Genomic DNA, 57,671 nt, shown 5'->3' with positions numbered 1-57,671 from the left:
GTCCTCAGGCCGCCGTACTCGCCGTCGTCGTTGATGTGAACGATCTTGTTGAGCTCGTCGTTGTCGAGAACCGGCCACCGCAGTACAATCTGGCGGCACGACGCCGCGGTCGGCTCGAGGAGGTTCTGCTCCGGCCCCATGATGCGTGCCATCGACGTGACGACCTCCTCGCGGATCGCGTCCAGCGGCGGGTTGGTCACCTGTGCGAAGAGTTCGACGAAGTAGTCGTAGAGCAGCCGGGACCGCTGCGACAGCACGGCAGTCGGAGTGTCGGTGCCCATGGAGCCCAACGGCTCAGCACCGGAGGCGGCCATCGGGCTGAGCAGAATGCGCAGGTCTTCTTCGGTGTAGCCGAAGGCGATCTGTCTGCGCACGACGGTCTCGTGGTTCGGCTGGAAACGGACGCGGTCGGCAAGGGTCTTGATGTCGAGCAGCCCCGAGTGCAGCCACTCGCCATAGGACTCCTGCCCGGCGAGGGATTCCTTGATCTCGTCGTCGCCCACGATGCGGCCGGCGGCGGTGTCGATGAGGAGCATCTTGCCGGGCTGCAACCGGCCCTTGGCGACGATGTGCGCGGACGGCACGTCGAGCACACCGCTCTCACTGGCGAGGATGAGGCGGTCATCCAGAGTGCGCCACCAGCGTCCTGGCCGTAAACCGTTGCGGTCCAGCACAGCTCCGACGAGCGTGCCGTCGGTGAACGTGACGCATGCAGGGCCGTCCCACGGCTCCATCAGCGAAGCGTGGAACTGCCAGAACGCCCGCTCGGCGGGCTCCATGGTGGTGTTGTTCTCCCACGCCTCGGGGATCATCATGAGCACAGCGTGGGGCAGGGTGCGCCCACCCAGATGCAGGAGTTCGAGGACTTCGTCGAACGACGCCGAATCGGAGGCCTCCGGTGTGCAGATCGGTGAGAGCCGGGACAGGTCGCCGGGAATCTTGGCGCTGGCGAGCATCGCCTCGCGCGCGTGCATCCGGTTGCGGTTGCCGCGCACGGTGTTGATCTCACCGTTGTGCGCGACGAAGCGGAAGGGATGCGCCAGCGGCCAGGACGGGAACGTGTTCGTCGAAAACCGGCTGTGCACGATCGCGATCGCGCTGCGGCACCGTTCGTCGCGCAGATCCGGAAAGTATTGGGGCAGTTGCATTGTGGTGAGCATGCCCTTGTACACCATGGTGCGGCTGGACAGCGAAGGGAAGTACACCCCGTTACGCTCGGCGCGCTTGCGCAGCGGGTAGACATGACGGTCGAGATCGATGCCGCCGAGGTGCTGCAGCGAGGCGACGAACAGCTGCTCCATGCGCGGCATACAGCCGAGCGCCGTCGCCCCGACCTCGGCTCCGTCCGGGTCGGTGGGGACCTCACGCCAGCCGAGGACGGTGAGCCCTTCCTCGGCGGCGATGGCTTCGACGTCGGCACGTGCGGCGGCCCTGTCGGCGGCACCCTGCGGCAGGAAACAGATGCCGGCGGCGAAGGTGTTGGCGCCCCCGGCCGTCGGCGCCGGCAGCTCGAAGTCGACGACGTCGCGCAGCAGTTCGACGGGCAGCTGGATGAGGATGCCCGCACCGTCACCGCTGTTGGGTTCGGCGCCCGCGGCGCCACGGTGTTCGAGATGTTCCAGGGCAACCAGTCCGTCGACGACGATGGCGTGCGACCGGCGACCTTGGATATCGGTGATCATGGCTACGCCGCAGGAGTCAGACTCGTTATCCGGGTCGTAGAGCCCCTGGGGCTCGGGGATTGCCGAGTAGAGCATCGAGGAAAAACCCTCCGCAGTCCGGGGAAATCATGTCCCGGGACTGCACCGGCCCGAAGTTCGATTGTATCAGCGCAGCGCGCTGCCTACCCGTCGAGAAGCGTCGGGACCAGCGGGAATCCGGGAAGATTCCGTACCACCGTCCACGCGACGGCGACCACGACGATGACGGCGCCGGAGACCGGCGTCAGCCATGGGCGTCCACTTTGGCGCCGCAGCAGGACCCATACCAGCAGCAGCGGCAGGCCGATCAAGGCGGCGACGTTGTCGACGACGGCGGCGGGCAGGTCGCCGTTGAGAACGTCATGGACCATGCGCAGGCCGCCGCAACCCGGACAGAACAGACCCGTGGCCGCGTGGAAGGGGCACGCGGGGAACAAGAAGTTCGGCCGATGGGGGTCGGCGATGCCGATGTAGGCCAGAGCACCGGCCAAGGCGGCACCCGAGCCGAGGGCGGTGTAGAGCCGCCCCCGGTTGGGGGTCGTGCTGGTCGTACTAGGTGCCATCGCGCAGCGGGCGACCCTGCGGATCGCGCACCTTGTCGGTGAGCATCAGGATCGCGTCGATGATGCCCCAGATTATGGCGCCGATACCGCAGGTCACCAGGCCGACGATGAGCTGGGCGACGCCGAGCCCCGTCTGGCCGATGTACATGCGGCCGATGCCGACAAGCCCGAAGAGGCCGAGCAGCTGCAGCAGGCCCGCGACGACCTTGGATTTATCCGAGTACGGCTCACCGGTCATCGGGTGCCTGCCGAAGGGCGCGCTCGGGTCCATGTAGGCCTGCGGATACTGGCCGCCCGGCGGCGGATAGCCGGCCTGCGGCGGCGGTGGGTAGCCAGGCTGCGGCGGGGGCGGCGGCGTTGGCTGGCTTCCATATTCGTTGCCACCGAACTGCGGCTCAGTCATGCCCACAGCATGCCAGAAATGCCGCCATTACTTCAGGTTTGGCCACTCACCAGCTGAAGGACGTCGGCGAGACCGTCTACCGGCAGCGACGGGTCGATCGAGCGGAGCAATCCGAGGCCGACTCCGAGGGCAAGCATCACGGTGGCCGTTTCGCCGCCGGGCAGCGCCGGCGTGGTGGTGTCGGCGGATTCTGCTGCCCCGGTGAGCATTTGGAGTATGCCGTTGAGTCGAGACGCGAGTTCGTTGCGCAGCTGCTCGTTGTGACGGGCGTGCGCAGCGAACTCGACTTCCAAGGACGTCCAGGCCGGATCGCCGATGACGCGCTCGGCCCACGCCTGCAGTCCCTCGACGCGGGACGCGGCGTCCGGCTTGGCCATGATGTCGAGAATCTCGCCGAGACGCTCTCCGCGGACCTCGTCGAGCACGGCGATGCACAGCTCGTCCTTGTTGCGGAAGTTCGAGTAGACCGCGCCCTTCGAGAAACCCGCGGCGTCGGCAACCTTTTCCAGCGACGTCGGGTGATAGCCGTCCTCGAAGAAGAGCTGCCTGGCGGTCTTGACCAGCTGCATCCTGGTCTGGGCCTGGCTTTCGGCGCGGGTCATCCGAGGCACGGTCCCATCATACCCCGTTGACATACTTTTGGACTCTGGATACCGTCGATTTCCGAATGAGAGGAGGTCGTCGTGGCCTATCCCACGATCGCGCTGGACGGCGCCGTCGTCGCCGTGACGGGCGGCGCACGCGGAATCGGCAAGGCGACCGCCGACCTCTTCGCCTCCAAAGGTGCCGTGGTCTGCATCGGGGACCTCGACCCCGCGGAGGCGGCGGACGCACTCGTCGTCGACGTCACCTCCCGCGCATCGTTCGGGGCGTTCGTCGACACGGTGCTCGAACGTCACGGCCGCATCGACATCCTCGTCAACAACGCCGGCGTGATGCCGCTGGGCGACTTCCTCGCCGAGAACGACGCGATCAGCCGAACGACGCTCGATGTGAACGTGTGGGGTCTGATTCACGGCATGCGAGCCGTCATGCCGCACATGCTCAAGCGCGGCCGAGGACATGTGGTCAACGTGGCGTCCATGGCGGGCAAGCTGGTGGTCCCGGGGTTGGCGGTCTACAACGCCAGCAAGTTCGCGGCCGTCGGGCTCTCCGCTGCGGTCCGTGAGGAATACCGGAGTACCGGCGTCAGCGTGAGCGCGGTGCTGCCGAGTGCGGTGCGGACGCGGCTCGCGTCGGGCGTGCCACTCGGCCGCGGGCTGCCGACGGTCGACGCCGACGACGTCGCACGTGCGATTGTCGGCAGCGTCCGCAGTCGGCGCGCCGAGATCACCGTGCCCCGGTATCTGGCGGGATGGGATCTGGTGAATGCGGCGGTGCCGGAACCGGTGATGCGGCTGGGCCGCAAGCTGATCGGCGATCGCAGGGCCCTGACGTCGGTGCAGGACGATGTCCGCGCCGCCTATGAGGAGACGATCGCGGCGCAGGCAGGCCGATGACGCGCGAACCTCGAGTTGTCATCATCGGCGCGGGCATTGCGGGCATCGCGACCGCGGTGACGTTGCAGCGGGCCGGTTTCGACGACTTCACGATCCTGGAGAAGGGTTCCGATGTCGGCGGTGTGTGGCACTGGAACCGCTACCCGGGTCTCACGTGCGATGTGCCGTCGCAGCTGTACCAGTTCTCGTTCGCGCCGAAGCCGGACTGGTCGGGGCTGTTCGCACCCGGCGTGGAGATTCAGCGCTACCTTCGCGACGTCGTCGACGGTCACCGTCTCGGCAGCCATCTCAGGCTCAACGCTGAAGTTCAGTCGTCGGTCTTCAGCGGATCATCATGGCGGATAACGACTTCCGACGGTGTGGAGCTCGAAGCGGATTTTCTGATATCGGCGACGGGCGTGCTCCATCACCCGTTCACTCCCGACATTGCCGGCCTGGAGAGTTTTACGGGCGACGTTGTGCACACCGCGCGCTGGGATGACGACGTCGTCACCGACGGGCGACGCATCGCGGTAATCGGCACCGGATCGACGGGCGTGCAGGTGGTGTCCGCTTTGCAACGTGGCGCGGCACGCATCAGCCATTTGGTGCGCTCTCCGCAGTGGATCATCTGGGCGCCGATGAGGCTTCGTCAGCCGGCAGTGGTGGCCAGGCTGCTGCGAAGGGCACCTGCAGTGCATCGCCGGCTTTACGGCGTATTGCTCAGGGGCTCACGCATCTTGACCGACATCGCGCTGCGACCGACCGTGCAGCGTCGGCTGGCACAGAGTTACGCGCGATTGTGTCTGCGCATACAAGTTCGAGATCGCGAACTGCGCGACTGTCTCACACCGGACTACGAGCCTTTCTGCAAACGCCAAGTCATCTCGAGCTCGTATTATCGCGCGATCCGTGCACAGAATGCGGAGCTGGTCACCACGCCGATCGAGCGGGTGACACCTCAGGGCATTCGGCTGGCCGACGGCCGTGAGATCGACGTCGACTTGCTGGTGTTGGCGACCGGCTTTCACACCCATCACTACATGCGGCCCATGCAATTGCGTGGGCGAGATGGCATCTCGATCGACGACGCGTGGGCCAAGGGGCCGCGGGCGTATCGGATGACGGCGATCCCCGGCTTTCCCAACCTCTTCACGGTGCTGGGCCCCAACTCGCCGACAGGCTCAGTCTCGTTGCAGTATTCGTCGGAGCTGACGGCTCACTACATCACGCACTGGCTGCGGAGGTTCCGCGATGGCGAGATCGACACCGTCGAGGTGACCGAGGAGGCCACCGCGAAGTTCAACGACGACGTCAGTGCCGCATTGGGGCCCACGGTGTGGAATACCGGTTGCAACTCTTGGTATCTCACCGACGAGGGCAACGTCGACCTGTGGCCATACGACCGTGAGACGATGACGGCGATGTTGAGTCGGCCCGATGATCGCGACTTCCACCTTCAGAAGGGTGGGGGTTTGTAGTTCGCGGCGAGCCAGGCTTGGTGTTGGCGTTCTTGTTCGGCGATGAGTTCGCTGCGCTGTCGGCGTTCGGCGTTGACGCGGTCGCGGCGGTCCTGAGCGCGGGTTTGCTTGCGCCGCGGCATCAGCGCCATGCGGTCGGTGTCGGGGTCGGGCGTGTGGGGCGGTAAGTCAAGTTCGCCGGTGGGCTGGGCCAGCGCAGGGAACATCGCCGCCCCGTGGGCTTCGGTGCTGTAAACGTGCCCGGTCGGGGAGGTCAACACGATCGTGCCATCGGGTAACTGCCGATCGCTCCAACCACAGAATGTCTTGATCAGATGATGAATCCGGCAGTAGTGCTTGGTGTTCGACGGATGCGTCGGCCCCAACGGATAGGGCACCGTGTGATCCACATCGGATTTCGCGACCGGCTGGTCGCAGCCCGGCCAGCGACACGTCATATCACGCCACTGAAGGAACTCTTTCGTCTTGGCTAAGGGGCGGTACCCGGGATCGGGCGCAACACCGGTGGGCACGCTCAGTGGCTTCAGCGTGGCCTTCTTCACCACGTCGCGTACCGACTCGGCGGGCAGGATTCCGAACCCGCGCAGGTATCCCGGCTTATCACTGGTGCCATCGATCGTGCCCTGCTCGGCGAGGACATGAATCACTGCCGCCGCAGCACTGCGCGCCGAAGCCTGAGCTGCCGCAGCGGTGCAGTCCTCGCGCCCACACTGGCATTCCAGAGTGGCTTCCCCGCGCGCCAAGGGTCCGCAGGCATCGGCACGACGCTGGGCCGCAGTGCGCGGGTCGTGTTCACACACCGTGGCAGCCAACGCATCCAAGCGCGCATTCAGCGCGGCCCCGTCGGTGGCACGCAACGAACCCGAAACCCACGCCATCCCCGCATCGCCGGGATCAATCTCGAAATAGCGATTGTTTTCCACCCGCACGGGAATGCGCACTCCGGCCGGATCGAAGTCGGCCACCCACTGATCGACGCGATCCTTGAGCTTGGGTCCCGACAGTTTCATCCACCTCGGCGCCCGTCGCGCGATCGCCTCATCAAGGGCCGGCAACACGTCGTCCTCGACGTTGGTGGTGCGGTTGATGATCATCGCCACCATCCGCATATCGATATCGCCGGCGGCGAAGACCTTGGCCACCGCCGGCAGCCGATAGGCCAGCGCGCACGCGAACTGCACCTGCCCGATCGCGCGGGCATGGCTGATGTTCTGCGCCGCCGATACGTCGGCAGCGACCGCGGCACAGTTGTCGATCACAGCCCACTCCAACTCGGCCAACTCCGACGTAGACCGCGCGAACAACTCCGCCACCGCAGCCAACCGCCGCGCAATACACCGCGACTCCTGCCGACTGGCCTCACCCAATACCTCGATGAGATCCCCATCCGACAAGCTCTCGAACATACGTGCGATCATGCCACGCTCCACCGACAAGTCCGGTCAGCTCCGGCGGGCGGCCTCCTGCGCCAGCTGGACGCGCAACATCAAGCCGAGCTTGGTGTACACGTGCGTCAGATGCGTCTGTACGGACATGCCTCGCGAGAACGCCCGGAGCCTGCCGATCGAGTTCACAGCCTGCCCCTGAGGCGATCGCGGTACGACCGACCATCCGGGTCGTACGTCAACCGATATACCGGCTCGGCCCACAGCCGCGTGAACAAGCTGGGTTGCTCCGCCCTGTGTGGCCGAAGCCTGCCCGGCGGCCGCGGACCTCGGCGGCCGGAGGCGTGCCAGCGCTCCAATTCCTCTGCCGATTCAATGATTTCGCGCACCGCGGTGGCGGGATCGGCCAGTCCGCGATCATCGCTGCCGTCGTCGGCGCGATCGAGGTGTTCACGCAGTAACCGAAGCCTCAGATCACGCGCGAACTCGCCCTCGGTGTCGAGGACGGCGCACGTCAGCTCACTGTCGTGCGTCCACGACCGCCGATTGAGGTTGTCGCTGCCGACACACGCCCAGATGTCGTCGATGACACACACTTTGGCGTGCACATACACCGGCGTGCCCTCGGGGTTCTCGACGTCGAAAACGTGTACCCGTTCCGGACTCGCCGCGCGACACGTCTCGAGCGCCTGCCAGCGGCCGATGAGGTTGGGCGGCAACTCGAGTCGTCCGTCGACGTCGGGATGACGCGGGATGACGGCAACCAGGTGTAGGTCCGGGTTCTCGTTCAGCGCCTGAGCGAAAAGCTTCGCCACCCGCTTGGACCACAGGTACTGATCCTCGACGTAGATCAGCCGACGGGCACGCGGCACCACCTTGTTGTAGGCACGCGCAATGCTGCGCTCGCCGTTGGGCGCGAAGTCGTATGCGAAGTGGGCATCGGGGTATGTGCGCAGCACCTGTATGGCGTGCGGTCCGCATGGCGGCGGATCCGGCGGCTGATCGGGCAACGGATCCGCGTTCATGTCGGCACCGGAGAACTTGTCCCGCAGCCACGCCAGCGGATTGAGCATGTCCAGCGACGCGGGATCGTTCCAACGCTCGCGGAATGTCGTGTCAAGGGCACCCACAGCGGGACCCTGCACCCGCAGTTGTACGTCATGCCACGGTGGATTCTCGCCGTACCGTTCGGCCATCTGCACCGCTTGGGGATCGCCGCGGTGCGATGCGTCGTCGCGGCGGGAATGGCACAGGTCGATACCGCCGGCGAACGCGACGTCCCGCTCGGGCGCACCGGGATGCCTGATGACGACGAGCTTTTGATGGTGTGATCCGCCGATGCGCACGCGCTGGTCGAGCAACACCTCCCCGCCTGCGCGTTCGATCGCCTCGCCGAGGTGCCGGTTCTCCTCCTCGCTGTAGGCGAACTTGTCCAGATGGGATCGCCACACCAGACCCTTGACGACGACACCGCGTTCGGCGGCGTCACAGAACAATTCACGGATGGTGGGACCGTCCTCGCGCATCTTCTGGTCCGGGTCGCCGCGCCAGTCCGTGAAGAACAGGTGATCCCCCTCGCCGAGCGCTTCCACTTCGGTGACGAGGTTGTCGAAGTACGTCGACCCGTGGATGAGTGGCTCGGCCAGATTCCCTTCGCACCACGCGGACAAGGTGGAATCCGGGTTGCCGCGTTCTTCTTCGGTGAGGAACCAATCGGTGATGTTCATGGCCGGCGGCCCAGCAGTCGGTCGGCATAGGATCTGCCGTCGGGATCGAAGATCACCCGGTAGGCGGGTTCGGCCCACAGCCGGGTCAGCGGATCCACCCGCTCTATCTCGTGCGGGCGCAGCCGGCCCGGCGGACGCGTTCCGCGACATCCGGACTGGTGCCAATCCTCCAAAGCCCTTGCGGAAGCGATGATTTCGCCGATGGCAGCGGCTGGATCGGCTAGCTCGCCGTCCTCGCGACCGTCGGGCGCGCGGTCGAGATGCTCGCGCAGTAGCCGTAGCCGAAGGTGGCGCGCGAACGTATCGTCGGCGTCCAGCACCGCGCATGTCAGCTCGCTGTCGTGAGTCCACGAGCGCCGGTTGAAATTGTCGCTGCCGACGCATGCCCAGGTGTCGTCGATGACGCACACCTTGGAATGCACGTAAACCGGTGTGCCCTCGTGGTTCTCGACGTCGAACAGGTGAACCCGCTCCGGGGCGGCGCGTCGGCAGGCATCGACGGCCAGCTGGCGGCCGACCAGCGTCGGCGGGCGGCCGAGGCCGCCCTCGAGATCGAAATACCTCGGCACGACGGCCACCAGATGCAGATCCGGATTCGACGTCAGCGCGCCGACGAGCAGATCGGCGATCTCCTCCGACCACAGGTACTGGTCTTCGAGATAGATCAGCCGACGGGCCCGCCGCACCGCCTTGGTGTAGCCACGCGCGATGGTGCGCTCCCCGTCCTTGGCGAACTCGTACTGGATCAGCGCGTCGCCGTAGGTCCGCAGCACCTGTACGGCGTGTGATCCACACGGCGGTGGATCCGGCGGCTGCTCCGGCAACGGATGCCGGTCCGCCGACGCGCCCCCGAACCTGTCGCGCAGCCACGCCAGTGGATTGAAGAGATCCAGCGGCGCCCGCGCCGTCCAGCGCTCCCGGAACGTGGTGTCCAGCGCACCGACGACCGGACCACGCAACTGCAACTGCACGTCATGCCACGGCGGACGCTCACCGTAGCGATCGGACATCTGCACCGCCTGCGGATCGCCGCGATGGGACTCGTCGTCGCGACGCGAGTGGCATAGGTCGATGCCGCCGATGAAGGCGACGTCACGCTCGGGTTCCTCGGGATGACGCAACAGCACCAGTCGCTGATGGTGCGACCCGCCGAGCAGCACCCTCTGGTCCAGCAGCACCTCCCCGCCCGCGCGTTCGATGGTTTCGGCGAGATGGCGGTTCTGCTCCTCGTTGAACTGGAGCCTGTTCGGGTACGACCGCCACATCAGCCCCTTGACGAGCACTCCGCGCTCGGCGGCGGAGCGGAACAGTTCGGCGACCGTTGGCCCGTCCTCGCGCAACCGCTCGTCGGCGTCGCCGCGCCAGTCGGCGAAGAACAGGTGGTCACCGGGCCCCAACTGGTCCACTTCGGTGACCAGTCGGTCGAAGTAGGACGCCCCGTGAATGAGCGCCTCCGCCTCGTTGCCCTCACTCCACGCAGGCAGGTCCCAATCGGGGTTGCCCCGTTCACCTGATGTGAGAAACCATTCGGCCAGCACAGACACGCACCTGAATGCCCACTTCCGCGGTTATTTACGCACACGAGGGTGTGCGAAGATCCGGGCATGCCCGTTCTCCGGCGGCTATTGGTCGCACTGTGCGCAATTGCCCTGACCGCCGGGTGCACACCGGGTGTGCCGCCGGCCGAACCGCCCGCGACCGGCGCGAACGTGGACAACGCCAAGGCCGACGCGGTGATGCGGGCCGTGCGCGAGGCGATCGCCGATGAACACCTGAAGGCGGTCATCGTCCGGGTCACCGTCGACGGGCAAGAGGTCGTCACCGACGCCGTCGGCGAATCGATGACCGGCGTGCCCGCGGCCACCAACATGCACTTCCGCAATGGGGCGGTGGCCATCTCCTATGTCGCGACGCTGCTGCTCAAGCTCGTCGACGAACAGAAGGTCAGTCTCGACGACAAGCTGTCGAAGTTCCTGCCCGAGATTCCGCACGCCGACCGCGTCACGCTGGGACAGCTGGCCCAGATGACATCGGGTTACGTCGATTACGTCATCGGCAACACCGCGATGAACGAGGCGCTGTACGCCAATCCGTTCCGGCGCTGGACAGTTCACGATCTGCTGCAGTACGCGATCAAGAAGCCGCTGCTCTACGAACCGGGGACCAACTGGAACTACGCGCACACCAACTACCTGCTCCTCGGGCTCGCACTGGAGAAGGCGACCGGTCAGGAGATGCCGAAGCTGTTGTCCGATAAGGTACTTCGGCCACTCGGCTTGACCAACACCGTCAACTCGCTGACGCCGGAGATTCCGGCACCCGTGCTGCACGCGTTCAGCTCGGAACGTCGCGCGTTCCTCAAGATACCGCCGGGCACGCCGTTCTACGAGGAGAGCACCTTCTGGGATCCGTCCTGGACCATCACCCACGGTGCCATTCAGACGACCGACATCTACGACATGGAGGCCACCGCAGCCGCCATCGGTTCCGGCCGGTTACTGTCCACGGAGTCCTACGAGAAGATGGTGTCCACCGACCTCCGCGGCAAGACCCGCAAACAGCCCGGGTGCACCACATGTGACGAGATGACCGACGGCTACACGTACGGCCTCGGCATCGTCATCTCCGGCAACTGGCTGCTGCAGAATCCGTTGATGTCGGGGTATTCGGCCATCGAGGCCTACTTGCCCTCACAGAAGATCGCCATTGCGGTCGCCGCGACGTACCTTCCCGAAGCCTTCGATGACCAGGGCGACTACACCAACGCCGCGGACACCGTGTTCCGAAAGATCGGTGCGGTGCTGGCCCCCGACGACGCGCCACCGGTGCGCGGGCCGAAATAAGGTGAGGTGTGGCTCCGAGAGTTCTGTTCCTCTGTAACGAGCACCTCGCGACCGAAGCGCTGCTCGGCGAGGCGTTCACCGACCAGGGATACGACGTCGAGGTGTTCGAGGTGGTCCCCGCCGCGCGCGTCGGCGATCCCGCCGTCGACGTGACGTTCCCCAACCCGGGCGGTTACGACGTCGTGGTACCGCTGGGTGCGCGATGGCCGGTGTATGACAACACGTTGCGCCGCACCTGGGTGGGCGCCGAGACGCAATTGGTACGTGACGCCGCCGATGCGGGCGTAGCGCTGCTGGGCGTGTGCTTCGGCGGACAACTCTTGGCGCAGGCGTTCGGCGGTTCGGTGGCGCGGTCGACGAAGCCTGAGATCGGCTGGTACGACGTCACCAGCGACAATCCGGACCTCGTCCCCGGCGGACCGTGGTTTCAATGGCATTTCGACCGATGGACCCTGCCTCCCGGAGCCACCGAGATCGCCCGCACCGTCAATGCGTCGCAGGCATTCGTGCTCGGCCGTGCGCTCGCACTGCAGTTCCATCCGGAGGTCGATCCAGAACTGCTCGAGCGGTGGCTGGCCGACGATATCGACGGTGAGGTCGCGAGCATCGGACGCACGCACGATGAATTGCGCTCCCGCACAACAGAACTTGCCGAAGACGCGGCCTCGCGGGTACGCGATCTGGTGCGTGGCTTCGTGACTCACGTCGTTCGTCAGCCGTGCCCCAGTTCGTGAGCGAGCGCACCGTCGATGTGCGGGTGCCGGAATCGATGGCCCACCGCCTCCAGCTTGGTCGCGGCCACCCGCTGATCGGCTTCGGCCAGCTCTCGTGATCCCTGCTCCCCCAACAAAAGCCGAGGCGCCAGCGACGGCACGGGTAGCAGCGTCGGTCGGTGCAGTACCCGGCCGAGCGCTTTCGTGTAGTCGGCGTTACGCACCGGTGCGGGCGCGACAGCGTTGACCGGACCCGACAGCCGGGCGTCGTACAGCGCGCGGTAGTAGACGTCGAGTAGGTCGTCCAGCGCGATCCAGGACAGCCACTGACGTCCTCCGCCGACGCGGCCGCCGAGTCCGGCGGCGAACAATGGACGCAGCAGTCGCAGGGTTCCGCCGTTGGCCGACTGCACGATTCCGGTGCGCACATTGACGACCCGAAGTCCGGCCTCGGCGGCGGGCGCGGTGGCGGCCTCCCAGTCCGCGACGACGTCGGCGAGAAAACCGTCGCCGCGCACGCTGTCCTCGCACAGGATGGCGTCGCCGCGGTCGAATCCGTAGATGCCGACCGCCGAGGCGCTGACGAACGGCCCGCTGAAGCCACTCGCGGCAGCGAGTTCGGCCAGCCGGCGCGTCGGTCCGATCCTGCTGTCGCGAATCGCCTTCTTGTGCGCGGCCGTGAACCGCCCCGCGATCGACGCGCCGGCCAGATGCACCACGGCGTCAACACCCGACAACAGGTCGGGGGCGGGACGATCCGGATCCCACTGCCGCTCATCAGGCGATTGCGCCGCGTGGCGCACCAACCTGATCACCCGGTGCCCGCCGGTACTCAGGAACGCCGACAACGCGGTGCCGACCAGGCCGGTCGCACCGGTGAGTGCCACCACGAGCGGACGCAATCCCGCATCACGTGCGTCCCGGTGTGCGGCCAGATCATCGGCGAGCTGCCGATGCCGATAGGTGAACATCGGCCGCAGCGCAGCCGCGGGTACCGGTGCGTCGATGCGGTCGTACACGCGCGTTCCCGAAGGCGCCTCGCCGAACTCGTGGGTGTGGGTCCAGCGGCCGACAATGCGCGGTGGCCAGGACCGGGGACCATCGGAGGAGAGCACGTCGACGAACCGGCGTCCGGCCTCGTACCCGTCGGGGTCATGCTGCGCCACCCACCGCAACCCGCCCGGCAGCCCGAGCACGGCGCGGCCGTCAACCAGGGAGTCGGCCTCGCTCACCACCTTCATCGGCTGCCACGGCGGTACCAGCCGCCGCATTGCTCCGATTCGCGAGTGCCATTCGAAGACCTCTGCCAGCGGATGGTCGACGACGGTTTCCAACTCAATGCCCATATGTCGATATTCGTACCCGCAGCGCCGACGGATTGCCCCCGGGCTGGGTATCCAGGGTCGTAATCTGAAGTTTCGGAGATTCGATGAGCGGAATCCGCGGGCTGACCCGCCGAGATGCGGGTCGTGTGTTCCGGGACCGCCGGGAGGCCGGCGACGTCCTGGCACGGGAGTTGGCGTCCTACCGCGACCGGAGCAACGTGCAGGTGCTGGGGTTGGCCCGGGGTGGTGTCCCGGTTGGCGCGCAGGTCGCGCATGCTTTGCACGCACCGCTGGATGTGTTCCTGGTACGGAAACTCGGCGTCCCACAGTGGGAGGAGCTCGCGATGGGAGCGCTGGCGTCCGGCGGTGGTGTGGTGATCAACGAAAGCCTGGTCCGCAGCCTCGGCGTCAGCGAAGACCAAATGCAGGCCGCGATCGAGCGCGAAACGGATGAATTACACCGGCGCGAACATGCCTATCGCGGTGACCGACCACCGCTCGCGCTGGCCGGAAAAACCGTGATCCTGGTCGACGACGGCATCGCCACCGGCGCCAGCATGCTCGCCGCGGTGCGTGCGGTGCGAGCCGAGGCCCCCGCCGCGGTCGTGGTCGCGGTGCCCGTCGGGCCGCAATCGACGTGCCGTGACCTCGCGGCCGAGGCCGATGATGTGGTGTGCGCGATGACACCACCGGGATTCGAAGCCGTCGGCCAGGTGTATGAGGACTTCCACCAGGTCACCGACGATGAGGTACGCGAATTGTTGGCCCGCGGCTGAGCCGCGAATTCAATACCGACCCAACGGTTTAGCGAGTGCGGTCGTCGCCTGCGACGTCGTCGGCCTGCTCGACGACCGTGGTCTCCGCTTCGTATTCGGGCTCCGCGGCGGGATCCGCGGACTCCGGATATTCCTCGTCGAACTCCGCGACGTCGTCTCGCTCGACGGCACCGTCATCGTTTCGCGAGCGGTCCCGGATCGCATCCACGATCAGCAGCACCACGCCGATCACGCTGGCAGCGATGCACACCCATGCGATCAGCTCATTGCTGGTGACAACGGCGGTGACCAGCGCGGCCAGACCGATGACTGCGAGCACGAGCGCGACGATCAACATTGATCAACCCTGGGTCGACGGGACACGGCCTGCGAAACGCCGATTACTAGTTGTTGCCGCGGTTGAACTGGTTGAAACTACCGGAGTCATTGTTGGCGCTGGAGTCCACCGGTGCGGCCGAGCCGCGTTGTCCGAGTTCCTCAAGTTGCGACTCCAGGTAGGTCTTGAGCCGGGTGCGGTATTCGCGCTCGAACGTGCGCAGCTGTTCGAGGCGGCCTTCCAGCACGGTGCGCTGCTGGTTGATGGTCCCCATGATCTCGGAATGCTTGCGCTCCGCGTCGGCCTGCAGGGCGTCGGCCTTCTCCTGGGCCTGCCGCAGCTGGGTCTCGGACCGGTTCTGAGCATCGGCCAGCAGAGCGTCGGCGCGTTGACGGGCCTCGGCGACGGTGGTCTCCGCGGTCTGGCGCGCCTCGCTGACCATCGCGTCGGCCTGGGCGCGGGCGTCGGCGAGCATCTTGTCGGACTCGGCCTGGGCGGAGCCCGTCAACCGGTCCGCGGTGTCCTGCGCCAGGGCCAGCACGCGGGCCGCCTTGATCGCCTGATCCTCGGTGACCGACTGTTGGGCCGCGGGCGCCTCGTATACGGGCTGCGGTGCAGGCTCGGGTGCGGGCGCAGGTGTGGGAGCGGGCTCGTACTGCGGAATCGACTGTGTCGACTGGCCGCCACCGCCGCCACCGGACGCCAGCTCCTGGTCAAGCTCGGCGACTCGCTGACGCAGATCGGCGTTCTCCTCGATGAGGCGGGTCAGCTCGTTCTCAACCAGATCGAGGAATGCGTCGACCTCGTCCTCGTTGTAGCCGCGCTTACCGATCGGTGGCTTGCTGAACGCGACGTTGTGAACGTCGGCTGGTGTGAGCGGCATTCTCTGCCCCCTTGAAGTCTGGACCGTAAACCGATCTCAAAGTGTAGAGCCTCGCTGGAACGTAACTGGCGTCCATCCTGTCACACCAGACCCGGCGGTTGCGGGAGAGCCCAATAATTAAGAGCGAATTTCAACTTTTCGCGCGCTAGTCCCCGCCGACGACATCGCCAATCGGTGAACGAATATCGACCTCGGCAAACGCCGGGACGAGGGCCGTCGCTAACGCCAAATCGGCGGCGTGCAGACCGATCTCAGACCGCTGCGCCGAATGCCAGCTGCATACCGATGAACGCCAGGAGCAGCAGCACCATGATCGACAGATCGAAGCGAACGGCGCCTATCGTGAGCTGCGGAATGATCCGGCGCAGCAGCTTCACGGGCGGATCGGTCACGGTCATGATCAGCTCCAGGATCACCACCGTCACCCCCTTGGGCTGCCAGTCCCGGGAAAACGAACGAATGAACTCCACGACGACCCGGGCGATCAGCAGCAGCCAGAACACGAACAGGGCGAAGCCCAGGATCGAGAAGAATTGCGACAACGGAGCCGACCTCACTACAGGTGTGACATTCGATACAGGCACAAGGCCGCGCACGCCTGAAGCCGGAGCGCTCGCGCGACGCCGCCAGCCTACCTGGCAGGTTCGGTGACGGCGCCGGCGCCGATGGCCCTCAACTGCTCAGGACCTACTCCAAGGCAGCTACTGATATGCGTAGAAGCCGGCTTCAGCGATACGGCGCCGCTGCTCGGCGGTGACGTCCACATCGGCGGGCGAGAGCAGGAAGACCTTGGTCGCGACCTTGTCGAACGAACCGCGCAGTGCGAATGCCAGCCCGGCCGCGAAATCGACCAGGCGCTTGGCGTCGGCGTTGTCCATGGTCACGAGGTCCATGATCACCGGGGTCCCCTCGCGGAACCGCTCGCCGATGGTGCGGGCCTCGCCGTAGTCCTTGGGCCGCAATGTGGTGATCTTCGACATCGGGCTGCCCGCCTCGAAAAGCTCGGCCATCCGGCGCGGATCCATCGCGAGTGCACCGCGGGTGGAACCGCGCAGCGCGCCCAGCCGGGAGGATGCGCGCTCGAAGTCGCGCGTGCCGCGCATCCTCGGCTCGAATCGTTCTTCGTCGCGGAAGCCGCCGCGATACCCGCCGGGTGCGTCGTCGTACTCGTCGTAACCCCCGCGACCGGGACCGTAGCCGTCAGCCTCGAAGCGGTCGTCGAACCGGTCCTCACGCGAACGGCGTGAGTAGCCGCCCCGCGAGGTGCCGCGGTCGTCGTCTTCGTAGTACTCGTCGTCGTAGTCGTCCATAGGGGCCATCCCGAAGTAGGCCTTGACCTTGTGGAGTGTGCTCATCGCTCGACCCTTCTGATGACTTTCGACTCTGGTGTCTGTGATGAAGATGTGACTGGAGTGACTACTTCAGGTGACGTTAGAGGACGAGGCCCCATTAGCGCGGTACCGACACGCACACACGTCGAGCCGTGTTGAACCGCCGCCTCGAGGTCGCCGGACATCCCCGCTGACAGTTCGAGGGCCTGCGGATAGTTGCGTTGGACCCGCGCGAGCTCGGATTGCAGGCGGCCGAACGCCTGGTCCGGGTCCGATCCCAACGGCGGAATCGCCATCAGCCCAACGAACTCCAGGCCCTCGCCCGCCTCGGCCGCGGCGCAGACTTCGTCGACCGACGCCGGGTCCTCGACGTCCACGCCGCCGCGCTCGGTATCGCCGTCGAGACTCATCTGTATATAGACGCGAAGGGGCGCCGCGCGCTCGCCGTCGGCCAACGCCCGCGCCGCGGCGCGGTTCAATGCGTCGACGACGCGCACACTGTCGACCGAGTGCGCGGCATACGCCCAGGCCGCGATCGACCGCGCCTTATTGCGCTGGATGCGTCCAACCATGTGCCAGCGAATGGGTGCGCCGCCCACACTATTGGCGACTTCCGCCGCTTTATTCGCCGCTTCCTGTTCGCGTGATTCGCCAAATGCTTCGCACCCTAAATGGTGCAGAATTGTTACATCGGCGGCCGGAAAGAATTTGGTAATAGGCAGCAATTCAATTTCGTCGGAATTGCGGCCGGCCGCCTCGGCCGCCGCGGCGAGCCGGGCTCGGACGGCGGCCAGCGCGTCGGCGAGCTCCTGTTCGCGCGTGGCTGCCATCATGGGCGTCATTCCATCCACACCAGGGACGCCAGGCGTCCCGTCGGTGCGTCGCGCCGGTGGCTGAACAGGTTGCGGTCTGCCACCGTGCAGCGCGGGTCGACGTCGATGGCTTTAACGCCCAAATCCGTTAGCTGCCGGGCAATTCCGGCTCGCAAGTCAAGCCCCGGGGTATTTCTGGCCGTCGTCGTGCGGCTGCCGGGAAGCGTCATCTCGACCTCAGCGGCCATGGCCTCGGGGACCTCGTAGCTGCGTCCGCTGATCGACGGGCCGAGCAGTACCGAGATGTCCTCGACGTGCGCACCCACGTCGAGCATCGCCTCGACGGTGCGCGCCACGATGCCGTTCTGCGCCCCCACCCGTCCCGCGTGCGCGCCAGCCACGACGCCGGCGCGCGCGTCCCCCAATAAAACCGGAACACAATCGGCGGTTACCACGGCCAAAGCCAAACGCGCCCTGGTGGTGACCAACGCGTCGGTTTTGTCGACCGGCTCGGTCTGGTGTTCGTCGACCACGACCACGCGATTGCTGTGCACCTGGTTCATCCACACGACACCGTCGTCGCCGAGCCCGACCGCCGCAGCGAGCCGCTTGCGGTTGGCGGCCACCGCGGCCGGGTCGTCGCCGACATGGTCGCCGAGATTGAAGGTGTCGAACGGCGGCGCGGAGACACCACCGGCGCGGGTCGTTGTCACGCGCCGAATACGAACCGTCACGTTCCCCAGTATCGCGGCGGTGTCAGTGGCGCATGAACGGCGGCACGTCGACGTCATCGTCGTCGTCCCCGCCGATGCTGACCGTCGCGCCGTTGGTGTGCACCGGCACACTGACGGCGTCGGCGGGCTCGAACAGCTGTGACGTCACCTTGCCCGCGGCCGCAGGTGCGATGGCCTGTCCGGCACCCACCACCGGCTTACGTCCCGGCCCCGCCGAATCGAAGCCGGCCGCGATCACCGTGACCCGGACCTCATCGCCCAGCGAGTCGTCGATGACGGTGCCGAAGATGATGTTCGCTTCCGCGTGCGCCGCTTCCTGAACCAGCGAGGCCGCCTCGTTGATCTCGAAAAGTCCGAGGTCGCTGCCGCCGGCCACCGACAACAGCACACCCTGAGCGCCTTCCATGGACGCCTCGAGCAGCGGCGAATTGATCGCGATCTCCGCCGCCTTGAGCGCCCGGCCGTCGCCACGGGCCGAGCCGATACCCATCAACGCGGTGCCGGCTCCGCTCATCACGCCCTTGACGTCGGCGAAGTCGACGTTGATCAGACCAGGCGTGGTGATCAGGTCGGTGATGCCCTGCACACCGTTGAGGAGCACCTCGTCGGCGCTGCGGAACGCGTCCATCAGCGACACCGCGGCGTCACCCATCTGCAGCAGTCGGTCGTTGGGGATGACGATCAGGGTGTCGCAGCTCTCGCGCAACGAGGTGATGCCGGTCTCGGCTTGATTGCTGCGGCGCTTGCCCTCGAAGGAGAACGGTCGCGTCACCACACCGACGGTCAGCGCGCCGAGCTTGCGCGCGATCGTCGCCACGACGGGCGCGCCACCGGTACCGGTGCCACCACCTTCACCTGCGGTGACGAACACCATGTCGGCACCGCGCAGCAGTTCCTCGATGTCGTCCTTGGCATCCTCGGCCGCCTTGCGCCCGACCTCGGGGTCGGCACCGGCGCCGAGCCCGCGGGTGGAGTCGCGGCCCACGTCGAGCTTGACGTCGGCATCGCTCATCAACAGCGCTTGCGCGTCGGTGTTGATGGCGATGAACTCAACGCCCTTGAGGCCCTGCTCGATCATCCGGTTGACGGCGTTGACGCCGCCGCCGCCGATGCCGACGACCTTGATCACGGCGAGGTAGTTATGCGGGGGGGTCATCGGATCGCCCTTTCCTCCCAGGTTGGCTGTCGACACGCGGATCACCTCGGCAAACTCTCAACCTCAACCAGAGGGTTATAGTTATGTCAAGTTGGTCCGTGCAACCAGAACGGTAGGGCGCGGTCGCGGACGATCCGTGCAGGCGCGCCGACACGCACGCAAAGATTTCTGCGCAATCACTTGACGGTCGGCAGATCCGGACTGGAGACGTCGTAGGTCTTGCCCGGCTGGGTGAGCAGCGCGCCGAGCTTGAGCGCCTTCTCCTCTGTGCGATCGGTCGTCCCCCAGATCACCTGACGTCCATCGGTGAGCTGCAGGGTGATGGCCGCGACCGAGGGCGCGTCGACGCGGGCAACCTGGGCGGCGACCTCTGGCCGCAGGGACGTCATCACCTCGAGCGCGGCCTTCGTGGGGGCATCGTTGGGTCCGGGATTCTTCGTATCGAGGTACGGCACGCCCGGCGGCGGCACCCCGATCGCGAAGTCCACGCCGTCGCGGTCGAACAGGTGCGGTCCGTCCGGATAGTCCTTGACCACAACCGGTTCACGCTCGACGATGGTCACCCGTAGCGTCGAGGGGTACTCCCGCTGCACCCGCACGGTCGCGACGCGCCGGATTCCGGCGATCCGCTCGGCGACCGTGTCGGTGTCGACCTGTAACAACGGCGTTCCCGGCGCGACGGCCGCGGCGTTGTTCACTTCGTCCTGCGTCACCGCACCCAGTCCGACGACGACGATGTTGCGGGCGGACATCACCGGCGTGAAGTACAGCAGCAGGCCGAGTCCGACGACGATCACGCTGATCAACGCCGACCACATCAGCACTTTGAGACCCCGAACCGTGCCGCGCCCAACCTTTTTCGTGCTGACGACGCCGGTGGCGCGCCGCTTGGCCTCGCGACGCGCCTCTTCGATCGCGGTCGCGCGCGCCTGGGCCGCGCGTCGTTCTTCGCGTTCCCGTCGTGCGCGGCGCCGCGGTCCCTCGAAATCGGTTTCCTGTGGCTCGGCGTCGGGTTCGGCCGGCGCATCCCCCTCGACGACTTCGGCCTCGGCCGGCGTCTCGCTCGTTTCGGCCTCGGCCGTCGGCTCGCCGGCTTCCGACGGCTCGGTGGGCTCGGTCATCGAACCGGTCCGCCGGGTGCACCGCGGTTGGCCTTGGCGCGCAGCGCCGCAAGGATTTCCGTGCCGAGCATCGTGACGTCGCCCGCCCCCATGGTCGTGACGACATCACCGGGGCTTACCGCTTCGGCCACCCGTTCGGCGACGGCCGAGAAGTCCGGAATGTAGGTGACCGGAACGGTAACGTGTTCGGCGACGCTCGCACCGCTGATACCCGGTATGGGTTGTTCGCGTGCCGCGTAGACGTCGAGCACGAAAACCTGGTCGGCGGTGTTCAGCGCCTGCCCGAACTCCCGCGCGAAAGCCTCTGTCCGCGAATACAAATGGGGCTGGAACACCACGACCGAACGGCCTGTCCCCGCCACCGTCCGCAATGTGCTCAGGTTGGCGTTCACCTCGGTCGGATGGTGCGCGTAGTCGTCGAAGACACGCACACCGTTGACGGTGCCGACCAACTCCATACGGCGGCGCACACCTTCGAAGCCGGCCAGTCCGTCCAGCACCGCGTCGACGGGCGCCCCGACGTTCACAGCCGCGATCAGTGCGGCGAGCGCATTGAGCGCCATATGTCTACCCGGCACCGCCAGCCGCAGCACCCACGGCTCCGGATCGCCCGCCAACTTGATGTGCGCGACGGCGCCGGTGTCGTGTTGTTCCCAGCTCAGCAGCGCGGCGTCGGTCGCCACGGCTGGATCGCTGCCGTAGCGCAATACCCGGATGCCGAGGGCCGCCGTGCGTTCGGCGAGCGCTGCGGCGCCGGGGTCGTCGACGCACACCACAAGTGCGCCACCGGGTTTGATGCGTTCGACGAAGTCGTCGAAGACGGCGCGGTAGGCCTCCACGCTGCCGTAGAAATCGAGGTGGTCGGCGTCGATGTTGGTGACCACCGCGATGTCGGGGCTGTACTCCAGCAGTGAGCCGTCGCTCTCGTCGGCCTCCGCGACGAAGCAGTCGCCGCTGCCGTGGTGGGCGTTGGTGCCCGCCTCGCCGAGGTCGCCGCCGACCGCGAAGGACGGGTCGAAACCGCAATGCTGCAGGGTGACGATCAGCATCGACGTGGTCGTCGTCTTGCCGTGGGTGCCGGTCACCATCAGGGTGGTGTCACCGGCCATGAGCTTGGCCAGCACTACGGGCCGCAGGATCACCGGGATGCCGCGGCGGCGGGCCTCGACAAGTTCGGGGTTCGTCTTGGGGATCGCGGCATGCGTGGTGACGACGGCCGTCGGTCCGCCCGGCAGCAGGTCGAGCGAGGATTCGTCGTGCCCGATGCGAATGGACGCGCCGCGGGCCTGCAGCGCCACCACGCCACGCGATTCCTTGGCATCCGAGCCGGACACCATCCCGCCGCGGTCCAACAGAATGCGGGCGATACCCGACATGCCGGCTCCGCCGATACCGACCATGTGCACCCGCTGCAACTCCTCCGGCAAGTTCCGATGTCGCCGGCCCCCCGGCTCCGGTGTGTTCGCGTTCACCGCACACTCTTCCCGTCGGATCCACGGGCGATGTCGAGAGCCACCTCGGCAACCTTTTGCGCGGCGTCGCGGTGCCCGGCCAACGCGGCGGCCGCCGTCATCGCCTGCAATCGCCCTGTCTCGGTGAACAATCCGACGACAGTCTCGGCGACGAATTGCGGTGACAGTTTCGCATCGTCGACGACGAGGCCGCCGCCGGCGTTGACGACGGGCAGCGCGTTGAGTCGTTGCTCCCCGTTGCCGATCGGAAGCGGCACATAGACTGCGGGCAGTCCGACGGCCGTCACCTCGGCCACCGTCATCGCCCCCGAACGGCAGACCGCGAGGTCGGCCGCGGCGTAGGCGAGGTCCATGCGGTCGAGGTAGGGAACGGCGACATACGGCGGATCACCGTCGGCCGGCTCGCGCAAGTCGAGGGTGTTCTTGGGACCGTGCGCGTGTAGCACCGAGATGCCGGACGCCGCAAGATCTTTGGCGGCCGCGGAGATTGCGCGGTTGAGCGACTGAGCACCCTGTGAACCGCCGAAGACCAACAGCACCCTGGCGTCGGCGTCGAACCCGAAGTGGGCGCGCGCCTCGGCACGCAATGCCATGCGGTCCAGCGACGTGATCGCCGCCCGCACCGGAACCCCGACAACCTCCACGTCGCGAAGACCGGGATCCGGCACGGCTGAAAGCACCCGTCGCGCAAAGCGGGCACCCACCCGGTTCGCCCAACCCGCACTGGCATTGGCCTCGTGGACCACCACCGGCACCCGCCGGCGGGCGGCCAGATACGCCGGCAGCGCGACGTAGCCACCGAATCCGATCACGACGTCTGCGTCGACAGCGGCGAGCACGGCGCGGGTCTGTCGCACCGCCTTCCGGATCCGCCACGGCAGCCGGGCCAGGTCGGCGGATGGCTTGCGCGGAAGCGGGACCGGCGTGATCAATTGCAGGTCATAGCCGCGTTCGGGCACCAACCGCGTCTCCAGACCGCGTTCGGTGCCCAGCGCGGTGATCCGCACGTCGGGATCGATCGCTCGCAGCGCGTCTGCCACCGCCATCGCCGGTTCGACATGGCCCGCGGTACCACCTCCCGCGAGTACCACCGATACCGTTTTGCTCACCCGTAATGCTGACCTTCCAGTGTGCGAACCCGTCGGCCTTTGCGATCTCGGCCGTCTCCATGATGCCTTGGGGCTCGCACGGCCCGAGCAGCCGTGGCGGTTTGGCGCCGGTTCTCACCGGCGGGCTTGCGGGCTCTGCTGGTAGCGGGCTTAGCGGCTTTGGTCGCCTTCGCGCCCCCGCCTCGAGTCGCAGGACGCGGCCGTGCTTCCTTCTTCGGTCCCTTCGATTTCGCCCCGCGCGTACGCAGCCGGTCGCGCAGCGCCTCGGTGCGGCTGGGCACGTACGGCTGCGGCAGCGGCAGTCGTAGCAGTCGGTTGACCCGATCGTCACGTCCCGCGCGCAGTGCGGCGACAGCTTCGGGTTCGTGCCTCGCCGCATTCGCCATGACGCCGACCATCAACAGCGTTGTGGCCGTTGATGTTCCGCCAGCAGAGATCAGCGGGAGCTGCAGCCCGGTCACCGGCAGCAGGCCCACCACGTAGCCGACGTTGATGAAGACCTGACCCATCACCCACAGCGTCGCGGTGGCGGTCAGCAGCCGCAGGAACGGATCGGCCGAGCGCCGCGCGATCCGCATCCCGGTATAGGCGAACAGCCCGAACAGGCAGAGCAGACCCGCCGCCCCGACGAAGCCGAGTTCCTCTCCGATGATGGCGAAGATGAAGTCGTTGTGCGCGTTGGGCAGGTAGTTCCACTTGGCGGTGCCCTGCCCCAGTCCGTCGCCGAAGAAACCGCCGTTGGCCAGCGCGAAGCGGGCCTGACGGGCCTGGTAGCCGGACCCCTGGGAGTCGGCGCCGGGATTCAGCCACGACATCACGCGGTCGGAGCGGTAGCCCTCGGCCATCGCCAGCGCGGCGGCGGACAGGATGACCGCGAGCAGCGACGACAGGAAGACCCGCAGTGGTAGACCGGCGTACCAGAGCAGACCGAGCAGGATGATGCCCAGCGACACCGTCTGCCCGAGGTCGGGCTGGGCGACGATGAGCGCCAGCGCGATCACCGCGGCCGGCACCAGCGGAATCAACATCTCGCGCAGCGAGGCTCGATCCATACGACGGGTGGCCAGCAGGTGCGCACCCCAGATCAGGAACGCGATCTTCGCCAATTCCGACGGCTGCATAGAGAAGCCCGCAACGACGAACCAGCCTCGAGAACCGTTGGCCACCTTGCCGATTCCTGGGATCAGCACCAAGATCAACAGAACGACCGAGATGGCGAAACCGCTGAACGCCAGGCTGCGCATCAGGTGGATCGGTGCCCGCATCGCGACGTAGAACGCGAACAGGCCGACCACGGTCCACAGCACCTGCCGGGCGAACACCATCCACGGCGACCCGTCGGTGTCATAGGAGTACACCCCCGAGGCGGACAGGACCATCGTCAGGCCAAGGATCACCAGCAGCGTCGCGACGGCGATGATCAGGTGGAACGACGTCATCGGCCTGCCGAGCCAGGCGCCGAACCGGGTGCGGGGAGCCGGCTCCGCGGCGTCGGCCGGCTGGTCGTAACCCGTCCTGCGGAGCCGCAATCGGGTCAGGATGTTGCTCATCGCTGCTACCGGGACAGGGCGCGCACGGCCGCGGCGAATGCATCGCCGCGTTGGCCGTAGCCGCTGAACTGGTCGAAGGATGCCCCGGCCGGTGCCAGCAGGACGGTGTCACCAGGTCCGGCGAGACGTGACGCGGCCTCGATGACGGCAGTCATCACCGCCTCTCCAGTCACACCAGTCTCATCTTTCCCATGCACCCCAAAATCCTCCCCCGTCACAGGCTCAAGGACGGGGACATCCGGGGCGTGTCGCGATAACGCATTGGCGATCAGCTCACGATCGCGGCCGATCAGCACCGCTCCGACCAGCCGATTCCCGACCGCTGCCACCAGGTCTTCGACCGACGCGCCCTTCAGCAGGCCGCCGGCGATCCACACCACGCGCGGATACGCGGCGATCGAAGCCTGCGCCGCGTGCGGGTTCGTGGCCTTGGAATCGTCGATGTACGTCACGCCGTCGTGGGTGCCGACGACTTCGGCGCGGTGCCTGCCCACCTGGAAATCCGCGAGCGCGCCGGCGATGGGCTCCGGCCCGACGCCGACCGCGCGGGCGAGCGCCGCCGCAGCCAGCGCGTCGAGCACCCCGACCGGGCCGGCCACCGTGATGGACGCGGCAGACGCCAGCGGCACCCGCCCACCGAACGCGTTGTCGACGAGCATGCCGTCGTGCACGCCGAGCTCCCCCGCTGCCGGTTCGCCCAGCCGGAAGCCGACCCGTACCGGGGCCGCCGCCGTGTCCAGCAGACCCGCGGCAATCGGGTCGTCGAGGCCGACGACCGCGACCTGGCCGTCGAGCACACGGGCCTTGTCGCTCGCGTAGGCCTCCAGGCTGCCGTGCCAGTCCAGGTGGTCCTCGGCGACGTTGAGTACCACGCCCGCCGCCGGCCGCAGCGACGGCGCCCAGTGCAGCTGGAAGCTCGACAGCTCGACTGCCAGCACCTCCGAGGGTTCGGCGAGCACGTCGAGCACGGGGTTGCCGATGTTGCCGCACAGCACAGCGCGACGTCCCGCCGCGATCAGCATGGCGTGCAGCATCGACGTCGTCGTCGTCTTCCCGTTGGTTCCGGTAACGACGAGCCATTGCCGCGGCGGGCCGAAGTGGCCGGAAATGTCCAGCCGCCAAGCCAATTCGACGTCCCCCCAAATCGGCACGCCCGCCGTCGCCGCGGCCGCCAGCACAGGAGCGGCCGGCGAAAACCCGGGACTGGTCACCACCAGGTCGTAGTCGGCGATGTTCGCCTGCGCGTCGGCGGTGGTGACCACGCGCGCCGGCGTGATGAGGCGCTGCAGCGCCAGCGGATCGTCGTCGCAGATCGTCAGCCGCACGCCGGTCCGCTCCAGCACGGCGCTCACCGAACGGCCCGTGATGCCCGCGCCGGTCACGAGGACGCGCGCACCAGGCACCAGAATCGAGAGATCGCTCACGTCACCCACCGACGGTGGTGAACCACTCGCTGTAGAACAGAGCGACACCGAGCCCGCAGGCGATGGCGGTCAATAGCCAGAAGCGGATGATCACCGTGGTTTCGGCCCAGCCCACCAATTCGAAATGGTGATGGAACGGCGCCATCCGGAAGACGCGGCGCCCGGTGGTGCGGAACGCCAGGATCTGCACGACGACGGACGTGACCTCGGCGACGAACAATGCGCCGAGGACGACCGCGAGCATCTCGGTGCGGCTGGTCACCGACAGACCGGCGATGATGCCGCCGAGCGCGAGCGATCCGGTGTCGCCCATGAAGATCTTGGCGGGCGCGGCGTTCCACCACAGGAAACCGATACAGGCACCTGCCGTCGCCGCCGCGACGATCGCGAGGTCGAGCGGGTCACGGACGTTGTAACAGCCCAAACCGGGACTGATCGCGCATGCGTTGCGGAACTGCCAGAAGGTGATCAGCACGTAGGCCGCACAGACCATGGCCATCGCTCCGGCGGCCAGCCCGTCCAGGCCGTCGGTGAAGTTCACCGCGTTGGACCACGCATAGATCATCGTGACGCAGAACAGGATGAACAGCGCGGGCGGCAGTGTGACCGTGGCGATTTCACGGACGTAGGACAAATCGGGGCTGCCCGGTGTCAGCCCGTCGGAGTTGCGGAACTGCAGCGCGAGTACACCGAATATCACGGCGGCGGACAGAATGCCGACGGTCTTGGCCGTCTTGTTCAGCCCGAGGTTGCGCGACCGCCGGATCTTGATCAGATCGTCGACGAAGCCGACGAACCCGAGCGCGGTGGCCAGGCCCAGCACGAGCATCCCCGACGCCGACGGGCCCCTACCGTCGATCACCACGCCGACGAGGTGGGTGCCGAGGTAGGAGGCCCAGATACCCGCGACGATCGCCACCCCGCCCATCGACGGTGTGCCACGCTTCTTGTGGTGGCTGGGCGGGCCGTCCTCGCGGATCTCGTGGCCGAACCCCTGCCTGGTGAACAGCCGGATCAGCACCGGGGTGAGCAGAATCGAGACCGTCAGTGCGATCCCGACGGCGATGAGGATCTGCCTCATGCGATGGGGGCACCTCCCCGCGTGCCAGGGGAAGGATCCCCCTCATCGGCGATCAGGACATCGGCCAGCGCGCCGAGCCCGGCCGAGTTGGAGCCTTTGACGAGCACCACGTCACCGGGCCGCAGTTCGGACCGGAGCACAGCCAGCGCGGCGTCGGCGTCGGCCACCATGGTGGCCTCAGGCCCCCACGACCCCTCCATCACCGCGCCGTGGTGCATGGCGCTCATAGCCCTCCCGGTTCCGATGACGATCAGTCGTGACACATCTAATCGCACGGCCAACCGGCCGATGCTGTCATGCTCGGATATCGCGTCGTCACCGAGTTCGGCCATCTCGCCCAAAACCGCCCAACTGCGACGTTTGCCGCGCGCCATCCACGCCAGCGCCTTGAGACCCGCACGCATGGAGTCGGGGTTGGCGTTGTAGGCGTCGTTGACGATCGTGACGCCGTCGGCGCGGGTGGCGACCTGCATGCGGTGCGCAGACGCCGGACCCGCCGCGGCCAACGCCTCCGCCACCTGGTCGAGCGTCGCACCGCACTCGAGTGCGACGGCGGCCGCACACAGCGCGTTGGACACCTGGTGGTCGCCGTGCACAGCCAGGGTGACGTCCACCTGGCCGCCACCGCCGTGCAGCGTGAACCGCGGCCGCGCCAGTTCGTCGAGCGTCACCGCGTCCGCCCACACATCCGCCTCGGCTGACCTGGACACCCGCACGACCCGCGCCGCCGTCACGTCGGCCATCGCGGCTACCGCGGGGTCATCGACATTCAGAACAACCGCTCCTGATGACGGGACAGCTTGGGGCAGTTCAGCTTTCGTCGCCGCGATCGCTTCTCGTGACCCGAACTCACCGAGATGCGCGGTGCCGACGTTGAGTACGACCGCGATCGACGGCGGTGCGATGGCGGCCAGAGCCGCGATGTTACCGCGGTGCCGCGCGGACATCTCCAGCACCAGGTAGTCGGTTGACTCCGTCGCCCGCAACACCGTCCACGGATGACCGAGTTCGTTGTTGAACGAGCCAGGCGGCGCGATCACCTCACCGAGCGGCGTGAGGACAGCTGCCAGCAGATCCTTGGTCGAGGTCTTGCCCGACGAACCGGTGACGCCGACGATCGTCAGCCCGCCGTCGACGAGGCGAGCGGCGACGGCAGCGGCGAGGCGCGCCAGAGCGGCCAGCACCGCGGCCCCCGAACCGTCGGTGTCGTGTTCGAGCACGCTGGCGGTTCCGTCGCCGGCCGACGGGGCGGCGGGCTCGACGACGATCGCGGGCGCGCCGACGGGCCGGGCGGCGAGCACCGCCACCGCACCCTGTTCAACCGCCGCGGCCGCGAAGTCGTGTCCGTCCGAACGGGCACCGGGCAGCGCGAGGAACAGGCCGCCGGGGCCGACGGCGCGCGAGTCGAACTCGACGGTTCCGGTGACGCGGGTCGCCGCCGCCTGTTCGGGACTGATGTCGGCGAGCCGTCCACCGACGATGTCGGCGATCTCCGCGATGGTCAGGTCGATCACGTGGGGGTCCCCAAGGCCTCGAGGGCTGCGGCGAGCTCGTCGCGATCGTCGAACGGCCGGGTCACACCGTGGCTGGTTTGTCCCGGCTCGTGCCCCTTGCCCGCGACGAGCACGATGTCTCCCGGTTGCGCCCAGGCGACGGCGAAGTCGATGGCCTGACGACGGTCCCCGATTTCGACCACTTCTGCACGCCCCGCTGTGCCCGCGACGATCTCGGCACGGATGGCCGCAGGGTCCTCGTCGCGCGGGTTGTCGTCGGTGACCACCACGAGCTCCGCCATGGTGGCGGCGACCTGACCCATCGGTGCACGCTTACCGGGGTCGCGATTACCGCCGGCACCGAACACGACGGCCAGCCGGCCCTCGCCCTGCTCCCGCAGCGTCTGCAGGACCGCTTCCAGCGCGCCGGGCTTGTGCGCATAGTCGACCAGCGCCAGGAATGGCTGCCCGCGGTCGACGGATTCCAGGCGTCCGGGCACGCAGGCCGTGCGCAGCCCGTGCGCGGCCTGCTCCGGTGACACCCCGACGGCGTCCAACAGCGCCACCGCGAGCAGACAGTTCGCCACGTTGTAGCGCCCCGGCAGGCCGATCCTCAACCCGTGGTGCACCCCTGCGGGGTCGACGGCGACGAATTCCTGGGCACCCGCGTCGACCGCGCGGACGTCTTCGACGCGCCAATCGGCAGCGGTGCCGGTCGTGCTGACCGATACCGGATCCTCTGCGAGCCCGGCAATCGCGCGGCCCGCGTCGTCATCGACGCACACCACCGAAACACTTGCGTGCGTTGGAGATTCGGGATCAAACAGTTTGGCCTTGGCGTCGAAGTAGTCCTGCATCGTCGGATGGAAGTCCAGATGGTCACGGGACAGGTTGGTGAACCCGCCGACCGCGAAGCGGACCCCGTCTACGCGTCCCAGGGTCAGCGCGTGGCTGGACACCTCCATCACCACGGTGTCGACGCCCTGTTCGACCATCACGGCCAGCAGCGCCTGCAGGTCGGGGGCCTCCGGTGTGGTGAGCGCGCTGGGTTGATCGCGGCCGTCGATCCGGATGCCGACCGTGCCGATGAGTCCCGGCATCCGGTCGGCCGAACGCAGACCGGCCTCGACAAGATAGGTCGTGGTCGTCTTGCCCGATGTCCCGGTGACGCCGATGACGCGCACCTTCTCCGACGGATGCCCATAGACCGTGGCCGCGATCTCGCCGAGCACCGAGCGCGGAGCCGGGTGGACGAGCACCGGGACTTCGACACCGGCACCGATCTCGGCGACTCCCGCGGCGTCGGTCAGGATCGCGACGGCCCCGCGCGATACCGCCTCGGCGGCGTGGCGGGCACCGTGCGACGAGGCACCGGGCAGCGCGGCGAACAGATCGGCGGCCTGCACGTCCTGGCTGCGCAGCGTGACCCCGGTGATCCGGATGTCGGGGACCCGCGGGCCGTGCGCCGGAACCGCCGCGACCTGCTCGGCAACCAGTCCGAGCGTGCTTCCGGCAGGGTGGCTGGGACGCAGGTTCATGGCGATGACACGTTACCGGCCCGGTGTCCGGCCCATCCGAGCGCTCAGTCCGCTTGCAGAGTCAGCCGCGGTCCCTCGGGTGAGAGCGGCACGTTCTCCCGCTGAAGCAACCAGGAAGCGATGTTGTGGAACAGCGGCGCCGCGGTCGTCCCGGGCTGGCCGTCGGCCGTGCGGTGCGGGTGGTCCATCATCACGCCGATGACGTAGCGCGGGTTGTCGGTCGTGGCGATGCCGGCGAAGGTGATCCAGTACACGTCGCTGTAGTAGCAGCCGCACGCCGGGTTGATCTGCTGGGCGGTGCCCGTCTTGCCGGACAGCTGGTAGCCCTCGACGGCGCCCTGCGATCCGGTGCCCTGCTGTACGCCCATCGGATCGCGCTGCAGCGTCGCGCGCAGCATCTGCCGCACCGTCTGCGCGGTCTGCGCCGACACCACCCGAATCCCTTCCGGCCGGGGTTCGTCGGTGCGACTCCCGTCCGGGGCGATGGTGCTCTTGACGATGCGCGGCGGAACGCGCACCCCGTCATTCGCGATCGCCTGGTACATGGCCGTCATCTGCAGCAGGGTCATCGAAAGACCCTGTCCGATAGGCAAGTTGGAGAACGTGCTGCCCGACCACTGGTCGATCGGCGGGACCAGGCCGGCACTCTCCCCCGGCAGCCCGACGTTGGTGCGCTGGCCGAGGCCGAACTTGCGCACCATCTCGAAGTACTTCTCCGGCCCGAGGCGCTGGGCCAGCATCAGGGTGCCGACGTTCGAGGACTTCCCGAAGATCCCGGTGGTGGTGTACGGCATGACGCCGTGCTCCCAGGCGTCGCCGACGGTGACGCCGCCCATGTTGATCGAGCCCGGCACCTGCAGCACCTCGTCGGGGTTGGACAGCCCGTACTCGATCACCGACGCGGCGGTGATGATCTTGTTGACCGACCCGGGTTCGAACGGCGACGACACCGAGAGGTTGCCCAGCTGCCGATTCTCCTGCCTGCCGATGTCCTGGCTCGGATCGAAGGTGTTGTCGTTCGCCATGGCCAGGACTTCACCGGTCTTCGCGTCCAGCACCACCGCAGACGCGTTCTTCGCACCGGACAGGTCCTTGGCCTGCTGCACCTGCTGCTGGACATAGAACTGGATGTCGTCGTCGAGGGTCAGCACGACCGTCGAACCGTCGACCGCGTCGTGGCGGTTGCGGTAGCTCCCGGGGATCACCACACCGTCGGACCCGCGGTCGTACGTGACCGAACCGTCGGTGCCGGCCAATACCGCATCCAGCGAGTCCTCCATGCCGAGCAGACCGTGGCCGTCCCAGTCGATGCCGCCGACGATGTTGGCCGCCAATGCCCCGCCCGGGTACTGGCGCAGATCCTGCCGTTCCGAGCCGACTTCGGGGAACTTGGTGGTGATGACGTCGGCGAGGGCGGGGTCGACCGCGCGTGCCAGGTAGACGAATGTCTCGTTGCTCTTGAGCTTCTTCAACACCGTGGCCGCGTTCGGCTTGTTGTTGAGGCGCAACGCCACCTCATCGGCGATCTCGCGCAGCCTGGTCTCCGGATTCGGCGCCTCCGACGTCTTCGCCCGCGCCTCTTCCAGCTGCTTGCGCACTCGGACCGGCTGGAACGTCAGCGCACGCGCCTCGATGGTGAAGGCCAGTTTGTCGTTGTCGCGGTCGACGATCGCCCCGCGCACAGCCTGGTCGACGTCGGTGACCTTGAGCTGGCTCGCAGCCTCGGCGCGCAGGCCCTCGGCGCGCGGAACCTGGAGGTTGAACAGCTGCGCGGCCGCGACGATCAGCACCAGGAAGATGACGGCGTTGCCGACGCGATGTCGAAATACGAACGACGCGCTACGTATGCCTCCCTCGGCCGACGGCGTTCGGGTGCGCCGCGACCGCGCGGAGCGCTCCTGCGTCTTCGCCGTCTTCCCCGCCGTGCGCCCCTTCGACTTGCCAGGGACGGGACCCTTGTCGCGGCGGCTCATGCCGGTGCGCCGGGGATCGGCGCGACGGGTCCGGGCGCCTGCGGTGCGGCCTCGACGGGTGGCACCTGCAGCGGCTGCTGAATCACCGGTGCCGAGGGTGCTGCCGGTGTCGCGGGCAGCGGCCCCAGTGCGGGCAGCGTGCCCTGGGTCGCGTGCGGTACCTCGACACCGGGCGTGGCCGCCGGTGGGACCGCGGGGATCGGCACGGGTTGGCTGATGCCCGGGATCGGTTGGCTCGCGCCGGGCGTCGGCACGAGCGCAGGTCGCTCCGGTATCCGCACGGTGAGTTCACGCGGTTCGGTGACGCGCGCCGCCGGAGCCTGCGGAGGTGCGGGTGGCGCTTCCTCGGGAAGCGGCGTGTTCAGCGGGGGCGGTGGAACGCCTTCGGCGGGTTTGGGAGTGCCGACGACGATCCAATTTCCCGACGGATCCTGCACGAGGTGCGCGGTGTCCCGCGACGGGATCATGCCCAGGCCGCGAGCCGCCTCGGCCAGCGCGGGTGCCGCCTGCGCCTCGAGGACGTCCCGCTCCAGCGCTTCCTTCTGTTGCAGCAGAGCCTGATTCGTCTCACGGGCGTTTCCGAGCTGATACGAACGCTCGGCGGCGTCGGTCGACAACCACAGTGTGGTTCCCAGACCTGCACCGAGCGATCCGATGACCAAGACAACGAACGGCACCCTGGCGATCAGCGCGCGGGGACGCAGGTCGACAGACGACAGTGCGACGAGGATACGCTCGCGTAGCGGAGGCCGAATGACCTTGGGCGCCTTGGCCTTACGCGCCTTGGCGCGCGCCTTGGCCTGGCCGGAGTTCTTCGGCCGGGCCGGAGCACCGGTGGGCCGCGGAATCGGGGCGGTCTGCGGCGCGGACCGCCGCGGCCGCTGGTCGCGGGTGGGCTTGCGGCGCGACGGCGCTTCGGCGGGACGACCACCGCTTCGGGGGTTGCGGCGCTCGTCGGTCCCGCGCGCCAATGCCGAACGCTTGACCTGCTTGCGCTGCTTGGCCTGCTCGCGTTGTCTTGCCTGATTGCTCTGCTTGGCCTGCTTGCTCTGCTTGGCCTTCATCGTAGCTCCCCCACCTTTTCCAGCGCCCGTAGCCGCACACTTGCGCTACGTGGGTTGATTGCGATCTCTTCGTCCCCCGCGCGCTCGGCGCCACGGGTCAAGGCGACGAATTCCGGTTCATGCCCGGGCAATTCGACCGGCAGGTCTTGCGGTGTCCTGGATGCCGTGGCCGCCGAGAATTGGTTCTTCACGATGCGGTCCTCCAGCGACTGGTAGGCCATCACCACGATCCGTCCGCCGGGCGTCAGCGCGTCGAGGGCGGCGGGCAGCGCGGTGCGCAACGAGTCCAGCTCTCCGTTAACGGCGATGCGCAGCGCCTGGAACGTCCGCTTCGCGGGGTGTCCGCCGGTGCGGCGGGCGGGCGCAGGTATCGCCTGGTACAGCAGCTCGACCAGCTCGGCGGTGGTCGAGAATGGCCGGATGGCGCGCCTGCGGGCGATCTGCGAGGCGATCCGGTTGGCGAACCGCTCCTCGCCGAATTCGCGCAGCAGCCGCGCCAGCGTGCGCTGGTCGTAGGTGTTGACGACTTCCGCCGCGGTCAGCGGCGCGTCGGGGTCCATCCTCATGTCCAGCGGTGCGTCCACGGCATAGGAGAAGCCGCGTTCGGTGCGGTCCAGCTGCATCGAGGAGACCCCGAGGTCGAAAAGGATGCCGGCCACAGCGAATTCGTCGCCGCCTGCCCAGTCACCGGACTGCTCGAGTGCGCCTTCGATCCCGTCGTAGCGGGTACGCACCAGCAGCACGCGGTCGCCGAAAGCGGATAGCCGCTCGCCGGCGATCCAGAGGGCATTCGGATCGCGGTCCAGCCCGATGAGCCGCAGAGCGGGGAACTCGGTGAGGAATCGCTCGGCATGGCCACCTGCGCCGAGCGTGGCATCGATGAGCACGGCGCCGCTGCCATCGGCGGCGTTGCGGGTCAGCGCAGGGGCGAGGAGCTCGACGCAGCGGTCGAGGAGGACCGGAACGTGCCCGTGATCGGGATCTTTGATTTCGTCAGGCATCGCCCAGCCTCCATGTAGGCCACCGGTGAAGACCCGTGCACCGAGGTCCCTGTCCGAGGGTGTGGACCTGGCGTCGGGGAAGTACGCCAGGGCCGGTTCGGACAGAGGCCACGATGCATGGGCACCGAGCCGGTCGAGTCCCGCATCAGATGATGTCGTGCAGAGCTTCATCTGTGGCCGCGGAGAAGTTCTCTTCGTGCGTCTGCTGGTATTCCTGCCACGCCGCCGAATCCCAGATCTCCAGGTAGTCAACCGATCCGATCACCACGCAGTCCTTCGACAGGTTGGCGTAGCGGCGATGATCGGACGACAAGGTGATCCGGCCTTGTGAGTCGGGGTGCTGTTCGTCGGTGGCCGCGGCCAGGTTGCGCAGGAATGCCCGAGCCTCCGGATTGCTCCGAGACGCCTGCGACGCCCGTCGTGCCAGCTTTTCGAACTCGTCGCGCGGGTATACAGCGAGGCTGTGATCTTGGCCTTTGGTGACCATCAACCCTCCTGCCAGCGCGTCGCGGAACTTGGCGGGCAGTGTGAGCCGCCCCTTGTCGTCGAGCTTCGGCGTGTAGGTGCCGAGAAACATCCCGCCACCTCCCGCGCCATCCGGAGCCCCGGTTGCTCCGTTGCCGCCACTTTACCCCACAATCCCCCACATCACTCCATTTGATACCAAGAATTGTTGGCGCGTCCCCACCTAGCAGGGACATCGGTGACATTTCCACCCCCTGGTCCGGCATCGGGGGCCGTCCGGGGTGGTAAAACCGCAGCTAGAGGGGCAAGAACGAATTGGTGGGGCGCGGTGGGGCAGCAACCCAGCAGCTGAGTCGGCCATGCGCACAAAAAAGGGGTAGCCCGGTGTGGGCTACCCCTGGGGTCGGTGTGGTGCTACTCGTCGAAACGACGGCGGAACCGATCCTCCATACGACTGGTGAACGAACCGCCGGAGCCTTTGGCGCGTTTCTGGCGCTGCTGCCCGACCTGATCGGTGGCCGAACGGTCACGACCGCCCGCCACACGCGGGCCCGTGATCGCGAAGACCACGCCGCCGAACATGACGATGAAACCGATCACGGACAGAATCGCGAAGTCGCCGATCCGAGTGGCGGGGATCGCGATACCCGCCACCAGCATCGCCAGTCCGGCCACGAAAAGCGCTGCACCCTGCAGCCGACGGCGGGTGGACGGCGCGCGCAGCGTCCCACCGCGAACGCTCGAAGCGAACTTCGGGTCCTCGGCATACAGCGCGCTCTCGATCTGATCGAGCATGCGCTGCTCATGATCGGAGAGTGGCATACGTCCCTCCCTCGGGGCCCAGGAGCCGATGCGACCGGTCTCAATCGTTCAAACTGATGTCCGCCCGCATTTACGGACGCCTAACAGTCATGATACGAGGTCAGTCTGAGCCGTACCACCTTGTTCGACGGTCGATTGTATGACGTGCACCGCCGCCGGTGAGCAACAGCTCGCTCGGTTCGATAATGGGGGCACGTGACCGCACGAGGTTGATCTGAGGACAGGAGCAATTTGGCGACGTTTCTGATCGATCTGTCGCCGAGCGATATGCAACGGCGGCTCGGTGACGCGCTCGCCGTCTACGTCGACGCCATGCGCTATCCGCGTGGCACCGAAGACCAACGCGCATCGATGTGGCTCGAGCACACGCATCGGGGTGGGTGGAAGGCGGTCGCCGCCGTCGAGGCGCCCGACCTGGACGGACCCGACGCGACTCCGCCTTCAGCCCCGGAACTGGCGTCGGCGTCGCTGCTCGGCATCGCATACGGCTACTGCGGCGCGCCGGACCAATGGTGGCAGCAGCAAGTGGTCGCCGGCCTGCACCGGGTAGGCGCCGACCCGGCCCGCATCGCCGAGCTGATGACGAGCTACTTCGAGCTGACCGAATTGCATATCCATCCCCGCGCGCAGGGCCACGGACTCGGTGAGGCGCTCGCCCGCCGGTTGCTCGCCGACCGTGCCGAATCGCAGGTACTGCTGTCGACGCCCGAGATCAACGGCGAAGCGAACCGGGCCTGGCGGCTCTACCGTCGCCTCGGCTTCGCCGACATCATCCGGGGCTACCACTTCGCCGGCGATCCGCGCGCGTTTGCCATCCTGGGGCGGGCTTTACCTCTCTGATACCTCTCTGATGCATCGCCGAACTGCTCCGGTCTGGCACGATGACCACGTGCGCGCCCAGCATTCTCGGAAACGTCGGCTGCTCGCCGTGATGTTGCTGATCCTGATCGCCCTTCCGGCACTCGTCGGATGTGTTCGGATCAGGGCGTCGATGACGGTGTCGCCCGACGACAGGGTATCGGGACAGATCGTTGCCGCGGCCAAACCGCGCAACGACGACGACAAGGGCCCTCAACTCCTCAACAATCTGACATTCGCCAACAAGGTGGCGGTCTCCGAGTACAGCCGCGACGACTACGTCGGATCTCAAGCGGTGTTCTCGGACCTCACCTTCGCCGAACTCCCCCAGCTGGCCAACATGAACCGCGACGCCGCCGGCGTGGACATCGCGCTACGACGCGCCGGCGACCTGGTGATTCTCGAGGGCCGCGTCGACCTCACCTCACTGAGCGACTCCGAGGCCGACGTCTCGCTTTCGGTGTCGTTCCCCGGCGAGGTCACCTCGACCAACGGGACCCAGGTGTCCGCCGAGATCGTCGAGTGGAAACTGCGACCCGGTGTCGTCAGCACGATGAACGCCCAGGCCCGCTATACCGACCCGAGCGCCCGTTCGTTCACCGGCGCGGCGATCTGGCTCGCCGTGGGCTCATTCCTGGTTGCCGGGATCATCGGCGGACTCGCCTACTACAACCGCGACCAATCGCCCCGCGTCGGCGAGCGCCGCACCGAGTCCCCTTGACACCCCGCTCTGACTTGCTAAACCAGCAGGCGCAGGCTCTACTCTGAATGCACTCGGGGCGAATAGTGCACAAGGAAAGGGGCGCCCGCTGAGCGTGTACGCAGCGGCACCGTCAGCCGTCGAGTTGGCCAAAGCCGTGACCGAGCAACTGCGCGCCTATCTCGCCGAGCGTCGCGGCGAGTGTGCCTACATGGGCGCCGATTACGGCGAGCTGACCGCCGCGCTGGAAGAGTTCGTGCTGCGCGGTGGCAAGCGCCTGCGGCCGGCCTTCGCGTACTGGGGCTGGCGCGCGGTGGCCGAAAACCCCGACGACCGCGTTGAGGAGCAGGCTCTGCGCCTGTTCTCCGCACTCGAGTTACTGCACGCCTGTGCCCTCGTCCACGACGACGTCATCGACGCATCGGCGACCCGTCGCGGATTGCCGACCGTGCATCGGCTGTTCTCGGAGAAGCACCGCACCAACGACTGGCACGGGAACTCCGACCAATTCGGCCTGTCGGCGGCGATCCTGCTCGGTGACCTCTCGCTGGTGTGGGCCGACGACATCGTCGCGACGGTCGATCTGCCGATCGAGGCGCACCGTCGCGTGCACCGGATCTGGGGCGCCATTCGCACCGAGGTCCTCGGTGGCCAATACCTCGACATCGTGGCCGAGGCCAGCGGCGCCGAATCGGTGGCATCGGCGATGACGGTGAACATCTACAAGACTGCGTCGTACACGATTTCGCGTCCGCTGCAGCTGGGCGTCGCCGCGGCGGCGGACCGCCCGGACGTGCAGGCCGCCTTCCACGAGCTGGGCACCAACCTCGGTGTCGCGTTTCAGCTGCGCGACGACGTGCTCGGTGTGTTCGGCGACCCCGCGGTGACAGGCAAGCCCTCCGGCGACGATCTGCGTTCTGGTAAGCGCACCGTGCTGCTGGCCGAGGCGCTCGAGCTGGCCGAGAAGCACGATCCGGTCGGGGCCAAAATGCTCCGCACATCCATCGGCACAGAGCTTTCCGACGCGCAGGTCAAAGATCTGTGTCTGCTCATCGAATCGGTCGGCGCACTGGCCGCCGTCGAAGACCGTATCGATGTGCTGACCCACAGAGCGCTCGCGATCCTCAACGTCGCAGCGATCGACAGTCAAGCCAAGACCGGTCTATCGGAGCTCGCCAGATTGGCCGCCAACCGGACCGCCTGACAATGACATCTTCGTCACCGGCGGCGCCGTCGGACACATCAGCCATCGGGCAGGGCATTTCGCGATTCGTCGCGTTCGCGACGTCGCCTGAGGCGAAACCCGCGCGGCTCGGCGCACTTGGCGCCGTGCTGATCGCCGCGGGCGGACTCGGCGCGGGCAGCACGCGGCTGCACGATCCCCTGCTGGAATCGCTGCACCTGTCATGGCTGCGTTTCGGTCACGGTCTGGTGCTGTCGTCGGTGCTGCTGTGGGTCGGCGTGGCCTTGATGCTGTTGGCTTGGCTGCGGTTGGGCCGCAGCGTGATCGACCGCACCGCGACCGAGTACACCATGATCGCGACGACGGCGTTCTGGCTGGCTCCGCTGCTATTGAGCGTCCCGGTGTTCAGCCGCGACACCTATTCGTATCTGGCGCAGGGCGCGCTCCTGCGCGACGGGTTCGACCCGTACGTCGTCGGGCCTATCGAGAACCCGAACTCGTTGCTGGAGAACGTCAGCCCCATCTGGACGACCACAACGGCACCCTACGGACCCGCCTTCATCCTGGTGGCAAAGTTCGTGACCCTGGTGGTCGGCGAGGACGTGGTCGCGGGCACGATGCTGCTGCGGCTGTGCATGTTGCCCGGTTTGGCGCTGTTGATCTGGGCGGCGCCGCGGGTGGCCCGGCACGTCGGCGCCAACGGTGCTGCAGCACTGTGGATATGCGTGTTGAACCCGCTGGTGATCATCCATCTGATGGGTGGTGTGCACAACGAGATGCTGATGGTCGGGCTGATGATGGCCGCGATCGCGCTGACCTTCAGCGGCCACCACTTCTGGGGCGTCAGTCTGATCGCCGTCGCGGTCGCCGTGAAAGCCACTGCGGGCCTTGCTCTTCCGTTCATGGTGTGGGTGTGGGCACGGGACCTGCGGCACCGGCGCGGTTATGGACCCGCCAAGTCGTTCACGGCGGCGACCGTCGCCTCGGCACTCGTCTTCGTCGCGGTGTTCGCGGTATTGTCGCTGGCCGCCGGCGTCGGCCTGGGCTGGCTGACAGCACTCGCGGGTTCGGTGAAGATCATCAACTGGCTGACACTGCCGACCGCAGCGGCCAACCTGATCAACGTCATCGGCAGCATCTTCATGCAGGTGAACTTCTACGCCGTGCTCGACGTCGCCCGGATCATCGGCATCGCCGTCATCGCGATCTCACTTCCATTGCTGTGGTGGAGGTTTCGTCACACCGACCGCGAGGCGCTGGTCGGTATTGCCCTGGTGATGGCCGTCGTGGTCCTGTTCGTGCCCGCGGCGCTGCCCTGGTACTACACCTGGCCGCTGGCGGTCATCTCAGCCCTGACACAGGGTAGGCGGTCGATTGCGATCATCGCGGGCTTGTCCACCTGGATCACGGTGATCTGGAAACCCGACGGAGCGCATGGCATGTACTCGTGGCCGCACGTGCTGCTGGCCACAGCTTGTGCGGCAGGCGCGTGGTACTCGCTCTACAAAACGCCGGCGGTCAGTACGGCACGACCCGCCGAGCCGTCAATAAGCTAGCGCCTGGGCCCGACGCACCACCTCACGGGCCTGGTGCGAGTGCAACGCGTCAACCGGCCGGGCATTGGCCTGCTTGTCGGCCGCCCCGTCCCTGGTGATCGTCAGCGACGAGTCGGGGGTGAACAGCCAGCGCACGATCTCGGTCTCGCGAAAGCCGCCGTCGTGCAGCAGGACAAGTAACCCGTGCAGGCTCTTCACGACGTGACCGGTGTCGTCGAAGAATATCTTCGGCACCACCACCGCGCCGTTGCGGCGTACGCCGATGAGGTGTCCCTCCCTCAGATGCTGCTGCACCTTGGTCACCGGAACACCGAGTAGATCGGCGACAGCGGGCAGGTCGTAGACGGCCTCGCCGGGGTCAAGAACATCGTCGGCGGCCGGAATGCTGCTCACCCCATCGAGTCTAAGTCGAGGGGGGCCGACTCGTAACATGTGTTTCGTGGACACCCACCGGCAGTCGGCGCCGCTCGTCGGGACCGTGCTGGACGGTCGGTACCGCGTCGACAACATGATCGCCACCGGCGGCACGAGCTCGGTGTACCGCGGACTGGACCTTCGTCTCGACCGTCCGGTGGCGCTCAAGGTCATGGAATCCCGCTACGCGGGCGACCAACAGTTCCTCACGCGTTTTCAGCGCGAGGCGCGCGCGGTGGCCCGGCTCAAGGATCCCGGCCTCGTCGCCGTTTACGACCAGGGCATCGAGGGCAGGCATCCGTTCCTGGTGATGGAGCTCGTCGAGGGCGGCACCCTGCGAGAGCTGCTGCGCGAGCGCGGACCGATGCCACCGCATGCCGTCGCCGCGGTGCTCAAACCGGTACTCGGCGGGTTGGCCGTCGCGCACGCGGCCGGTCTGGTGCATCGCGACATCAAGCCCGAGAACGTGTTGATCTCCGACGACGGCGAGGTCAAGATCGCCGACTTCGGGCTGGTTCGCGCGGTCGCCGAAGCCAAGATCACCTCCACCAGCGTCATTCTGGGCACCGCGGCCTACCTGTCACCCGAACAGGTCGGCACCGGTGACGCCGATCCCCGCAGCGATGTGTACTCGGTCGGCATCCTGGCCTACGAGCTGCTCACCGGCGTCACACCATTCACCGGCGACAATGCGCTCACGGTCGCATACCAGCGGATGGACCACGATGTTGCCGCGCCGGGAACGGTGATTGCCGGTGTACCAACACAATTCGACGAACTCGTACTGCACGCCACCGCCCGCGATCCGCAGCGGCGCTACACGGACGCCGGGGACATGGCCGATGATCTCGCCGAGATCGTCGACGACCTCGGCCTGCCCCCCTTCCGCGTGCCTGCGCCGAGCAACTCGGCTCAGCACGCTGCGGCGACCACCGTCGTCACCACCGGCAAACCCCGGCCCGCGCCGCAGCACACCCGTGAGCTCACTCTCGGCAACATTCCACCCCAAGAGCCCGAATATCAGCCAGTGTCAGGACAATTCGCCGGTGTCGACCTCGACGAGTTCTACTGGGCGCGGCAACGCTCCAAGCGCGTGCTGCTGTTCTGGGTGATCGCCGTCATCACGCTGACCGGGCTGGTGGCCGCGGGCTCGTGGACGGTCGGAAGCAATATCGGTGCGCTGCTGTAGTCAGTCGCGCAGCATCTCCGCGACCAGGAAGGCCAGCTCCAGCGACTGCTGAGTGTTCAGTCGCGGGTCGCAGGTCGTCTCGTAACGTCCGGCCAGGTCCGAATCGGAGATGTCCTGAGCGCCGCCGAGGCACTCGGTGACGTTCTCGCCGGTGATCTCGACGTGGATGCCGCCCGGATGCGTGCCCAGCGCGCGGTGCACCTCGAAGAAGCCCTGCACCTCGTCGACGATCCGATCGAAGTGGCGGGTCTTGTAACCCGTCGACGACTCGTGGGTGTTGCCGTGCATCGGATCGCACTGCCAGATCACCTGATGCCCGGTCGCCTGCACCTTCTCGATGATCGGTGGCAGCAGGTCGCGAACCTTGTTGTTGCCGAAGCGCGTGACCAACGTCAACCGGCCGGGCTCGTTGTTCGGGTCGAGCCGCTCCACGTATTCGACGGCGAGCTCCGGGGTCATCGTGGGGCCGAGCTTCACTCCGATCGGGTTGGCGATCACCTCGGCGAACGCGATGTGTGCTCCGTCGAGCTGGCGGGTGCGCTCGCCCACCCACACGTAGTGCGCGGACAGATCGAACAGCGCCTGCTCGCCCTCGCTGGTGTCGGCCAGCCGCAGCATCGCCCGCTCGTAGTCGAGCACCAATGCCTCGTGAGACGCGTAGATCTCGGCGGTCTGCAGGTTGGGATCGTTGACGCCACAAGCGTTCATGAAGCGCAGACCGCGGTCGATCTCGCCGGCCAAGGCCTCGTACCTGGCCCCGGCAGGCGACGTCCGGACGAATTCCCGGTTCCAGTCGTGCACGAGGTCCAGCGACGCGAGCCCGCCCGATGTCAGGGCGCGGGTCAGGTTCATCGCGGCACTGGCATTCGCGTACGCGCGCACCAGCCGCGACGCGTCGTGCTCGCGGACTGCGGCGTCGGGAGCGAAACCGTTGATCATGTCGCCGCGGTAGGACTTCAGCCCCAGGGCGTCGGTGTCCGACGAGCGCGGCTTGGCGTACTGGCCTGCGATTCGGGCGACCTTGATCACCGGCATGCTCGACCCGTAGGTCAGGACGACGGCCATCTGCAGCAGGGTGCGGATGTTGCCCCTGATATGGGGTTCGGTGTTGTCGGCGAACGTCTCGGCGCAGTCGCCGCCCTGCAGCAGAAACGCCTCGCCGCGGGCCACGTCGGCCAGCAGGCTCTTGAGCCGCTCGATCTCAGAGGAAACGGTGATGGGCGGCACGCTCTCCAGGACGGTCCGCATCGCCTTGGCCTGTTCGGCGTCCCAGCTCGGCTGTTGGGCGGCGGGCTTGGCGAGTGCGGTGTCCAGGCGTTGCCGCAGCTCATCAGGCAGCGGCGGCAGCGCAGGCAGCTGGTCGATGGGTACGTCGACGGTCCAGTTCACCCGTCAATGGTAACTGGACCCCGATACCGGTTTTTACCGCTGGACTGGCACTTCGCCGGTGGTCATCAACTGGAAGCGCAACAGGTTGTGACGCGCGTCCACCAGGGCGTCGTGGGCGTCGCGCGGTCGCGGCGGCATCCGGGGCGATCCCCTCTCCTCCCAGAACTGCCGCAACTCCCGGGTGAACCGAGGAATCGCAGGCGGAAGATCGGTCATCGGGCCCCACAACTGACACAGCACGACGTGGTCGTAAGCCCCGACCCACGCCCACAGTTCGATCGGCTCGTCACCGTCGACGCCGAAGAAATCTTCCAGCTCCGCGCGGATCTGCCGACGCGAGCGCCATAGCTGCGACGACGGCGAAGGGAGTTTGGGCAGCACGTTCCTACGCACCCAGCTGCCCGCCCGTTCCGGGTTGAACTCCGTTGAAATACCGTAATATTCGCGACCATCCTCGGCTGCGACGCCAATGGAGATCAGCTCGATCGTCCGGCCGTTGTCGATGAACTCGGTGTCATAGAAGTACCTCACGCCCCCGGTACTCCCGTCGCCGCCCGATCCGGCGCCGGGGCGGCGCGGATCTCGCGGTCCAGTTCCTGGTTCACTTCGGCGTCTTCCGGGAAGCGCGGCTCGCCCGCGATCACGTGCTGCAGCCACAGCTTGGCCTGCACGACCGGTCGCCGCAGCCGACGTTCGCGCTCCAGCGCGCGATGCATCTTCCTGGGGCGGTCGCCGTATCGCCAGCGGGCCCACGGCGCGTGTGGGCGGGACAGCCGGATCGCCCCGATGAAGAGCAGCGGGGTGATGAACATCCCCACCAACCCGGTCCAGACCTTGCCCTTGAGCAGCACGACGACCGCGAGCATCAGCGTGAGCGCTGCAAGGGCGATCACGCTGGCCCTCGCCTCGAACGAATGGTCGTTGCGCCAGATCCCGATATCGAAGAAAGACAGCGGGTTGAAACCCAGGACGAGCAGCCCCGCAACGGCGACGGCAGCGAACACCGCGTCGACCGAAGTTCGCCCGTCCTCGGCCCAATACACGTCCTGCAAGTGCAGGATCAGCGCGAACTCATCGAGCACCAGCGCGGCTCCGATTCCGAAAAAGGTTGCCGCGACCGTGAATTCGGGTACACCCCCGTTGACCGCCAAAGTCACCATCGACACACCGGAGATCATGACGAGTATCACACCGATGACCACGTGGTGGATGTGCAGCCCGCTGCCTGCAGAAATGTTGCGCGGCTGCCACCACTTGCGGGGCGCGTTGGAGTCGGCATGGCTGCGGATGTACCGCACGATCGTGCGCGTCACAAAGAACGTGAGAATGAACGCGACCAGGCAGAACACCAGCGGTATTCGGCTATGTGGAATGCCGAAGTCGAGGTCGAACGTCGCGCGCACGGTCGAAAACTTACGCCGACCTGCGCGTGTCACGCCCGGGATACCCTCCGACGCGCCGGTGGCCACCGATAGTCTGGTCGCGAGATGAGTACGCGGCGGTCTCCCGGCAGGCTTGATTGGGGACGAATGCTCGCCTGGCGGCTGGTTCAGCTGCTCACCGTGGCGGCATTGGTCTGGGCCGGCTGGCGGCTACTGGGGCACACCCCGTACCGCATCGACATCGACGTCTACCGGATGGGCGGGCAGGCCTGGCTCGACGGCCGGCCGCTGTATGCCGACGGTGTCATCTTCCACACTCGCGGCGGACTCGACCTGCCCTTCACCTACCCTCCGCTGGCAGCTGTCCTGTTCGCGCCGTTTGCGCTCCTGTCGCTGGACGGCGCGAGCATCGCCATCACGCTGGCCACGCTGGTTCTGCTGATCGTCGCGACGACCATCCTGCTGACTCGACTGGACGTCTGGCCGGATCCGGCGGACGGCAAGAGTCCTGGGGGCACCTCCCACCCGAAGGGTAGGGGGATCACCTCGGAGCCGGCATGGCTGCGCCGGACCTGGCTGGCCGCGGCGATAGTGGCGCCCGCGGTCATCTACTTCGAACCGATCCGGTCGAACTTCGACTTCGGCCAGATCAACGTGGTGTTGATGACGCTGGTGATCGCCGATTGCGTCCCGCGCAAGACACCGTGGCCGCGCGGCATGCTGCTGGGGCTGGCGATCGCCCTCAAACTCACCCCTGCGGTGTTCCTGCTGTACTTCGTCCTGCGTCGGGACACCCGCGCGCTGCTCGTCACCGCGGCGTCTGCCGCGGCCGCCACGCTGGCCGGAGTGGCGTTCGCCTGGCGGGACTCGTTCGAGTACTGGACCGAAACCGTGCGCAACACCGACCGCATCGGCACCGCGACGCTGAACACCAATCAGAACATCGCGGGCGCCCTGGCCCGGCTGGGCCTCGGCGAAGGCATGCGATTCGTGTTGTGGACCGTCGCCTGTTTCGCGGTGCTGGCGCTGACGGTGTGGGCCGTGCGACGCGTCTTGAAGGCCGAGCAATCGGTGCTCGCCCTCATCTGCGTGGCGATGTTCGGGCTGGTGGTCTCGCCGGTCTCCTGGTCGCATCATTGGGTGTGGGTGCTGCCCACCGTGCTGGTCACCGGCATCGTGGCCTACCGCCAGCGGCACGTGGCCCTGGGCGTTGTCGCCGCGGCGGGCGTCGCGCTGATGATCTGGACCCCGATCCCGCTGATGCCCGAACACCAGGAAACCGCGGCGTCGCTATGGCGGCAGCTGGCCGGCGGTTCCTACGTGTGGTGGGCGATCGCGGTGATTGTCGTGTCGGGCACGATGTCGTGGCGCCAGACCCAGGGCTCTGATGCCGCGGTCGACGAGGCGCGTGTCCCCGCGGTCAACTAACCGGCGGCAACTTCGGGCATACGGGCCGACGGCTTCGCCGTGGCATCCGCCTTGCCTTCCTTGACATCGGCGGCGTACAGGTCGACATATTCCTGCCCGGACAGCCGCATGAGCTCGTACATCACCTCATCGATCACCGCGCGTTCGATGAACCTGTTACCCGCCAGACCCTCGAACCGGCTGAAATCCATCGGCTTGCCGAACTTCACCGTCACCCGGCCGAAGCGCCACCCCTTCTTCCCAGGTGGATTGACGACATCGGTTCCTATCATCGCGACCGGAATCACCGGAACGCCCGTTTCCAGCGCCAGTCGCGCCAGACCCGTCTTGCCCTTGTACAGCCGTCCGTCGGGCGAGCGGGTGCCCTCCGGATACATCCCGAGCAGCTTGCCCTCACTGAGGACGCGGGCGGCTGTGCTCAATGCGGCCTGGGCACTGTCAGCGTCGGAACGGTCGATCGGCACCTGGCCCGCGGCGGTGTAGAACCACCGCTGGAACCATCCTTTGAGCCCCGTTCCGGTGAAGTACTCGGCCTTGGCCAGGAAGGTGATCCTGCGGCGGACCACAAGAGGCTTGAAGAAGCTGTCGGCAACCGCTAGGTGGTTACTGGCGAGGATCGCGGGCCCCGAGCGTGGAACATAGTCCAGCCCTTCGACTTTCGGCCGGCCGAGCAGCGACAGCAAAGGACCCATGAAGATGTACTTGAACAGCCAATACCACATGGGCCCCTCCTGATGATCGAACACACCTCGGTGTTCTGCGACAACTGTACCCACGCACCGGGCAAGCGACCACAGGGCAGCCTCGGCGGCGCGAGATGGAACTCAGCTACTCCTCGACCGTTACCGGAATGTGCTGATAGCGCCCGGGTCCCGGGGGTGCGGGCCCGTCACCATCGGGCGGATCCGGCGGCGGCGGGCCGTCCGGAGACGGCGGCGGTGGGCCACCCGGCTGTCCGGATTGCGCAGTGTCTTCGATGAGCGCCCTCACCACGGTGAGCAGCGCGACGCTGTGATCAGCGATGACCGTCAGCAATGGATGCTGTTCGCCCGACGCCAGCGCGGCCAGTGCGCACACCGGGCACCACACCTGCTGACACTTGCCGGGGGTGGCGTCGGGGGCGGCCGCGCGCGCCGCGGCCATGCGCAGCGCGGGGTCAAGCCGATCCAGGATGGTCTGCGCCAGCTGCCGCAGCTCCGGACCGATGTCGGAGTGTTCGCCGGTCACTGAGGCCACACCTCCGGATTCGGTCGGAACCGCACTGTCAGTTCACTGCCTCGCAGCTGCGCGTCGATCACGATGCAACGACGTAGTACCGAAGCGAGTCGAACACGGCGTCGCATCCCGCCGACACCGATGATCAAGTCATCGTCGACCCGCCCGAGCGCGAGGGCAGCTGAGTCGACCTGCGGCAACTCTAGCCGCATTCGGTAGACGGCTTCGAGACCGGCTCCGGATTCCCTGTCCACGATCGGCCGCAGCGGACCAGGGGGCGGTGAACCGTCACGCCGGCGTGCAGCGTCCAGCAGCTCACCGAGTGCTTTCGGCCCGATCGGCTCGCCGGCCAAGTGCGGAACGAGGACGAGCTGCACGTCGCCGATCATGCTGTCCAGTTCATCGAGCACCGACTGCTGCTCGGAGATCCGTTCGGAGTACCAGTCAAACGCGGGATGATCGGGCAGGTTGCGGTACTCGTATGAATCGTCTTGCACCAGAATCTGGTTGACGATCAACTCGTCGATCCGGACGCCCATCAACGCCAGCGAGCCCAGCGTGCGCGCCGCCTCGGCGGCGACCACCCGTTCGGCGGTCATCACCAGATGAGCGCTGAGTACGGACCCGTCGGTGAGCAGCGCGCTCAACCGCTCGGTGCCAGCGCCGATGCGCTCCACGAGTCCCACGACCGCAGCCGTACGAGCGTCGTCGGTGCCGGACAGCCGGCGGTGCCGTGGCCAGGCGCGCTCCAGATAGAGCGCGAACGTCGCGGGGAGCGTGAGCATGCGCAGTGCATCGGCGGTCGACGCGCAGTCGACCACGACGTGATCCCACTGACCAGCAGCCGCCAGCTCGCCGACCTCGTGCAAGCCGAGCACTTCCTGGATACCGGGCAGCGCTGAAAGTTCTTCGGGGGCAACGTTTCCCAAGTCCGACTCGGGAAATCGACCGGCCAGCATGCCCGCGATCTCGCGCCAATGGGCCTCCAGTAGTGCCAGCGTGTCGAGCGCCAGCGCGTCGAGGAGACCGCCCGCGTCGGTGCCGTTGTCGAGGTCGGCGAAGACCCTAGTGGGTTCTCGTCGCCCGGTCGGCGTGATCGGCGCGCCCAGCACGTCTCCGATGGAGTGCGCCTGATCTGTCGACACGAGCAGCACCCGCATGCCCGCGCGGGCGTCGCGCACGGCGGTGGCGGTCGCCAGAGTCGACTTCCCGACACCGCCCTTACCGACGAAGAGACTGATCCGAGCCACCGGCGGGCCCGGATTCACACCGCGACGGGGTGGCGGGAGGTCACTCAGCCTCGGCTCGTTTCTTGAGGTCCTTCAACGCGGTGTCGGTGAGCCGCCGTTCAGCCTTGCGCTTCAACAGCCCGATCATGGGGATGATCAGGTCGACCGACAGCTCATAGGTAACGTCGGTTCCGGACCCCTTGGGCGACAACCGATATGCACCGTTCAACGACTTCAGCAGCGAGCTGGACACCAAGGTCCACTCCACCGAGCCGCGGTCGACCTGCTTCCAGTCGTATGCCAGCACCATCGTGTCCTTGAGCACCGCCGCGTCCAAAACCAGTCGCGCCGTCTTCGGATACCCCTCCGGGCCTGCCTCGAGGACCTCACAGTCCTTGTACTCGTTGACCCACTCCGGATAGGACGCGATGTCGGCGATGACACCCATCACCCTCGACGGGTCGGCATCAATGTAGATGGTCTGCGCCGTCTTGTCCGCCACTGCCTTCTTCTCCGTCTATCTGCCGATGGCCCAGAATGTACCCCGCTCGGAGGTGTTGAACCCAAGTCTCACGCCAGCCGGGATACTCCGACCGGGCGCGTCGCCTCCAGGCGGCGCTTCACCTCGAACGCCATGTCTTTGCCAGCTACCCGGCGCTGATGGTTCATTTTGGCGAGGTTCATCTTCTGTAGCTGCCAGGCCGCCACGCCCGACGGTTCAGCGTGCAGGAAATAATGCAGGATCACCCCGTCCAGGGCGGGTTGCAGCCAGACTTCCATCGTGCCGGTGAGCGCGCCGGCGACCGTCCACCGGTGACCGACCTCACCGCGGTCCTCGACCACGGTCAGCCGCAGGTCAGGCCACCAGCGGCGCCAGTTCGCGGGGTCGCCTACCGCCATTCCCACCTCGGCGGGGTCCGCGGAGACAAACGTCTCGTCGGCGATCTGGATGCTGTGCATGGCCTACAAGCTATACATGCGTGCCCCGGTCGGTGTCGACGGTGGCCGACTACGCTGTTGAGCGGCAAAGCCGCTAGTCGAGAGGCCATGATCGTGCGCGAGTTCAGTGTCCCCGCTTCATTCACCGTGGGTGACCACGACAACGTCGTCAGCTCCGTCTTCAGCCATGAGCGCGACGATCCCGACCACGTGATCTTCCAGCGCCTCGTCGACGGCGTATGGACCGATGTCACGTGCAAGGAGGCCGCCGATCAGATCCGTTCGGCGGCACTGGGGTTGATCGCCGAGGGCGTGGCCCCGGGTGATCGTGTCGCCGTCCTGTCGGCCACCCGCTACGAGTGGGTGATCCTGGACTACGCGATTCTGGCAATCGGCGCGGTGACCGTCCCGATTTACGAGACCTCATCCCCCGACCAGGTGCGCTGGGTATTGGAGGATTCCGGCGCGGTGCTGGCCTTCGTCGAGATCGAAGCGCATGCGCTGATGGTCAAAGCGCTGCTCGACGAGTTGCCCGCGCTGCGCAAGGTGCTCGTCATCGAGTCGACGGCGCCGTCGGCCGTGGACGCACTGGCCGACGCCGGCGCATCGGTGGATCGCAAGCAGCTCGACGAGCGGTTGGCGGGCATCCGCTCCGCCAATCCGGCCACCCTGATCTACACCTCGGGCACCACGGGCCGCCCCAAGGGCTGCCAACTGACCCATTCCAACCTGCTGTACGAGACGCGTGGTGCGGCGGCCTCCTTCCCCAGCCTGCTGCGTAAAGGTGAGCGGCTGTTGGTGTTCCTTCCGTTGGCGCACGTCCTGGCGCGCGCGCTGTCCATGACGGCATTCGCGAACGGGGTCACGATCGGCTACACGAGCGACATCAAGAATCTGGTACCGATGTTCGGGCTGTTCAAGCCGACGGTCATCGTGTCTGTCCCCCGCGTCTTCGAAAAGGTCTACAACACTGCGGAGTTGAACGCTTCGGACTCGGGGAAGGGTGCGATCTTCGCGAGGGCAGTGCAGACCGCGATCGAATGGAGTCAAGCCCAGGACACCGGCGGGCCGGGCCTGCTGCTGCGGGCAAAGCACGCGTTGTTCGATCGGCTCGTGTACGGCAAGCTGCGCGCCGCGACCGGCGGCGACTGCCGGGCGTCCATCTCCGGCGGTGCCCCGCTGGGTGCGCGCCTTGGCCACTTCTATCGCGGCATCGGGCTGACGATCTACGAAGGCTACGGGCTGACCGAGACCAGCGCCGCGATCACCGCTAACCGGATCGGCGAGCTGAAAATCGGCACCGTCGGAAAACTTCTGCCGGGCAACAGTATGGCGGTCGCCAACGACGGCGAGCTGTTGGTCAAGGGCGGCGTGGTGTTCGACGGCTATTGGCGAAACGAGACCGCCACAAGTGAGGCGATCGTCAACGGCTGGTTCCACACCGGCGACCTCGGGCACATCGACGACGATGGGTTCCTGTCCATCGTCGGCCGCAAGAAGGAAATCATCGTGACAGCCGGCGGTAAGAACGTCGCACCGGCAGTGCTCGAGGACCAGTTGCGCGCACACCCGCTGATCAGTCAGGCGATGGCCGTCGGCGACGCGAAGCCCTTCATCGCTGCGCTCATTGCCATCGACCCTGAGGCGTTTGACGTCTGGAAGGCGCATCACGGCAAAGACGCGAAGGCCTCGGTGGAGGACTTGACCGACGATCCCGATCTCGTCGCGGAGATCGACCTCGCCGTCAAGAACGCCAACCAGGCGGTGTCGAAGGCCGAGGCGATCCGTAGGTTCCGAATCTTGCCCGTCGACTTCACGGTCCTCACCGGCGAGTTGACACCGACGCTTAAGGTCAAGCGCAAGGTGGTGGCCGAGAAGTTCGCCACCGATATCGAGGGTTTGTACGCGAAGGACTAGAGCAGGCCGGACAACTTGGCGGCCTGGTCCTTCCACTGCCAGTTGTCGACGGCCCAGCGCCGACCGGCCGCCCCCATCCGGGCCGCCCGGTCGGGATCGGCGAGCAGATCGCTGACCGTCGCCGCGATCGCGCCGACGTCCCAGCCGTCGACCACCATGCCCGTCTCACCGTCGAGCACGGTCTCCGGCGCACCGCCTGACCTGCCGGCCACCACGGGCACTCCGCACGCCGACGCCTCCAGATAGACGATGCCCAGACCTTCGACGTCCAAGCCGGCTCCCCTGGTCCGGCACGGCATCGCGAACACGTCGGCCATCGCATGATGGGCTGGTAGTTCCTCGCCAGGCACGCCTTCGGTGAACACCACATGTTCGGACACTCCGAAGTCGTGCGCGAGGCGCCGCAGGGATTTTCCGTAGGGGCCGCCGCCGACGATCACCAGAGCGGCACCATGCACACGTTGCCGGATCGCGGGCAGCGCCCGGATCAACATGTCCTGACCCTTGCGCGGCACCAGTCGCGATAGGCAGACCACGACGGGGCGACCGCCCAGCCCGTAGCGGGCCCGCATCTGCGCGCGTGCGATCTCATCCGGCACGAACCGCTCGGTGTCCACACCCGGCGGCAGATGCTCGAGTGCCGCATGCGGACCGAACGCCGATGCGAACCGCCGCCTGGTGTAGCGGCTGACGTACGTCACCGCGTCGGTCCCGGATCCGATGCGCCGCAACGCCGTTCGGGCCAGCGGGAGCATCGACCATCCCACCTCGTGACCATGGGTGCTCGCGATCACCCGGGCGGCGCCCGCGTCACGAGCCAGTGGCGCCATCAGCGCCAGCGGTGCCGCCGCGCCGAACCACACGGTGTCGGCGTTGTGGAGCTCGATGAGTCGCCGCATTCGGCCCGCGACCGACGGTTCGGGCAGCATCAGCGTGGTCGGATGCCGCACCACCTCGTAGTCGGCGGCCCGGTCGAACTCATCGGAGCCCTTCCACTTCGGTGCGTACACCGTCAAACTGTGGGCACCCGCGTCTACCAGGTGGCCCACGAATTCCTGCAGGTACGACTGAATGCCGCCACGTCTGGGTGGAAAATCATTGGTGACCAGCAGGACCCGGCTCATAGCCCGTCACGTTATTCCCCCTACCCTCCGGGTGGGCGGTGCCCCCAGGTCAGCCACTGCCGCCATGCGGCCAGCACTGCAGCGAGGTCGGTTCCGAGGGCGTCTTGCACCGCAGTGGCGACGTCGGGGTGGCCGTGTCCGCAGGCCCGCACGTAGAGGTCCTTCAGTGCTGCGGTGCCGTAGGTGTCAGCCACGAACCGGCTGAACCACCAGGCACGGTCGTAGGCCAGCGAGCGGTCGGGTCCGCTGAGCTCCGCGTCGGTCGGCAGTCCTGCCCCTGCCACGGCGGCGGCGTCCTCGGGCAGCGGCGTGGGTGGGCGGGCGACGAAGTCGGCCACGCCCTCGGTGAGCCACTGCGGTGCATCGGCTGCGGTCGCGTCGCGTGCCGCGTAGTGGAACAGTTCGTGGCGCAAAACGATTCGCAGCGATTCATCGCTCATCTGCGCGGCGCCGGGTGCGAACATGATTCGTTCGCCGGTGGTGGTGGCCGCGGTGTGGGAGTCACCCCCGCCGACGGCGGCGAACTGTTCTTCGGTGCCCGCCGCCACGAGGACGATCTCGCGCGGCCAGTCAGGTCCCCAGAATGCGGTGACGGCGTCCGCCGCGTCGTCGAGCTGCGCGGAGATGCGACGCAACAGCGGAGCGGTGCGCTCGCCGAGGCCGATCAGGCGCACGGTGCGGCCATCTTGCAGAGTCTGCGGGGTCGGCGCCGAGGAGGGCGTGGTGAGTGACCCCGCAGCGGCCATGGGCGGATCGGGCTGAGTTGGTCCGGTGTTGCCGAGCAACAGCAGTCCGCAGACCAGTTCGGCGATCAGGACTGCGGCGAGAGTGGTTCTCGTCTTTGCGTGCGAGAGGCGATCTACCACTCGCCGACGCTGATCCTCGACGGTCAGTAGCGGCGGACGTTGTAGATCGGCGCGTTATCCACCGGGGCGACCCGCACCGGCGTGCCATAGGTCGAGGCGTGGACCATCATTCCGTCGCCGATGTAGATCGCGGTGTGTGACGCGTCGGAGTAGTAGTTGACGACGTCACCCGGCTGCATCTGGTCGACCGAGACCGGCGATCCGCCGTTGGCCAGCGCCTGGCTGGAGTGCGGCAGCGAGATGCCCGCCTGCTGGAAGGCCCACTGCACCAGACCGGAGCAGTCGAACGCGTTGGGGCCGGATCCGCCCCACGAGTACGGCGATCCGATGCGGCTCAGCGCGGCCTGGATGACGGTGGTGCCGTGGCCACCGACCGGCGGCGCCATGTCACCAGGCGGAATGCCGGGGGCCGGAACCGCGCCGGCGGGCGGCGGAGCAATGCCAGGAGGAGCGGCGGCGAGTATCGCGGGGTCGCCCGGGGGCGGCGGCGGGATCGGGGGCACGGGCGGCATGGCGGCCAGGGCCTCGCGCTGGTTCGGCGTCAACGCCTCGTACTGCGACTTGACGACCGCGATCTCGACCTGCAGCTTGCTCTGCTTGGACTGCAGGTCAGCGCGGACGGCGGCGGCCTGCTCGGCGGCGGTCTTCGCCTCGGCGGCCGACTTCGCCGACGCTTCCTCGGCGGCGGCGGCCTGTGCGCTGGCCTCCCGGAAGCTCTTCATCTGCGACGACATTTCGGCGGCCATCACGCGCTGTACCGACATCTGGTCGATGAGACCCTGCGGCGACGAGGCGGTCAGCAGGGCGTTCATGCCGTCGGGGCGGCCACCCATGTACTGCGACGCGGCGATCTTGTTGACTCCGGTCTGGAACGTCATCAGTGCAGACCTGGCGGAATTCAGCGCACCCGCGTCTGCGGCGTGCTTGGCCTCCGCGGCCTGTTGCGCCGCCAGCTTGTCGTTCAGATCCAGTTGCGCGGAGTGCATGGCCTCGGTGGTCTGCTCGGCCTGCCGCGACAGTTCATTGAGCTTCGCCAGCGCGTCATCGGCCGGATCGGCCTGCACACCCGAGGCGAGAATTCCGCCGAACACCATCAGGCCGGCTATCGCACCGATTGCGGGTCGCTTAAGAACACGAGTGAACCATTGCGTGCGGTCGAGCCTCAAGATTGCGTCCTTCAACTGCCGTGACGGGCCGTGTCGAGCTGCGCTTAGGTCTCAGACAGGTTACGAAACGGCATCGCCCTTGTCCAACAGAAGACGCAAATTTAACAGGCGACGCCACATCTGCCACAACCGGCCCACCTGTAGCGTGTTGTCACGCAACGCCAGAGTTATTGCGGCCGTGGATCGGAATGAGTCGAAGACGTGGCGCCAACCCCACGTCAGCGAGTACCTCGAGCGCCCGGCGTTCGTCGTCGAGCAAAGTTTCGGGGGCGCCTAGCAGCACACTGACCACGCAGTCCTGACAACCGGGGCCCCGCACTGCGCAGTCATCGCAGTCGATGGTGACAGTGCCCGTGTCGGGCACCTCGTCGTTATCAAACATTCCGCAGTCCTCCTGCTCGGTGTTGCCCGCACGGTATCCGCGGGCACCGACAACCATCGTCGGACGGCGTGGCAACGCCCAGCCTGGCGGCATTTGTCGGTCCGGTTCCCTACCGTCAGCGCATGGGCCAGCTCAGCTTCGCTGACGTCGACCCGCTTACTGATGTGTCGTTGCACGAAACCACGTTCGTCGTCGTCGACCTCGAGACCACGGGCGGGCGCGCCAGCGGCGAGAACCACGACGCCATCACCGAGATCGGTGCAGTCAAGGTGCGCGGCGGCGTGGTGCTGGGCGAGCTCGCCACCCTGGTCGACCCGGGCCGCAGCATCCCACCCCAGATCGTGTCGCTGACCGGCATCACCACGGCCATGGTGCGCGATGCCCCGACGATCGATTCGGTGCTCCCCTCGTTTCTCGAATTCGCGCGCGGAGCGGTACTGGTCGCCCACAACGCCGGCTTCGACGTCGGGTTCCTGCGCGCGGCCGCCGAGCGCGCCGAGATCGCCTGGCCCCGGCCGCCGGTGTTGTGCACGGTGCGCCTGGCGCGCCGCGTGCTCACCCGCGACGAGGCACCCAGCGTGCGGCTGTCGGCGCTGGCCCGGCTGTTCAGGGCTTCCACCACCCCGACGCACCGCGCCCTCGACGACGCCCGCGCCACCGTCGATGTGCTGCACGGGCTCATCGAGCGCGTGGGCAACCAAGGCGTACACACCTATACCGAGCTGCGGTCGTACCTGCCCGACGTGTCGCCCGCGCAGCGCCGCAACCGCCATCTCGCCTCAGCACTGCCCCGGCGGCCCGGCGTCTACCTGTTCCGCGGGCCCGCGTCGGAAGTCTTGTACGTGGGCACGGCCGTCGATCTGCGCCGTCGGGTCGGCCAGTACTTCAACGGCGCGGACCCGCGCACGCGCATGAAGGAGATGGCTTCGCTGGCAACGGCGGTCGACCATGTCGAGTGCGCGCACGATCTGGAGGCCGGCGTCCGAGAACTGCGGCTGCTCGCCGCGCACTCACCGCCCTACAACCGCCGCTCGAAGTTCCCGCACCGATGGTGGTGGGTGGTCCTGACCGACGAGGCGTTCCCACGTTTTTCTGTCGTGCGTTCGCCAAAGCACGCGTCCGCCGTCGGCCCGTTTCGCGCCCGCGCCGACGCGGTACAGACCGCCGCATTGCTGGCCCGCTTCACCGGCGTGCGCACCTGCTCGGCACGGCTGGGCCGCTCCGCGCTGCACGGTCCGAAATGCCCCGAACACGAAGTCTCACCGTGCCCCGCTCCGCGCGACGTCAACGCCGCCGACTACGCCGACGCGCCGACGCGGGCCCGCGACCTGATCGACGGCGCCGACAGCAGCGCGCTGGCCGACGTGCTGTCGCACATCACCGAGCTCGCGGGCCGCGCGCGCTACGAAACCGCTGCGCGGCTGAGAGATCACGCCGCCACCGCCATCGACGTGCTCTGGCGTGGCCAGCGGCTACGCGCACTCGCCGACGTCAGCGAGATCGTCGCGGCGCGTCCGGACGGCGCCGGCGGCTGGCGTCTCGCCGTGATCCGCCACGGGCAGCTGGCGTCGGCGGGTAATGCACCGCGCGGCGTTCCGCCCATGCCGGTTGTGGACGCGATATGCGCTGGCGCACAAGCGATTCTGCCGAGTCAAGCGCCACTCGGCGGTGCACTCGTCGAGGAGACCGCACTCATCGCACGCTGGCTCTCCCAGCCGGGTGTCCGGATCGTGCGCGCGGAAACCGGTTACGCCTCACCGGCGGGCTCGGCGGGTCGATTCGCGGGCTGGGCCGCGGCGGCACGGTCGGCGCGCGTCGCGGCTGAACAACTGACCGAAATCCGTTCCGAATCAGAGCTTCTGACCGAACCCCACCCAACGCGCGAGCAACTTTTCGGCAGCACCCGAGTCGATGGTCTCGGCAGCCCTCGCCAGGCCCGACTCCCACGCGGGCACCCACTGGGCGTCGCTGGCTAACCCGGCATGGGCCACCATCGCGCCAGCCGCGTTGAGCACCACAGCATCACGCACCGCGCCCTTGGCGCCGCCGAGCACCGCCCGCACCGACTCGGCGTTCGCCTCCGCGTCACCGCCGACAAGCTCGGACAGTTGCGCGCGGGCGAACCCGAACGCCATCGGATCGAACGTCAGCCGCTCGACGGTGCCGGCCTGAACGCGCCAGATGGTGCTCGTCGTGGTGGTGGTCAGCTCGTCAAGACCGTCGTCGCCGTGCACCACCAGCACGCTGGAGCGGCGGGCGGCGAACACGCCGGCCATCACCTCGGCCAGGTCCGCCCACGCGCAGCCGATCAGCCCGGCCCGCGGCGAGGCCGGATTCGTCAGCGGCCCAAGCAGATTGAAAACGGTGGGCACACCGATCTCGCGCCGCACAACTCCGGCATGCCGGTAGGACGGATGGAATTGCGGCGCGAAACAGAATCCGATACCGACCTCGGCGACGCTGCGCGCGACATCTTCGGGACCCAGGTCGATCCGCACCCCTAGCGCCTCGAGAGTGTCGGCACCACCTGAGAGTGACGACGCGGCCCGGTTGCCGTGCTTGACCACCGGCACACCGGCGGCGGCCACGACGATCGCGGCCATCGTCGACAGGTTCACCGTGTTGGAACCGTCGCCACCGGTCCCGACCACGTCGACGGTCTCGTTGCCGATCGTCTCCGTCGGAACCCGGCGCGCATGTTTGAGCATGATGTCGGCCATCTCGGCCACTTCTGCGGGCGTCGGGCGCTTCATTTTCATGGACACGCCGAAGGCGGCGATCTGAGCTGGAGTGGCCGCGCCGGTCATGATCTGATCCATCGCCCAGCCGGCCTGCCCGGTGGCGAGCGCCTGACCTGTGGTTAGGCGGCCGAGGAGTTGGGGCCAGGTGGGGGAATCAGCGGAAGTCACGCGCTGATTATGACCAATTGCTTACCCGGGTGGAGTTCAACAACTACAAAGCGTCATACTTGCTTCTGTGACGAGCGCTGTAGGCA

55 protein-coding genes and 1 pseudogene (2 of these 56 running past the window's edge) are annotated in these 57,671 nt (G+C 67.3%); 14 read left to right on the top strand and 42 right to left on the bottom strand.

Going from position 1 to position 57,671, the window contains the following annotated elements; all coding sequences use genetic code 11:
- The 4 genes from gltB to BST47_RS10760 all read right to left on the bottom strand — a co-directional run.
- Positions 1–1,757, bottom strand: the 5' portion of a protein-coding gene (gltB, locus tag BST47_RS10775) for a glutamate synthase large subunit (protein WP_083125497.1). It extends 2,776 nt beyond the left edge of the window; only the first 1,757 of its 4,533 coding nucleotides appear in the window; its start codon is at positions 1,755–1,757; its stop codon lies off the left edge, out of view.
- A gap of 86 nt (positions 1,758–1,843) precedes the next feature.
- Positions 1,844–2,263, bottom strand: coding sequence for a DUF2752 domain-containing protein (locus BST47_RS10770; protein WP_083125496.1), 420 nt, complete (start codon positions 2,261–2,263; stop codon positions 1,844–1,846).
- Entirely contained in the window at positions 2,253–2,666 is a 414-nt protein-coding gene (locus tag BST47_RS10765) for an NINE protein (RefSeq protein ID WP_083125551.1), read from the bottom strand. The genes BST47_RS10770 and BST47_RS10765 overlap by 11 nt, the downstream gene beginning before the upstream one ends.
- A 32-nt stretch (positions 2,667–2,698) precedes the next feature.
- Entirely contained in the window at positions 2,699–3,268 is a 570-nt protein-coding gene (locus BST47_RS10760) for a TetR/AcrR family transcriptional regulator (protein WP_107528921.1), read from the bottom strand.
- Between the two features lie 81 nt (positions 3,269–3,349).
- Between BST47_RS10760 and BST47_RS10755 the strand changes: the two genes are divergently transcribed.
- Together BST47_RS10755 and BST47_RS10750 are read left to right on the top strand one after the other, a co-directional pair.
- Positions 3,350–4,165: an SDR family oxidoreductase gene (locus BST47_RS10755; protein WP_083125494.1), complete on the top strand. Its 816-nt coding sequence runs from the start codon at positions 3,350–3,352 to the stop codon at positions 4,163–4,165.
- Positions 4,162–5,625, top strand: coding sequence for a flavin-containing monooxygenase (locus BST47_RS10750; RefSeq protein WP_083125493.1), 1,464 nt, complete (start codon positions 4,162–4,164; stop codon positions 5,623–5,625). The genes BST47_RS10755 and BST47_RS10750 overlap by 4 nt, the downstream gene beginning before the upstream one ends.
- Here BST47_RS10750 and BST47_RS10745 read toward each other — a convergent pair.
- The 3 genes from BST47_RS10745 to BST47_RS10735 all read right to left on the bottom strand — a co-directional run bounded on the left by BST47_RS10745 (position 5,604) and on the right by BST47_RS10735 (position 10,281).
- Positions 5,604–7,031, bottom strand: a complete 1,428-nt coding sequence (locus BST47_RS10745; protein WP_083125550.1) for an HNH endonuclease signature motif containing protein — start codon at positions 7,029–7,031, stop codon at positions 5,604–5,606. The two genes, BST47_RS10750 and BST47_RS10745, sit on opposite strands and share 22 nt — an antisense overlap.
- Before the next feature lie 164 nt (positions 7,032–7,195).
- Positions 7,196–8,737 carry a phospholipase D family protein gene (locus BST47_RS10740; protein ID WP_083125492.1) on the bottom strand — a complete coding sequence of 514 codons (1,542 nt, stop codon included), beginning with the start codon at positions 8,735–8,737 and terminating at the stop codon, positions 7,196–7,198.
- Positions 8,734–10,281, bottom strand: coding sequence for a phospholipase D family protein (locus BST47_RS10735; RefSeq protein WP_083125491.1), 1,548 nt, complete (start codon positions 10,279–10,281; stop codon positions 8,734–8,736). Before BST47_RS10735 ends, BST47_RS10740 begins: the two co-directional genes overlap by 4 nt.
- A 60-nt stretch (positions 10,282–10,341) precedes the next feature.
- Here BST47_RS10735 and BST47_RS10730 point away from each other — a divergent pair, with 60 nt between their 5' ends.
- Both BST47_RS10730 and BST47_RS10725 read left to right on the top strand, forming a co-directional pair.
- On the top strand, positions 10,342–11,580 hold the full coding sequence (locus tag BST47_RS10730) for a serine hydrolase domain-containing protein (RefSeq protein ID WP_083125549.1): 1,239 nt from the start codon (positions 10,342–10,344) through the stop codon (positions 11,578–11,580).
- Between the two features lie 8 nt (positions 11,581–11,588).
- Entirely contained in the window at positions 11,589–12,314 is a 726-nt protein-coding gene (locus BST47_RS10725) for a type 1 glutamine amidotransferase (protein ID WP_083125490.1), read from the top strand.
- Here the strand turns inward: BST47_RS10725 and BST47_RS10720 are convergent.
- Entirely contained in the window at positions 12,293–13,639 is a 1,347-nt protein-coding gene (locus tag BST47_RS10720; protein WP_083125489.1) for a TIGR01777 family oxidoreductase, read from the bottom strand. The genes BST47_RS10725 and BST47_RS10720 overlap by 22 nt on opposite strands.
- Positions 13,640–13,722: 83 nt before the next feature.
- Between BST47_RS10720 and BST47_RS10715 the strand changes: the two genes are divergently transcribed.
- Positions 13,723–14,394, top strand: coding sequence for a phosphoribosyltransferase (locus BST47_RS10715; protein ID WP_083125488.1), 672 nt, complete (start codon positions 13,723–13,725; stop codon positions 14,392–14,394).
- A gap of 28 nt (positions 14,395–14,422) precedes the next feature.
- Here the strand turns inward: BST47_RS10715 and BST47_RS10710 are convergent, their stop codons facing one another.
- The 20 genes from BST47_RS10710 to BST47_RS10615 form a co-directional block, all read right to left on the bottom strand.
- A complete protein-coding gene (locus BST47_RS10710; protein ID WP_083125487.1) occupies positions 14,423–14,731 on the bottom strand; it encodes a hypothetical protein in 309 nt (102 codons plus the stop codon).
- Positions 14,732–14,777: 46 nt separating this feature from the next.
- Positions 14,778–15,593 carry a DivIVA-like cell division protein Wag31 gene (gene wag31, locus BST47_RS10705; RefSeq protein WP_083125486.1) on the bottom strand — a complete coding sequence of 272 codons (816 nt, stop codon included), beginning with the start codon at positions 15,591–15,593 and terminating at the stop codon, positions 14,778–14,780.
- A gap of 251 nt (positions 15,594–15,844) precedes the next feature.
- Positions 15,845–16,135, bottom strand: coding sequence for a YggT family protein (locus tag BST47_RS10700; RefSeq protein WP_083125548.1), 291 nt, complete (start codon positions 16,133–16,135; stop codon positions 15,845–15,847).
- Positions 16,136–16,294: 159 nt separating this feature from the next.
- Positions 16,295–16,948, bottom strand: coding sequence for a cell division protein SepF (locus BST47_RS10695; protein ID WP_083125485.1), 654 nt, complete (start codon positions 16,946–16,948; stop codon positions 16,295–16,297).
- A complete protein-coding gene (locus tag BST47_RS10690) occupies positions 16,945–17,754 on the bottom strand; it encodes a YggS family pyridoxal phosphate-dependent enzyme (protein WP_420094029.1) in 810 nt (269 codons plus the stop codon). The genes BST47_RS10695 and BST47_RS10690 overlap by 4 nt, the downstream gene beginning before the upstream one ends.
- 8 nt (positions 17,755–17,762) lie before the next feature.
- Positions 17,763–18,470, bottom strand: coding sequence for a peptidoglycan editing factor PgeF (pgeF, locus tag BST47_RS10685; RefSeq protein WP_207568582.1), 708 nt, complete (start codon positions 18,468–18,470; stop codon positions 17,763–17,765).
- A 22-nt stretch (positions 18,471–18,492) separates the two neighbouring features.
- A complete protein-coding gene (gene ftsZ / locus BST47_RS10680) occupies positions 18,493–19,626 on the bottom strand; it encodes a cell division protein FtsZ (RefSeq protein WP_083125547.1) in 1,134 nt (377 codons plus the stop codon).
- Between the two features lie 176 nt (positions 19,627–19,802).
- Complete coding sequence (locus BST47_RS10675) at positions 19,803–20,747, bottom strand: cell division protein FtsQ/DivIB (RefSeq protein ID WP_083125482.1); 945 nt, start codon at positions 20,745–20,747, stop codon at positions 19,803–19,805.
- Positions 20,744–22,147 carry a UDP-N-acetylmuramate--L-alanine ligase gene (gene murC / locus BST47_RS10670; RefSeq protein WP_234809658.1) on the bottom strand — a complete coding sequence of 468 codons (1,404 nt, stop codon included), beginning with the start codon at positions 22,145–22,147 and terminating at the stop codon, positions 20,744–20,746. Before murC ends, BST47_RS10675 begins: the two co-directional genes overlap by 4 nt.
- 68 nt (positions 22,148–22,215) lie before the next feature.
- Positions 22,216–23,265 carry an undecaprenyldiphospho-muramoylpentapeptide beta-N-acetylglucosaminyltransferase gene (murG, locus tag BST47_RS10665; RefSeq protein WP_234809657.1) on the bottom strand — a complete coding sequence of 350 codons (1,050 nt, stop codon included), beginning with the start codon at positions 23,263–23,265 and terminating at the stop codon, positions 22,216–22,218.
- Positions 23,266–23,324: 59 nt separating this feature from the next.
- Positions 23,325–24,878 carry a putative lipid II flippase FtsW gene (ftsW, locus tag BST47_RS10660; protein WP_083125479.1) on the bottom strand — a complete coding sequence of 518 codons (1,554 nt, stop codon included), beginning with the start codon at positions 24,876–24,878 and terminating at the stop codon, positions 23,325–23,327.
- Positions 24,879–24,883: 5 nt separating this feature from the next.
- The gene (gene murD, locus BST47_RS10655) at positions 24,884–26,311 is read right to left on the bottom strand and encodes a UDP-N-acetylmuramoyl-L-alanine--D-glutamate ligase (RefSeq protein WP_083125478.1); all 1,428 of its coding nucleotides are present in this window, start codon (positions 26,309–26,311) and stop codon (positions 24,884–24,886) included.
- Positions 26,304–27,383 carry a phospho-N-acetylmuramoyl-pentapeptide-transferase gene (gene mraY, locus BST47_RS10650; protein WP_083125477.1) on the bottom strand — a complete coding sequence of 360 codons (1,080 nt, stop codon included), beginning with the start codon at positions 27,381–27,383 and terminating at the stop codon, positions 26,304–26,306. Before mraY ends, murD begins: the two co-directional genes overlap by 8 nt.
- On the bottom strand, positions 27,380–28,897 hold the full coding sequence (locus BST47_RS10645) for a UDP-N-acetylmuramoyl-tripeptide--D-alanyl-D-alanine ligase (RefSeq protein WP_083125476.1): 1,518 nt from the start codon (positions 28,895–28,897) through the stop codon (positions 27,380–27,382). The genes mraY and BST47_RS10645 overlap by 4 nt, the downstream gene beginning before the upstream one ends.
- Positions 28,894–30,414, bottom strand: a complete 1,521-nt coding sequence (locus BST47_RS10640) for a UDP-N-acetylmuramoyl-L-alanyl-D-glutamate--2,6-diaminopimelate ligase (protein ID WP_083125475.1) — start codon at positions 30,412–30,414, stop codon at positions 28,894–28,896. The genes BST47_RS10645 and BST47_RS10640 overlap by 4 nt, the downstream gene beginning before the upstream one ends.
- A gap of 44 nt (positions 30,415–30,458) precedes the next feature.
- Positions 30,459–32,387, bottom strand: coding sequence for a peptidoglycan D,D-transpeptidase FtsI family protein (locus BST47_RS10635; RefSeq protein WP_083125474.1), 1,929 nt, complete (start codon positions 32,385–32,387; stop codon positions 30,459–30,461).
- A complete protein-coding gene (gene ftsL, locus BST47_RS10630; protein WP_234809647.1) occupies positions 32,384–33,451 on the bottom strand; it encodes a cell division protein FtsL in 1,068 nt (355 codons plus the stop codon). Before ftsL ends, BST47_RS10635 begins: the two co-directional genes overlap by 4 nt.
- Positions 33,448–34,623, bottom strand: a complete 1,176-nt coding sequence (rsmH, locus tag BST47_RS10625) for a 16S rRNA (cytosine(1402)-N(4))-methyltransferase RsmH (RefSeq protein WP_207568581.1) — start codon at positions 34,621–34,623, stop codon at positions 33,448–33,450. Before rsmH ends, ftsL begins: the two co-directional genes overlap by 4 nt.
- Positions 34,598–35,029: a division/cell wall cluster transcriptional repressor MraZ gene (gene mraZ / locus BST47_RS10620; RefSeq protein ID WP_083125472.1), complete on the bottom strand. Its 432-nt coding sequence runs from the start codon at positions 35,027–35,029 to the stop codon at positions 34,598–34,600. The genes rsmH and mraZ overlap by 26 nt, the downstream gene beginning before the upstream one ends.
- A gap of 302 nt (positions 35,030–35,331) precedes the next feature.
- A complete protein-coding gene (locus BST47_RS10615) occupies positions 35,332–35,739 on the bottom strand; it encodes an SCO2097 family morphological protein (RefSeq protein WP_083125471.1) in 408 nt (135 codons plus the stop codon).
- Positions 35,740–35,970: 231 nt separating this feature from the next.
- Here BST47_RS10615 and BST47_RS10610 point away from each other — a divergent pair, with 231 nt between their 5' ends.
- From BST47_RS10610 to BST47_RS10595, 4 genes are all read left to right on the top strand, one after another.
- Entirely contained in the window at positions 35,971–36,579 is a 609-nt protein-coding gene (locus tag BST47_RS10610; RefSeq protein WP_083125470.1) for a GNAT family N-acetyltransferase, read from the top strand.
- A gap of 10 nt (positions 36,580–36,589) precedes the next feature.
- Positions 36,590–37,318: an LppM family (lipo)protein gene (locus BST47_RS10605; RefSeq protein ID WP_083125469.1), complete on the top strand. Its 729-nt coding sequence runs from the start codon at positions 36,590–36,592 to the stop codon at positions 37,316–37,318.
- A 94-nt stretch (positions 37,319–37,412) separates the two neighbouring features.
- Positions 37,413–38,501 (top strand): bifunctional (2E,6E)-farnesyl/geranyl diphosphate synthase, encoded by a 1,089-nt coding sequence (idsA2, locus tag BST47_RS10600; protein ID WP_083125468.1) that lies wholly within the window; start codon positions 37,413–37,415, stop codon positions 38,499–38,501.
- A gap of 2 nt (positions 38,502–38,503) precedes the next feature.
- Positions 38,504–40,036 carry an alpha-(1->6)-mannopyranosyltransferase A gene (locus BST47_RS10595; protein WP_083125467.1) on the top strand — a complete coding sequence of 511 codons (1,533 nt, stop codon included), beginning with the start codon at positions 38,504–38,506 and terminating at the stop codon, positions 40,034–40,036.
- Here BST47_RS10595 and BST47_RS10590 read toward each other — a convergent pair.
- The gene (locus BST47_RS10590) at positions 40,025–40,429 is read right to left on the bottom strand and encodes an Rv2175c family DNA-binding protein (protein ID WP_083125466.1); all 405 of its coding nucleotides are present in this window, start codon (positions 40,427–40,429) and stop codon (positions 40,025–40,027) included. The two genes, BST47_RS10595 and BST47_RS10590, sit on opposite strands and share 12 nt — an antisense overlap.
- 37 nt (positions 40,430–40,466) lie before the next feature.
- Between BST47_RS10590 and BST47_RS10585 the strand changes: the two genes are divergently transcribed.
- Positions 40,467–41,639, top strand: coding sequence for a protein kinase domain-containing protein (locus BST47_RS10585; protein WP_083125465.1), 1,173 nt, complete (start codon positions 40,467–40,469; stop codon positions 41,637–41,639).
- Here the strand turns inward: BST47_RS10585 and BST47_RS10580 are convergent, their stop codons facing one another.
- From BST47_RS10580 to BST47_RS10570, 3 genes are read right to left on the bottom strand one after another with little or no spacing between them, the layout of a single operon-like run.
- On the bottom strand, positions 41,640–43,028 hold the full coding sequence (locus tag BST47_RS10580; RefSeq protein ID WP_083125464.1) for a class II 3-deoxy-7-phosphoheptulonate synthase: 1,389 nt from the start codon (positions 43,026–43,028) through the stop codon (positions 41,640–41,642). It lies immediately after the preceding gene.
- A 33-nt stretch (positions 43,029–43,061) separates the two neighbouring features.
- Complete coding sequence (locus BST47_RS10575) at positions 43,062–43,559, bottom strand: polyadenylate-specific 3'-exoribonuclease AS (RefSeq protein ID WP_083125463.1); 498 nt, start codon at positions 43,557–43,559, stop codon at positions 43,062–43,064.
- Positions 43,556–44,431 carry a hypothetical protein gene (locus tag BST47_RS10570; RefSeq protein ID WP_083125462.1) on the bottom strand — a complete coding sequence of 292 codons (876 nt, stop codon included), beginning with the start codon at positions 44,429–44,431 and terminating at the stop codon, positions 43,556–43,558. Before BST47_RS10570 ends, BST47_RS10575 begins: the two co-directional genes overlap by 4 nt.
- 84 nt (positions 44,432–44,515) lie before the next feature.
- Here BST47_RS10570 and BST47_RS10565 point away from each other — a divergent pair, with 84 nt between their 5' ends.
- Positions 44,516–45,838 (top strand): glycosyltransferase 87 family protein, encoded by a 1,323-nt coding sequence (locus BST47_RS10565; protein ID WP_083125461.1) that lies wholly within the window; start codon positions 44,516–44,518, stop codon positions 45,836–45,838.
- On the opposite strand, the gene BST47_RS10560 is transcribed toward BST47_RS10565, so the two are convergent.
- The 5 genes from BST47_RS10560 to BST47_RS10540 all read right to left on the bottom strand — a co-directional run bounded on the left by BST47_RS10560 (position 45,835) and on the right by BST47_RS10540 (position 49,242).
- Positions 45,835–46,560: a lysophospholipid acyltransferase family protein gene (locus tag BST47_RS10560; protein WP_083125460.1), complete on the bottom strand. Its 726-nt coding sequence runs from the start codon at positions 46,558–46,560 to the stop codon at positions 45,835–45,837. The two genes, BST47_RS10565 and BST47_RS10560, sit on opposite strands and share 4 nt — an antisense overlap.
- Positions 46,561–46,666: 106 nt before the next feature.
- Complete coding sequence (locus BST47_RS10555) at positions 46,667–47,065, bottom strand: hypothetical protein (protein ID WP_083125459.1); 399 nt, start codon at positions 47,063–47,065, stop codon at positions 46,667–46,669.
- The gene (locus BST47_RS10550) at positions 47,062–48,321 is read right to left on the bottom strand and encodes an ArsA family ATPase (RefSeq protein WP_083125458.1); all 1,260 of its coding nucleotides are present in this window, start codon (positions 48,319–48,321) and stop codon (positions 47,062–47,064) included. Before BST47_RS10550 ends, BST47_RS10555 begins: the two co-directional genes overlap by 4 nt.
- Before the next feature lie 22 nt (positions 48,322–48,343).
- Entirely contained in the window at positions 48,344–48,784 is a 441-nt protein-coding gene (locus BST47_RS10545) for an SRPBCC family protein (RefSeq protein ID WP_083125457.1), read from the bottom strand.
- Positions 48,785–48,852: 68 nt separating this feature from the next.
- Positions 48,853–49,242 carry a polyketide cyclase / dehydrase and lipid transport gene (locus tag BST47_RS10540; RefSeq protein ID WP_083125456.1) on the bottom strand — a complete coding sequence of 130 codons (390 nt, stop codon included), beginning with the start codon at positions 49,240–49,242 and terminating at the stop codon, positions 48,853–48,855.
- Between the two features lie 93 nt (positions 49,243–49,335).
- Here BST47_RS10540 and BST47_RS10535 point away from each other — a divergent pair, with 93 nt between their 5' ends.
- A complete protein-coding gene (locus BST47_RS10535; protein ID WP_083125545.1) occupies positions 49,336–51,138 on the top strand; it encodes an AMP-dependent synthetase/ligase in 1,803 nt (600 codons plus the stop codon).
- Here the strand turns inward: BST47_RS10535 and BST47_RS10530 are convergent.
- The 4 genes from BST47_RS10530 to BST47_RS10515 form a co-directional block, all read right to left on the bottom strand.
- Complete coding sequence (locus BST47_RS10530) at positions 51,135–52,262, bottom strand: glycosyltransferase family 4 protein (protein ID WP_083125455.1); 1,128 nt, start codon at positions 52,260–52,262, stop codon at positions 51,135–51,137. The two genes, BST47_RS10535 and BST47_RS10530, sit on opposite strands and share 4 nt — an antisense overlap.
- Before the next feature lie 20 nt (positions 52,263–52,282).
- Positions 52,283–53,128, bottom strand: coding sequence for an eCIS core domain-containing protein (locus BST47_RS10525; protein WP_083125454.1), 846 nt, complete (start codon positions 53,126–53,128; stop codon positions 52,283–52,285).
- Between the two features lie 23 nt (positions 53,129–53,151).
- On the bottom strand, positions 53,152–54,294 hold the full coding sequence (gene ripC, locus BST47_RS10520) for a peptidoglycan hydrolase RipC (protein WP_083125544.1): 1,143 nt from the start codon (positions 54,292–54,294) through the stop codon (positions 53,152–53,154).
- A 151-nt stretch (positions 54,295–54,445) separates the two neighbouring features.
- Positions 54,446–54,676, bottom strand: a complete 231-nt coding sequence (locus BST47_RS10515; RefSeq protein ID WP_083125543.1) for a hypothetical protein — start codon at positions 54,674–54,676, stop codon at positions 54,446–54,448.
- Between the two features lie 122 nt (positions 54,677–54,798).
- Between BST47_RS10515 and BST47_RS10510 the strand changes: the two are divergent.
- Positions 54,799–56,589: pseudogene (locus BST47_RS10510) on the top strand (DEDD exonuclease domain-containing protein); the annotation flags it as partial.
- Here BST47_RS10510 and trpD read toward each other — a convergent pair.
- Positions 56,527–57,603 carry an anthranilate phosphoribosyltransferase gene (gene trpD, locus BST47_RS10505; protein ID WP_234809656.1) on the bottom strand — a complete coding sequence of 359 codons (1,077 nt, stop codon included), beginning with the start codon at positions 57,601–57,603 and terminating at the stop codon, positions 56,527–56,529. The pseudogene BST47_RS10510 and the gene trpD overlap by 63 nt on opposite strands.
- Positions 57,604–57,652: 49 nt before the next feature.
- Between trpD and ctaE the strand changes: the two genes are divergently transcribed.
- On the top strand, positions 57,653–57,671 hold the 5' end (the start) of the coding sequence (gene ctaE, locus BST47_RS10500) for an aa3-type cytochrome oxidase subunit III (protein WP_083125452.1). 593 nt of this gene lie beyond the right edge of the window; the window shows 19 of its 612 coding nt (coding positions 1–19); its start codon is at positions 57,653–57,655; its stop codon lies beyond the right edge, outside the window.

This window comes from Mycolicibacterium tusciae, assembly GCF_002086795.1.
Classification (GTDB): Bacteria; Actinomycetota; Actinomycetes; order Mycobacteriales; family Mycobacteriaceae; genus Mycobacterium; species Mycobacterium tusciae.
This window is presented reverse-complemented; position numbering and strand designations above follow the sequence as displayed.

Coding starts and splice junctions, on each gene's coding strand:
- mraZ (WP_083125472.1), bottom strand. CDS start 35,029: ATGTTTCTCGGCACCTACACGCCGAAGCTCGACGACAAGGGGCGGCTC.
- BST47_RS10635 (WP_083125474.1), bottom strand. CDS start 32,387: ATGAGCCGCCGCGACAAGGGTCCCGTCCCTGGCAAGTCGAAGGGGCGC.
- BST47_RS10530 (WP_083125455.1), bottom strand. CDS start 52,262: ATGAGCCGGGTCCTGCTGGTCACCAATGATTTTCCACCCAGACGTGGC.
- BST47_RS10560 (WP_083125460.1), bottom strand. CDS start 46,560: ATGTGGTATTGGCTGTTCAAGTACATCTTCATGGGTCCTTTGCTGTCG.
- ftsW (WP_083125479.1), bottom strand. CDS start 24,878: ATGAGCAACATCCTGACCCGATTGCGGCTCCGCAGGACGGGTTACGAC.
- BST47_RS10710 (WP_083125487.1), bottom strand. CDS start 14,731: ATGTTGATCGTCGCGCTCGTGCTCGCAGTCATCGGTCTGGCCGCGCTG.
- BST47_RS10760 (WP_107528921.1), bottom strand. CDS start 3,268: ATGACCCGCGCCGAAAGCCAGGCCCAGACCAGGATGCAGCTGGTCAAG.
- BST47_RS10690 (WP_420094029.1), bottom strand. CDS start 17,754: ATGGCAGCCACGCGCGAACAGGAGCTCGCCGACGCGCTGGCCGCCGTC.
- BST47_RS10640 (WP_083125475.1), bottom strand. CDS start 30,414: ATGAACCTGCGTCCCAGCCACCCTGCCGGAAGCACGCTCGGACTGGTT.
- BST47_RS10595 (WP_083125467.1), top strand. CDS start 38,504: ATGACATCTTCGTCACCGGCGGCGCCGTCGGACACATCAGCCATCGGG.
- BST47_RS10730 (WP_083125549.1), top strand. CDS start 10,342: ATGCCCGTTCTCCGGCGGCTATTGGTCGCACTGTGCGCAATTGCCCTG.
- BST47_RS10540 (WP_083125456.1), bottom strand. CDS start 49,242: ATGCACAGCATCCAGATCGCCGACGAGACGTTTGTCTCCGCGGACCCC.
- wag31 (WP_083125486.1), bottom strand. CDS start 15,593: ATGCCGCTCACACCAGCCGACGTTCACAACGTCGCGTTCAGCAAGCCA.
- murG (WP_234809657.1), bottom strand. CDS start 23,265: ATGGCGGTGGCAGACGCGCTGCGAGCGATCGATCCCGACGTGCGGATC.
- rsmH (WP_207568581.1), bottom strand. CDS start 34,623: ATGAAGCTCTGCACGACATCATCTGATGCGGGACTCGACCGGCTCGGT.
- BST47_RS10765 (WP_083125551.1), bottom strand. CDS start 2,666: ATGACTGAGCCGCAGTTCGGTGGCAACGAATATGGAAGCCAGCCAACG.
- mraY (WP_083125477.1), bottom strand. CDS start 27,383: ATGAGGCAGATCCTCATCGCCGTCGGGATCGCACTGACGGTCTCGATT.
- BST47_RS10745 (WP_083125550.1), bottom strand. CDS start 7,031: ATGTTCGAGAGCTTGTCGGATGGGGATCTCATCGAGGTATTGGGTGAG.
- BST47_RS10740 (WP_083125492.1), bottom strand. CDS start 8,737: ATGAACATCACCGATTGGTTCCTCACCGAAGAAGAACGCGGCAACCCG.
- BST47_RS10605 (WP_083125469.1), top strand. CDS start 36,590: ATGCATCGCCGAACTGCTCCGGTCTGGCACGATGACCACGTGCGCGCC.
- BST47_RS10715 (WP_083125488.1), top strand. CDS start 13,723: ATGAGCGGAATCCGCGGGCTGACCCGCCGAGATGCGGGTCGTGTGTTC.
- BST47_RS10695 (WP_083125485.1), bottom strand. CDS start 16,948: ATGAGCACACTCCACAAGGTCAAGGCCTACTTCGGGATGGCCCCTATG.
- BST47_RS10770 (WP_083125496.1), bottom strand. CDS start 2,263: ATGGCACCTAGTACGACCAGCACGACCCCCAACCGGGGGCGGCTCTAC.
- BST47_RS10750 (WP_083125493.1), top strand. CDS start 4,162: ATGACGCGCGAACCTCGAGTTGTCATCATCGGCGCGGGCATTGCGGGC.
- ftsZ (WP_083125547.1), bottom strand. CDS start 19,626: ATGACCCCCCCGCATAACTACCTCGCCGTGATCAAGGTCGTCGGCATC.
- BST47_RS10615 (WP_083125471.1), bottom strand. CDS start 35,739: ATGCCACTCTCCGATCATGAGCAGCGCATGCTCGATCAGATCGAGAGC.
- BST47_RS10720 (WP_083125489.1), bottom strand. CDS start 13,639: ATGGGCATTGAGTTGGAAACCGTCGTCGACCATCCGCTGGCAGAGGTC.
- BST47_RS10515 (WP_083125543.1), bottom strand. CDS start 54,676: ATGTTTGATAACGACGAGGTGCCCGACACGGGCACTGTCACCATCGAC.
- BST47_RS10675 (WP_083125482.1), bottom strand. CDS start 20,747: ATGACCGAGCCCACCGAGCCGTCGGAAGCCGGCGAGCCGACGGCCGAG.
- ftsL (WP_234809647.1), bottom strand. CDS start 33,451: ATGAAGGCCAAGCAGAGCAAGCAGGCCAAGCAGAGCAATCAGGCAAGA.
- BST47_RS10585 (WP_083125465.1), top strand. CDS start 40,467: ATGTGTTTCGTGGACACCCACCGGCAGTCGGCGCCGCTCGTCGGGACC.
- BST47_RS10565 (WP_083125461.1), top strand. CDS start 44,516: ATGAGTACGCGGCGGTCTCCCGGCAGGCTTGATTGGGGACGAATGCTC.
- murC (WP_234809658.1), bottom strand. CDS start 22,147: ATGGTCGGTATCGGCGGAGCCGGCATGTCGGGTATCGCCCGCATTCTG.